The following is a 56,496-nucleotide window of genomic DNA, read 5'->3' as shown; positions in this document are numbered from 1 at the left end:
CCGCGCGCCAGGCCGAGATGGAGTGCAGCACCCAGTAGACGGGGTTCAGGATCGCGAACGCCGCGACCCGCCAGTTGTAGCGCTTCCACGCCGCGATCCCCGAGACGACGATCATCAGCGTGTTCGAGAAGAGCATGTTCGTCGTCCCCGCGACGATCAGCCACTCCGGCAGATCCAGCCCGAGGAACTGCACGCCGATGTAGGTGATCACGGTGAAGCCGAGCACCAGCGGGTAGAGCAGGAAGGCGACCGGCGTCCCCATGATCAGCGCCACCAGGCTCAGCGAGCCGAGCACCCCGTTCACCTTGAACCAGCGGATCGGGTGCCGCGTGTTCACTCCCGCGGTCATCATGTAGCCCTTGATCCAGCGGGTGCGCTGCTTGATCCACGCGGGGACCTCGGCGCACGCCTCCTCCCAGGTGTTGGAGTCGACGACGCCCACGCGGTAGCCGTGCGCGGCCACGCGCAGGCCGAGGTCGGCGTCCTCCGTCACGTTGTACGGGTCCCAGGCGCCGAGCTCGCGGAGCACGCGCGTCTCGAAGTGGTTCGAGGTGCCGCCGAGCGGGATCGGCAGGTGCGACTGGTCCAGGCCCGGCAGCATCGCGCCGAACCAGTGCGCGTACTCGACCGCGAACATCCGGGTGAGCACGTTGTAGTCGGCGTTGAAGTAGCTCAGCGCCCCCTGCAGGCAGACGAGCTGCTTCTGCTCCGGATCCACGTGCTCGCGCTCGAACGCGTCCTCGCGGAACAGCCGCACGCACTTGCGCAGCTGATCGGGGTCGGGCCGGTCCTCGGCGTCGTAGATCACCACGAACTCGCCGCGGGCGAAGCTGAGCCCGTAGTTGCACGCGCGCGGCTTGGTCTGCGGGCCGCCCGGGGGCACGATCACCATGCGCACGTACTCCGGCGGGCTCATCCGGCGCACCGCCGAGATCGTCTCGTCGTCGTCGGCCTCGAGCAGCACCAGCACCTCGAGCTTGGCCTTCGGGTAGTCGAGGGCGCCGAGGTTCACCAGCAGCTTGCTGATGATGTTGGCCTCTTTGTAGGCGGGGACGAGGATCGTGTAGATCGGCAGCTCCTCGTCGGTCATCCGCGGCGGCGAGACGTCCAGGCCGCGGCGGCCGCGCTCGATCGCCACCTCCTCCTCCCACGCCTTCACCGAGCTCTGGTTGAGCGGCGCGCGCAGGCCGGCCAGCGCCTTGAAGGCGATGTTCATCAGGAAGAGCAGATTGGCCGCGGCGAGCACGATCACGAAGGTCAGGCTCGGCGCGAGAACGGCGCCGACGATCACGATCGCGGCGACGACGAGCGGAGTGATCACCTGCCAGCGGCGCAGCCCCGACTTGGCCGACTCGTCGCCGCTCTGCACCGCGAGCGAGTCGGCCGCGCCGAAGAGCAGGGCGGCGCGGCAGGCGCTCTCGACGGCCTGGAAGATGTCCCAGTCGGTCGTCGTCCGCACGGTGACGACGTCGACCTCGAGCATCGCCCGCGCCTCGGCGAGCATCTCCTCGGTCGGCGGGACGGAGGTCGCGATGACGCCGGTCCCGTCGGGCAGCACCCGCCAGGGCACCCAGCCCGCGCCGACCAGGGTGGAGGCGCCGATGCGGGCCAGCAGCGCGGCCCCCGGCGGCTCCTCGACCAGGTCGAGCATCGGCGCGTCCCACTGCTCCGCCAGCGCCCCGTACATCTCGCGCCGGGTGACGGCGCCGTCGATGACGAGGTGCCGGCCGAGCAAGCCGCCCTCGCGCGCCTGGCGGCGCAGCGCCTCGTCGAGCTGCTCGGCCGTGATCAGCCCGCGGGACAGCAGGATCTCGCCCACCCGGGGCGTCGTCGTCGCCATGGTCAGCCTCCGAGCCGCTCGTAGATGACGTAGATCCCCTGCGCGAACACCGGCCGGTAGCGGGTGTCGAAGGAGGAGTCGCGGGTGATCGCGTCGTAGACGAGGTCGGCGACGCCGGTCTCGCTCAGCTCGGGGGCGTCCGCGGTGGTCACGAAGACCCACTTCGCGTGCGTGTACGGGGCGGCGAGCGCCTCGTCGAACAGCTCGCCGGCCGAGCGGTTGTAGTACTCGGCGAGCGGCACGCCGATCTCGGGCAGCAGCGCGTTCCCGGCTGCGCTCTCGTCGATCAGGATGCCGCCGCCGTCGTAGTTCTCGCTCAGGAACCGGGCGGCCGCGGTCGCGCCCGACGCCTCCTTGATCGAGACGTAGCCGGTCGCCTCCGCGATGACCGCGTTGCGGTCCAGGTCCTGCGCCCACCAGGCCGTCTGCGCGCCGAGCAGCACCAGCACGAGGCCGAGCGCGCCCGCGCCGATCCGGGGCACCCGCCGCAGCGCGTCGACCAGCACGGCACCGAGCACCGCGAGGAACGGCAGCACCGACAGCGCGTAGCGGTTGTTCCACCAGTTCGTCGGCAGGGTCTGGTCGTTGTTCATGTGCGTCTGGCCGAGGTAGAGGCTCAGCAGCGAGAAGGCGTAGGAGACGATCATCAGCCAGATCACGAGGGCGTCGTCCGAGATCCCGCGCCGCCAGGCCAGCACCAGCGCACCGGCCAGGCCGAGCGCGACCGTCAGCAGGCCCGAGGTCTCGAGGACCGCCCAGTTGTACGACCAGAGCGTGAGCCCCGCGTTGCCCTGGTAGGCGAGCAGCCCCGCGTCGGCGACCGCTTTCTGCAGATTCGCGGCCGAGTACTGGCCGTTCATGAACTCGAGCGGGTTGCTGTAGACCGCGAAGTTGTAGACCAGCCACCAGACGATCGCGATCAGCGGCAGGATCCCGAACGCGCTCGCCATCTTGATCGCGTAGACGAAGGACCGCTTCTTCCGCCAGGCGACGATCAGCACCACAAACGTGCCGCCGAAGACGAGCACCCAGCCCTCGTAGCGCGAGAGCGTCGCGGCCGCGGCGGGCAGGCCGGAGAAGACCATCATCTCGCCGGCGCTGAGGTTGCGCCGGCTGGTGACCCAGTGCGCCAGCCCGGAGAAGCAGCCGACCATCGTGACGATCAGCACCGGCTCCGTCATCGCCGTCGAGAAGGCGTAGAGCACGCCGGGATTCGCCAGCACCAGGAGCACCGCGGTGAGGCGGCCGGCGCGCAGGTGGCCCACCCGCGCCGAGATCCGGTAGACGCCGCAGGCCGTGCCGGCCAGGCAGATCATGCCGAGCAGCCCGGCGGCCCAGCCCGTGTGCCAGAGCCAGAGCGACTGCACGAACGGGATCAGGATCAGGCTCGGCACCGGCAGCCAGACCGTGCCGAGCTGGGTGAAGCCGGGCGCCTTCGAGTCGAAGATGCGCCGCGAGATCGAGAGGTGGCTCTGGGTGTCCGCGTAGGCGAGGTTGATCCCGGAGGAGGTGGTCACCAGGCAGGCCGCGAAGCCGACCAGCAGCGAGACCACCAGGATCACGACCGTGCCGGGCACCTGCCGCCCGGTGACCGGCCGGCCGAGGCGCTCCCACGCCTCCCGCCACCAGGGGAGGCGGGCGGGCGCGCCGGCCACCGGCGGCGGGGCGGCGATCGTGCTGGTCATCCGCTTGTCAGTCGGTCGAGGAGTGGCGCGCGGCGGGGTGGTCGCCCTCCGCGGCCGGCGCGGAGGCGGGCGCAGCGGCGGAGTCGGCGGCCGCGGGCTCGCCGGCCGCCCGCTCCTGCGCGTCGACGTAGGCGGCGACCTTCCGCGACCGGCGACGGCGCGCCAGCCAGCCGAGGAGGATCAGCAGGCCGATCACCACGACCGCGATCACGAACCAGATCGCGTAGGAGGAGTAGTCGTCCTTCACCTCGTCCTGCGGGGTGATCTCGTTGCTGTCGATCGCGACCGGGTCGGACTCGGTCGAACCGGAGACCGCGAGGTTCCCGGACAGCGAGGTCCAGCCCTCCTCCGCGGCCCAGCCGGCGATCGAGGACTGCAGGGCGGAGGACGCCGTCGCGTCGCCGTCGGCGCTCCAGCCGCCCAGCAGCACGATGTCGCGGCCGTCGGTGGTGAAGGCCTCGAGGGCCGCGTAGGGCGCCTCGGTGCCGACGCCGTAGCTGAGGCGCGAGGCGTCGATCGCGGTGAAGGAGGCGAGGCGCAGCGGCGTCTTCAGCGCCTCGGCCTCGTCGGTCCCGGCACCCACGACGATCCCGGAGCGGTCCGAGTCGACGAACTCGTCGACGCTCACGACCGAGACGGCGAGGGGGTCGGAGTCGACCCGCTGCAGCGCGGTGACGAGGTCGCCGGCGCTGCGCAGCGCGTCGGCACCGCTCGCGGAGCCGCCGAACGCGACGGCGAGCTCGCCGCCGAAGGCCTGCGGGAAGCGGCCGAAGCCGGGCGCCGCGGACTCGCCGCGGACGCCGGTGACACTCGAGCCCGCGCCGTCGACGAAGAACTCGATCGGCACGGAGTCGGCCGAGCCGATGCAGGCGCCGTCGCTCTCACGCACGGCCGAGAGCGTCACCGAGAGGCCGTTGGACGCGCTGAGCTGCCCGGTCGGCACCGGCAGCGTCATCGCGACGTCGGTGTCCTGGCCCAGCACCGTCGAGCCGATCAGGAAGTCGTTCCAGTAGACGTTCGCGGTCGCGGTGATCCCCTCGGGGACGGCGGAGTGCGTGCCGACCAGGTCCAGCTCGACGCTCGAGACCGGCCCGCCGAACGCGGACTGCGTGATGGTCGTGTAGCTCGTCGACGCCCCGGTGCTGCCGAGGGCGATGCGCTCGGTGCCGAAGTCGGCCAGCGTGTGCTCGAGCGAGCTCGAGGGGACGACCTTCTGCGCGAGACCGGTGGTGGTCGCGCTCGAGGCGAGGCCGGCGTACTCGCTGCCCAGCGCCGCGCCGGCCGCGGCGAGGTCCGCCTCCGCCCCGGTGAGGGTCAGCTCGGGCACGCCGCCGGCGTCGCCGATCGCGCTGACGACGTCGCCGTCCCCCGCCGCGAATCGCACGATGCGGCCCTGCGCAGCGTCCAGCGCCGGGCGGCCCTCGGTCGCGCTCTCCTCCGAGACGGTGATCGCGGTGCCGGAGGAGTAGCGGGAGGCGAGCGAGGCGGCCGCGGACAGCCCGGCCGCGCGCAGGGCGTCGTCGGCGCCGTCGGGGACGACGATCGAGACGGCGGTGACCGCGTCCGGGAAGAAGTCGCCGACGGTGGTCGGCGCGGTCGGGGTGCCGTCGACGACGACACCCAGGCCGGAGACGCTCAGCACCTCGCTCCCGACCTCGCAGAGCGCGCCGCCCGAGTCGCCGGAGCCGCCGAGCTGGAAGCCGACCGCGAGCACGCCGTCCACGACGTCGGAGGCCTGGACCGGCGCGTCGATCGCGGTCGCGGTGGCGGCGTCGAGCGTCTGCACGACCCGGCCCGACACGATGACCGAGAGCGTGCCGGTGAGCGGCTCGAGCGGAGCGAGCGACGCGATCACCCGGGTCGGCACGACCCCGTCGGCGACCGGGACGGTGACGAACTGCGGCTCGGAGCCGGCCGAGACCGAGACGACGGCGTCGCTCTCGAGCCCCTGGACGACGCCGCCGGTGGCCGGATCGACGAGGTCGGCGGCGGACGCGGAGGTCGCGCCGCCGAGGACGAGACCGAGGCAGAGCACCGGGGCGAGGACCGGGACGAGGGCGCGTCGAGGCAGGAGCGGAGAAGCCATGGGGCGGGGTTCCGATCGGCATACGGGAGTCCGGGAGGTCCGGCGCTCGAGGATGGAGAGTGGAACGGTCGTGCACGAAAGCTCGGCGGAGAACCGCGGAAGTGCGGGGGAAACGCCCCGTTCTCGCGTCAGTCTAGGCAGTCGCCGACACCCGAACCGGTGGTGAGCAATCGGTGCTCCGCCCCCGTCCGAGTGTCAGGCCGGCCGTAGACGAATCCCTGCACATCGGTCACTCCGAGCTCGCGCAGCACCGCGACCGTCTCCTCGTCCTCCGCCCCCTCGACGATCATCCGCACCCCGACCGCGACCGCGAACGACTGCATCGCCCGGACGATCTCGCGCTGGCGCAGCTCGGTCGTCAGGTCGGCGATCAGGGCGCGGTCGAGCTTCACGACGTCGAGGGGGAACGTCGCCACGGCGAGCGCCGAGGAGCCCTCCGTGCCGAAGTCGTCCAGCGCCAGCAGCACGCCCGCGTCGCGCAGGAGCTGGGCCTGCGCGCGCAGCTCGTCCGTCGCCGCCGCGAGCGACCCCTCGCTGAGCTCGAGGCAGAACCGCAGGCCCGGGAAGCGCTCGGGCACGGCGGCGAAGTACGGGCCGAGCCGCTCGTCGGCGAGCTGCTCCAGGTCCGCGTTGACGCTCATGCACTCCACCCCCGCACCGGAGTCGCGGAAGCAGGCGGCGGCGGACATCGCCTTCTCCACCACCTGCACGGTCAGCTCGTCGAGCAGGCCGGCGTGCCGCACCGTCCGGATCAGCAGGGACGGGTCGATCCGCCCGAGCACCGGGTCCTCCAGCCGCACGAGCGCCTCGTAGGCCCAGATCCGGTCGGTGCCGAGGTCGACGACGGGCTGGAAGGCGAGGTCGAGGGTGCGGTCGCGGAGGGCGCGCGACGCCACCTCGCGCACCGGGTCGGTCAGCACCGAGGTGACGTCGAGGCTGCTCGAGCGCCCGCGGCCGCTGCGGCCCCGCCCGCGCTTGAGCGCGAGCATGCTGCGGTCGGCCTCGATCACGATGGTCGTCGGGTCCGTCTCCTCGTGCGCCGAGAACGCGACGCCGACGGTCACCACCGGGGCGAGGGTGTCGCCGTCGACGGTCGCCGGCTCGCTCACCCGCTCGACCAGGGCCTGCGCCCGCCGGCGCGCGTCCTCGGCCGAGTCGAGTCCGCGCAGCACCAGCGCGAACTCGTCGCCGCCGACCCGCGCGGCGACTCCGCCCTCGTCGGCCACCTCCGCGAGCCGCTCCCCGACCAGGCGCAGCATCTTGTCGCCGACGTGGTGCCCGCGGCCGTCGTTGAGGTCCTTGAAGTCGTCCAGGTCGAGGAAGAGCACCGCGATGCCCTCGAACGGCCGCCGCTCGCGGTTGGCGACGGCGAGCGCCGACTGGAACACCCGCTGGTTCGGCAGCCCGGTCAGCGCGTCGTGGTCCACGGAGCGCCGCAGCGACTCGACGTCGTGGCGGGTGCTCAGCGTGTCCGCGCCCATGTGCGCGAGGGCGTCGAGGATCTGCTCGTCGTCGTCGTTGAACGGGATCGCGCTCACCCGCTTCGACGCGACGACGTACCGGGTCCGGCCGTCGGGCAGGAGCATGGCGGAGGCGATCTCCCGTCCGGAGGCGGGCTCGTCGCGCACCTCGATCGCGTCCGCCTCGATCGAGGTCAGCGCGTGGCGGACGATCTTCCGCTCCGCCTGCTCCACGGTCCCCCAGGGCAGCGCGAGTGCCGCGTCGAGCACGCCGGCGAGCCGGCGCCGCACTCCGCGCACCTCGATCCGCTTCGCCACGCCGAAGACCAGCGCGCCGACCACCAGGACGACCATCGGGCTCTGCTCGATGGCGGGGTCCCCCGCCATCGCCGGCACGACGACGGCGTCCAGGAGCCAGACGGCCGTGCTGAGCAGCCAGACGAGGGCGAGGTAGAAGCCGACCCGCTTGAGCGAGAGGGCGCCGAAGCCCCGCTCCCACTGCATCCCCCAACGGCCGCGCTGGCGGAGGAGGTCGACGAGCAGGATGACGGCGAGGAAGAGCGCGCTCGCCGCGAGCAGCGCGATCGGCGGCGTCAGCACGGCCCTCCCCGCCTGGAAGACGGTGACGTAGAGGAGCGCGGCGAGGGACCCCAGTCCCGTGACGTAGCCCGCGACCGCGAGGTTCCTGGTCTGCAGCAGCTGGGTGACCAGGCTCGCCGCCGTCCAGACGCCGAGCAGGCGGAACGGGTCGGCCTCCGGCTGCATGATCACGAGGAGGGTGACCGTCAGGCCGGCGACCGGCATGCCCGAACGGCGGCCGAGGGCGATCCGGAACGCCGCAGTGAGGGCGACGGCCACGCCGAACGCGGCGACGAACGCCCAGCTGACCGGCGGCGTGATGATCAGCAGCGCCGTCGCGCGGGCGATGAGCACGAGCGCGAAGAGGCTCAGCACGCCCGCGATCGCCAGATCGAGGAGGCTCAGCTCGCGCGTACGGGGCATGGTGGCATGCTAGGCCGTGGGCCCTTCCGCGCCGCCTCCGCCGGACTGTCGACGATCCCTGCGGCCCCAACGCCCCACTTCGGAGGTCGGCGCCGCCTCCCCGACCGGTCGACTGTGAGCGGATGCCCCCTCTCACCGCACTGACCGCCGACCTCACCCGTCGCAGTCTCCTCGCCTCCCCTCTGGGCGCCGCCGCGGCCGGCACCGCCCCCTCCGACCCCGTCCTGCACTCCGAGATCGCCTCCCCGGGCGGAGTCGCCGGCCTCGACTCCACGGCCACCGTCCCCGTCACCCAGCTCCCCGAGGCGGTGCGCACCGTCTCCGGCGAGCGCCCCGTCGCGAAGGGCGAGCTCGTCTACAACGTCCAGGACTACGGCGCGACCGGCGACGGCAGCACCGACGACCTGCCCGCCATCGACGCCGCGATCGACGCGGCCGTCGCCAGCTACGGCGGTGTCGTGTACTTCCCGCGCGGCATCTACCGCATCGCCGGATCGATCGGCCGCGCCGAGGGCCTGGCGAGCATCGCCTTCCGCGGCGCGGGCGAGCTGTCCACCCGGATCCGCTCGCTGACGAACGCCCCCGTCGTCACCGGTGCCTTCTCCGCCTGCCGCTTCGACAACCTGATCCTCGACGCGAACGGCCTCGGCTCGCCCTGCGTCTCCGCGCACCTGGACAAGACGGTGCTCGACTCGCTGCAGCTCTACGGCTGGACCGACTACGGCATGCGCCTGAACGACGGAACCTTCGGCGACCTCGGCCTGCTCAACCGCATCCAGCGCTGCAGCATCGACCAGTGCACCGGCACCGGCATCTGGACCGGCTACCGGATGATCGACTCCTGGATCGTGGAGAACAACATCGGCGCGAGCTACGCCGACCTCTCGATCGAGGGCGGCCCGATCCGGATCCTCGGCAACCACCTCGACGGCTCGCCGCAGATCAACATCGAGCTGCGCGGCAACCGCCGCATCACCATCGCGAACAACATCATGGAGGGGGCGCGCCGGCAGTCCCTCGTCTACACGATGCCGCCGTGGCTGACCGAGGACCTCGCGCAGATCCAGATCGTCGGCAACGCGATCAGCAACGGCGGCAAGGCGGCCGCGAACACCTACCCCGCCATCGCGATCCTCGGCGTCTCGCCGACCGCCCGCACCGTCGGCTTCAGCATCACCGGCAACATCTTCGCCTGCGAGGACGCCGGCTCCGGCTGGACCCACTGCGTCGAGGCCCTCAACGCCCGCGCCGTCTCCGTCCTCGGCAACCAGTGGGCGACCGGCCACGTCAACGCCAAGCCCGTCCGCGCCGTCGGCAGCACCGCCTACGAGGTCATCGGCAACCACGGCGACAACGCGGTGAAGACCACGTAGCCGCCGATCGAGCGGCTCCGCCGCACAGGGGGCGTGTCGAGCACATGCTGGTCGAATAGCCCGCAGGAGCGTATCGAGCACATGCTGGTCGAGTAGCTCCGCAGGAGCGTATCGAGACCCACCGTCCCCGCAACGCCGGATCTCGATACGCCCGCTCCGCGGCCTACTCGATCAGCATGAAGGGCCCCGCGCCCATGCTGGTCGAGCACCCCCTTCGCATGCTGGTCGAGTAGCCCCGCAGGGGCGTATCGAGACCCACCCACCCCCGAACCTCTGCCACCGTGTCCCCATGCCCCGTCTCGCCGCCACCACCACCGCGCACGTCGACGCGATGCACCACCCGCGCCGCGAGCAGATCGAGCGCATGCGCGAGGCGGTCCTCGCCGCCGACGAGCGCCTGGTCGAGTCGGTGAAGTGGAACGCCCCGAGCTACGCGATCGGCGCCCACCTGGTGACCCTCCGCCTCCGCCCCGGCGACCGCGTCGAGGTGATCCTGCACCGCGGCGCCGCGCCCCTCGCCGGCCCGCCCCCTGCCGACGCGCTGTCCGACCCCGGCCACCGCCTCGACTGGCGCGCCCCCGACCGCGCCGTCCTGGCACTCGCCCCCGGCGAGGACCCGTCCTGGCTCACCCCCCTCGTCGCACAGTGGCTGGCGGCCGTCGCCCCGCACTGACCCGCTCGCCCCTCACCCGACCTCCGGCACGCGAAACCACCTCCGGCACGCCGGAACCGCCCGATCTCACGAGCCCGACCCCGTTCCACGAGCCGAACCCGACCCCCGGTCGACCTTCGGCACGCGGAACCGCCTCCGCCACGCGAGATCTGCGCGATTCCGCGAGCCGAACCTCACTCCGCGAGCCGAACCGACGCCGCCCGACCTCCGGCACGCGAAACCACCTCCGGCACGCCGAAACCGCCCGATCCCACGAGCCCGACCACATTCCGCGAGCCGAACCCGACCCCGGCCGACCTCCGGCACGCGAATCCACCTCCGGCACGCCGGAACCGCCCGGTCCCGCGAGCCGAACCCGATCCCGCGAGCCCGAGGTCCCCCGAGCCGCTCACCCGCCCGCGCGTCAGCGCCAGGCCAGCGCCGACCGTTCGGCCCAGTACTCCCCCGGATCCTGCGCCGGCAGCCCCTCCGGCACCGCGCCGGCCCGCGCGCGCACGTTCTCCCGCAGCTGCGCCGGAGTCGCCGCCCCGCTCAGCACCACGTCGGCCCACGACCGCCCGAGCGCCGCACCGAGCGCGACGTCCTCCGGCACCCCCGGCAGCCCCCGCAGCTCCGCCGGCGCCCGGTCGCCGACCAGCCGCCCGTTCGCGAGCGCCTCCTTGACCACCACGGTCCACCCCGCGCCGTGCGCCTCGGCGAGCGCCGCGCCGGCCGAGCGCTCGAGCAGGTTCCACGTCGTCTGCACCGTGCTGAACGGCGAGTCCGGGATCGCCAGGGCGAGCCGGATCGTCCGCGCCTGCTCCGGCCCGCTCGTCGACAGCCCGACCGCGACGCCCGACCCGGCGAGCCCGCGCAGCCGGTCCAGCAGCTCGCGGTCGACGAGCGCCGGGCTCTCCGGAGTGATCGAGTGCACGAGGTACCGGTCCGGCGCGCTCCCCAGCGCCGCGAGCGTCGCCGACCACTGGCGCTCGAGCATCGCGACCGAGTGCTCCTTGCGCTCGTGCACCGCCGCGTCCATCGCCCAGTCGCCGACGTACTCGTAGCCCCACTTCGACTCGACCGTCAGCTCCCCGCGCCGCTCCGGATGCTCCGCCAGCCACCCGCCGAGGAACTCCTCGGCGCGTCCGTACGACCGGGCGACGTCGAAGAAGCGGACACCGAGGTCCCACGCGGTGTCGAGCAGCTCGTGCGTCCGCGCGCGGAGGGCGTCGACACTGCGCCCCTCCGGCGGCCCGAGATCGCCGTCGCGCCCGGCGGTGATGTAGGCCGGTCGCCCGACGGCGGCCAGGCCGAGGCCGAGGCGGGGAGTGCGGGATGCCATGGTGCTCGTTCCGTCCGGGGGTGCCTCCACCGTAGCCACCGCCCGCGCACACCGCCCGCGCACCCCGCCCGCGCACCCCGCCCGCGCACCCCGCCCGCCCCGCTACCGTCGAGCGGGTGACCACCGCCGACCGCCGCACCCTCGACCGCAGCATCCTGCGGCTCGCCGTGCCCGCGCTCGGGGCGCTGATCGCCGAGCCGCTGTTCCTGCTCACCGACTCCGCCCTCGTCGGCCACCTCGGCGCGGTGCCGCTGGCCGGCCTCGCCCTCGGCGGCGCGGTGCTGCAGACGATCGTCGGCCTGATGGTCTTCCTCGCCTACAGCACCACGCCCCGGGTCGGCCGCGCGCTCGGCGAGGGCGACGAGCGCCGCGCGGTCGCGGCCGGCATCGACGGCGGCTGGCTCGCGCTCGCCCTCGGCGCGGTCATCGCGGTCGCCGGAGCCCTCGCCGCTCCCGCCCTCATCGGCCTCTTCGGCGCGGAGCCCGCGGTCGCCGACGCGGGCGTCCGCTACCTCTCGGTGAGCATGGCCGGCATCCCCGCGATGCTCGGCGTCTTCGCCCTCACCGGCCTGCTCCGCGGCTTCCAGGACACCCGCACTCCGCTGATCATCGCGGGCGGCGGATTCGCGGTGAACGCGGCCCTGAACGCCGTGCTGATCTACCCCGGCGGCCTGGGGATAACCGGGTCCGCCCTGGGGACGGTGATCGCCCAGTGGGGCATGTTCGGCGCCTACGCGGTGATCGCCCTGCGGCTCGCCCGCCGCGTCGGAGCGCCGCTGCGCCCGCACCCGGCCGGGCTGCGCGCCTCCGCCGGCTCGGGCGGCTGGCTGCTGCTGCGCACCGCCTCGCTGCGCGCCGCCATCCTGCTCGCGGTCGCGGTCGCCGGCTCGCTCGGCGCCGAGGAGCTCGGCGCGTTCCAGGTCGCGATGACGCTGTTCTCCACGGTCGCCTTCGCCCTCGACGCCGTCGCGATCGCGGCGCAGGCGCTGCTCGGCCGCCTCCTCGGCGAGGGAGACCCCGCGCGGGCCCGAGCGGTCGCGAAACGCTGTGTGACCTGGGGAATCGGCGCGGGAGTCGCCCTCGGAGCGGTCATCGTCGCGACCAGCGGAGTGCTCCCGTTCGTCTTCTCGAGCGACCCCGAGGTCCTCCGCCTGCTCCCCGCCGCCCTCGTCGTGGTCGGCCTGACGGCTCCTCTCGGCGGCTTCGTGTTCGTCCTGGACGGCGTGCTGATCGGCGCCGGCGACGGCCGCTACCTCGCCCTGAGCGGCCTCGTGAACCTCGCCGCCCTCGCCCCGCTGGCCCTCCTCGCGCCCCTCGCACCCGAGGACTGGCGCCTCCTGGCCCTCTGGATCGCCTACGCCGCGGGCTTCCTCGGCGCCCGCGCGCTCACCCTCGGCCTCCGCTTCCGCGGCGACGTCTGGCTCCGCTGACCCTCGAACGAAGTTTCGAACACCCTGTGGACAACCCTGTGGACAACTCCCGGCGCCCCCCTCTCTCCCCCCCCTCCGCGAGATGCCACTTATGAGCACGACACGCCGCAGAATCCGCTCATAAGTGGCATCTCGCGGGAGGGGTCAGCGCGGCGGCGCGCTCGTGGTGCCGCGGTGGAAGACGGAGGTGAAGCGCACGGGCTCGGCCTCGTCGCCGGCGATCAGCGCGAGGACGGCGCGGGCCGCGGCCCGGCCCTTCTCCACCGCGGGCTGCGCCATCGTCGTCAGGTCGTACTCGGCCGCGAGCCCCGGCACCTGCACCCCGTCGAAGCCGACCACCGACACGTCGGCCGGCACCCGCAGTCCGAGCTGCTCGGCCGCGAGGATCACCCCGGCCGCCAGCAGGTCGCTCTGCGCGATCACGGCCGTCGGCGGCCGGGCGGCATCGAGCAGCGCCTGCCCGGCCGCGACGCCCTCGTCGACCGTGCTCGCCCCCGCCGCGACGACCGCCAGGTCGCCGAACACGTCCCGCGCCCCCAGCAGCCGCTCGACCGCCGTGATGCTCGGGCTCGCGCGCCAGTCGGCCGGGATCGGCCCGCGCCGGCGGTCCTTCGCGAACGGCAGCGAGACGACGGCGACGCGCTCGTGCCCGAGCTCCCGCAGATGCTCGGCCAGCGTCCGGGTCGCCTCCCGGTTGTCGAGCGAGACGACGGCGGTCCCCAGATCGGAGACCCCCTCGACCACCACGACCGGCACGCCGCGCCGCCGCAGCACCGCCACGGAGTCGTCGACGGAGGGACTGCAGCCGACCAGGATCATCGCGTCCACCGGCGCCGTCGCCAGCAGCCCCGAGCCGCCCTCGGTCTCGGTGAGCAGCAGGATCCCCGCATCGGCCCCGCCGAGCACGTCCGCGATGCCGTCGAGCATCGCGATCTTGATCGGGTCGCGGAAGGCGTGCAGCACCCGCTCGTCGACGACGACCCCGACGATGCCCGAGCGTCCGCGCCGGAGCGACTGCGCGCGCGGATCCGGCCCGGCGTAGTCGAGCTCGGCGGCGGCCAGCAGCACCCGCTCGCGGGTCGCGGCCGCGACGGGTCCGGAGCCGCTGAACACGAGCGACGCCGTCGACGGCGACACCCCGGCCCGGCTCGCGACCCGCGCGAGGGTCGGGCGCGACGTCGGCGCTCCGCCGCTCTTCGACTCCACGGCCTTGCTCGACTCCACGGTGCTCCTCGTCCCCGACCCGGAGGGCCGGCGCCCGGCGACCCGTCCTTGACCGGTCCCGGCGTTCCGGATAGCTTAGACCGGCCCGCATCGAATCGATTCGATTCCCCTCGATCAGGCCGCACGACCGCCCCGCGATCAGCCAGGACCCCGCATGCCCTCGACCACCGCCCTCAGCCGCCCGCAGCTCGTCGCGTGGCGCAACGCCGTCTTCACGATCTTCGTGCTGAGCGGCCTCTCGATCGCGACCTGGGTCTCGCGCACTCCCGCCATCCGCGACGAGCTGCAGCTCCCCACCTCCGGCGTGGGCCTCCTGATCCTCTCGATGTCGATCGGCGCGATCGTCGGCCTCAGCCTCTCCACCGCGATCATGTCGGCGCTGGGCGCCCGCCGCGGCATGGTCGCCGGACTCGTCGTCTGCTCCTCCGGACTCGCGCTCCTGGGCCTCGCGGCGGACGCGTTCGGCTCGCTCCCCCTCGCCTTCGCGGGCATGGTCCTGCTGGGCTTCGGCAACGGCGCGGTCGACGTGATGATGAACGTCGAGGGCTCCGCGAACGAGAAGGCGTTCGGCAAGACCCTGCTCCCGCTCTTCCACGCCTTCTTCAGCCTCGGCACCGTCCTCGGCGCGATCCTCGGCGCCGCCGCCTCCGCGCTCGCCGTGCCGGTGGCCGCGCACCTCTCGGGCGTCGCCGTCGTCGTGGTGATCACCGTCTCCGTCGCGATCCGCTTCGTCCCCGTCCGCGACGAGCTCGACACCTCCGGGGTCGCCGTCGTCGCGAAGGCGCCGGTCCGCGAGCGCGTCGCCGCCTCGCTCGGTGTCTGGCGCGACCGCCGCCTGGTGCTGATCGGCCTGATCATGCTGGGCATGGCCTTCGCGGAGGGATCGGCCAACGACTGGCTGACCCTCGCCATGGTGGACGGCCACGGCACCGACAAGACCACCGCCGCCGTCGTCTTCGGCGTCTTCGTCGCGGCGATGACCGTCGGCCGGGTGCTCGGCGGCCCCGTGCTCGACCGCTTCGGCCGCGTGCCGGTGCTCCGCGCGTCCGCCGGGCTGGCGATCGTCGGCATCCTGCTCTTCATCCTCGCTCCGGTCGACGGCCTCGTGATCGCCGGAGCGGTCGCGTGGGGCCTGGGCTGCTCGCTCGGCTTCCCGGTCGGCATGTCTGCCGCGGCCGAGGGCCCGCACTCGGCGGCCCGGGTCAGCGCCGTCGCGATGCTCGGCTACGTCGCCTTCCTGGTCGGCCCGCCCGCGATCGGCTTCCTCGGCGAGCACTTCGGCCTCCTCAACGCGCTCTTCCTGGTGCTCGCCCTCGTCGTCCTCGCCGGTCTCGCCTCACCCGCCGCCCGCCCGCAGAAGGAGCCCGCGGAGCGCGTGCAGGACGGCGCGCGCGCATGAGCGCCCCGGGCCTCGAGCCCTGCCGCGTCGCCGTCGTCACCGGGGCGAACCACGGCATCGGCGCCGCGATCGCCGAGCGCCTCGCCGCCGATGGTCTGGCCGTTCTGGTGGCCTTCCTCGCCGAGGAGCTGCCGGAGTACGAGCCGGAGCGCCAGCGTCTCGCCCACCGCACCGACGGCGAGCAGGTCGCCGAGCGGATCCGCGCCGCCGGCGGCCGCGCCCGCGCCGCCTCCGCCGACCTGCGCGACGCCGCCTCCGCCGCCCTGCTCCTCGACGCCGCGGAGGAGTCGCTCGGCCCGGTCGACGTCCTCGTGCACAACGCCACCGGCTCCGTCATCGACACCTTCCGCACCCGCCCGAACGACTGGATGGGCCGCCCCCAGCGCCGGGTCGACGCCGCGAGCATCGACCGGGTGCTCGACATCGACGCCCGCGCCGGCGCACTGCTGATCGCCGAGCTCGCCGAGCGGCTGGAGCGCCGCGGCGGCCACGGCGGCCGGATCGTGACGCTCACCTCGGGCGGCGAGCGCGGCTTCCCCGGCGAGGTCTCCTACGGCGCCGCCAAGGCCGCCCTGGTGAACTACACGATCTCCGCCTCGCTCGAGCTCAGCCCGCTCGGCGTCACGGCCAACGCGGTCCACCCGCCCGTCACCGACACCGGCTGGGTCACCGACGACGTCCACGCCGCCGTCGCCGCGAACGACGCCTTCTTCGACGTCGCCCGCCCCGACGAGGTCGCCGACCTCGTCTCCTACCTCGTCTCCCCCGCCGGTCGCCGTGTCACCGGCAACGTCCTCCGCATGGCCTGACCCGCTTCGACCCCGCAGGGGCCCCCTTCATGCTGGTCGAGTAGCCCCGCAGGGGCGTATCGAGACCCACTGCCCCCAGCACGACGAGCCTGCAATCCGCCCTGCTGACGCCGCCGGATCTCGATACGCCCGCTCCGCGGCCTACTCGATCAGCAAAGACCGCGGCCTCACCCGTCATGGGGAGTCCGCCGCCCCCCCCTCATGCTGGTCGAGTAGCCCCGCAGGGGCGTATCGAGACCCACCCGTCCGACCGCCCCCGACCACCGCCGTCTATCCTCGACGGGTGCGTCTCGTCATCGCGCGCTGCTCCGTCGACTACACCGGCCGTCTCAGCGCCCACCTCCCCCTCGCCACCCGACTGCTGCTGGTCAAGGCCGACGGCAGCGTCCTCGTGCACTCCGACGGCGGCTCCTACAAGCCGCTGAACTGGATGAGCCCCCCGTGCATCCTCAGCACCGGCGAGCCCGACGAGGACGCCCGCGCGGCCGGCGTCCACGAGCAGTGGACGGTCACGCACCGCAAGACCGGCGACGCCCTCGTCGTCTCGATCCACGAGGTCCTGCACGATTCCGCGCACGAGCTCGGCGTCGATCCCGGCCTGATCAAGGACGGCGTCGAGGCGCACCTGCAGCGCCTCCTGGCCGAGCAGATCGATCTGCTCGGCGAGGGCCACACCCTCGTCCGGCGCGAGTACATGACGGCGATCGGACCGGTCGACATCCTCGCCCGCGATTCGAGCGGCGCCTCCGTGGCGGTCGAGATCAAGCGCCGCGGAGAGATCGACGGCGTCGAGCAGCTGACCCGCTATCTCGAGCTGATGAATCGCGATCCGCACCTCTCCCCGGTCACCGGAGTCTTCGCGGCGCAGGAGATCAAGCCGCAGGCGAGGACCCTCGCGCAGGACCGCGGCATCCGCTGCGTCGTGCTCGACTACGAGTCGATGCGCGGCGTCGACGATTCGCACACCCGCCTCTTCTAGCGCTCGCGTCCCCCTTTCCAGGGGCTCTGCGAGAATCCACGAGCGGTCGTGGAGAACAGCACGCGAAAGGCCCCGTCGACGGATCGACGGGGCCTTTCGACGATGCGGGCGCGACCTCTCGGTGCGCCCGGCGCGGCTCTACTTGTGAGCAGCGGCGTAGGCCGCCTGGACCTCGGCGGGGATGCGACCGCGGTCGGACACCTGGTGTCCGTTGGCGTTCGCCCACTCGCGGACGGCCTTGAGCTGCTTGGGGTCGCTCTTCGACGCCGAGGCGACCGACGTGGCGGCAGCGGGGCGCGAGCCGACGCGGCGGCCGTTCGAGACGAACTTCTCGAGCACGGAGTGCAGCTCGGCGATGTTGTCCGGACCGAGGTCGATCTCGTAGTTGGCTCCGTCGATGCTGAAGCGGACGGTGCCGCCGTCCCCGGAGTCGATAGGGGTTCCGTCGATATCGTCGACAAGCGTGATCTTCTGGGCCACTTTTCCTCCTGGATGTCACTGACAGGAGGAGACATTACCCCTTCTTGTCGGCGGTCGAGCACTTATCGGCGCCATTCGCCCGATTCTCCGTCGTCATCTGCGCCGATACTCAGGATAAGCGTCGCAATCCGCCTGAGAATCGGCTCATCTCTCCGGCATCCGTCGTATAGCGCACTCGGACATCGAATGCGCGCGATTGTCGCGATGGATTCGAGAGATGGCGCGAACCCGGATACCGTGAAGACATGCCACGGAGGAACGGACCCCCTGCCCGCCCGTCGCGACCCGGCCCGTACCGCAACACCGCGGCGCGCGAAGCGCTCGAGGCACTGGTCGCCGACGCGACCGCGGAGGGGGTCGAGCGCCTCCTCGCCGCCTGCCTCGAGGGCTCGCTCGTCGTCGATGTGACCGGCTCGCAGCCCGGTGGCGTGCCTCACGTGCGCGTGGTCGCGACGACCACCGGCGAGCAGGTGCTCCCGCTGTTCACCTCGACCGACGAGCTGCGCGCCGCCGTCCCCCGGCAGCAGCACCCGCGCGTGCAGATGCTGGTCCTGCCCGGCCGCGAGGCGTTCGCGCTGATCCGCACCGCCGACTTCGTCGCCGTCCAGCTCGACGCCGGCTCGATCGCCCAGGTCGTCACCCGGTCGTTCATCGAGCAGTCCCTCGACGCCCCGGCACCGTAGAGTGTTCCCCCCGACGGGGCACACCGCCGGGATCACGACGTCCCTCCGAGGGCAGGAGCCCGCCATGTCCGACACCACTCTCGCGCCCGACGCGCAGCCCGGCATCGCAGCGACCTGGAGCTGCATCCTCTTCGACCTCGACGGCACGATCACCGATTCGGCGCCCGGCATCACCGGCACCCTCGTGGACACCTTCGTCGAGCTCGGCCGCCCGGTGCCCACCCCCGTCGAGCTGCTCGCCTACGTCGGACCGCCGCTGCTCGACGCGTTCCGCGAGCTCGGCGGGATGAGCGTCGACGAGGCGCAGGCCGCCCTCGTCGTCTACCGCCGCCGCTACAACGCGGGCGGTCTCTTCGACTCCAGCGTCTACCCCGGTCTGCCGGAGCTGCTGGCGGGCATCGCCGCCGCCGGCATCCCGCTCTCGCTCGCCACCTCGAAGCCGGAGTCCGCCGCGCGCCGGGTCCTCGAGCACTACGGCCTCGCGCAGTACTTCACGATCATCTGCGGCGCCTCCGAGGACGAGGTCCGCAGCGCCAAGGCGGACGTCGTCGAGGAGGCGCTGCGCCGCCTCCGCGAGATCGGCGTCGACCTCTCCACGCCGGTCATGGTCGGCGACCGCGAGCACGACGTGCACGGCGCCGCCGCGCACGGGGTGCCGACGATCATGGTCGAGTGGGGCTACGGCTCCCCGCTCGAGGCGGTCGGCACCATCGCGGTGGCCTCGGGCGCGGGCGAGCTGCGAGCGCTCCTGCTGCCCTGAGGCCGGGCGCCCTTCCCGTCCTGCGCCCCGTACGATGAGGGCATGACTGGTCTGGGCGTCGTCCTCTCTTTCGTGCTCTTCCTCGGCGGGATCCTGGTGCTCGGCAACTCGTTCCTGCTGCCCGACCTGGCCGGGTTCCTCTTCTTCGGCGGGATCCTGATGATCTCGGCGTCGCTCGCGCTCGCCTTCCACCTGCTGCCGAAGTCGGAGTAGCGCCCGGCGCCTCGCCGGCGGCCGGAGCGGCCCCGGGCGACCGGTCGGCGACCGGCGCGGCGTCGGCGCTCAGCCCAGGGAGTTCGCGTCGAGGTTGATGACGTTGCCGATGTAGACCGCCTCGCCCGCCCCCGCGACCCCCGGGTTCATCCGCAGCAGCTGCTGCACGGGGATCCCGAAGCGCTGGGCGATGTCGAAGAACGAGTCGCCCGCGACCACGGTGTAGGTGATGATCTCCCCCGCGCCGTTCGTGGCCGGCTCGCCGGTCGCTCCCGGGACCGCGCCGTTGTCGACGGCGAAGGCCGTCTCCGGGATCACCGGCACGTCGTTCGGAGTGAAGGTGACGGTCGCCTCCGGCACCGGCACGAAGACCGTGGCGGTCGACTGCGGGAGCGCGGCCGTGACGGTCGGATCAGGCGTCGGCGTCGCGGTGGCGAAGACCGTCACCGTGGGCGCCGGAGTCGGCGCGGAGCAGCCGGTGAGCACCCCCGCGGCCACCAGCGCGAGCAGTGCGCCTCCCAGAACTCGTGCGCGCATGTGCTCCCCCTCGTCGCGCCCACCCCCGGGCGCACGGATCCACCCTAGGAGACGCGCGGGGCGGGAGGTCGCCGGACGCCGCCGGGAGCGGATCCGCGGCGCGGGTCAGGCGTGCGGCTCGGGCAGCAGGCGCAGCCCGCCGCCGCCGTTCGCCGCGTCCATCAGCACCTCGACCCAGGACGGGTTGATCGTGGGCTGGCGGCTGCCGGCGAAGTGGAACTGCAGCGCGATGTTCGGGTTCATCCAGAACGAGTGGCGGCCGCGAGCCCCCTCGGGCATGGAGTCGAGGGTGAGGCTGAAGCGCTCGTCGCGCCGGAACTTCGCGTAGACGACGATCTGCAGGTGCGCGAGGGTCCGGTCCTCGATCTCGATCACGGCCGGCGGTGTGCCGTAGAGGAATTGACCCATGCCGCCAGCCTATCCCTAGTCCGGCTCTTTACTAGAAGGTCTAGCTACTTCCCGGGTTCGTCGTCGGCCGTGGCGTCGGCGTCGATCTCGTCGACCGCGGCACCCATCCGGCGGAGGAAGTTGACGACGACCTCGGCCTCGCCGGCGTCGAGGTCCTCCGCGATCTCGAGCATCCGGCGGTGCATCTCCTGCAGCGTCTCGCGGACCTCCTGGTCGCTGTCGACCGTCGCCTCGACGACGATGCCGCGGCGGTCGCTCGGGTGGGGCTTGCGCACCAGGTGCCCGCTGCGGACGAGCCGGTCGATCAGCACGGTGGTCGAGGCGGAGGAGATCGAGAGGTGCGCGGCGAGGTCCTTGGCGCTGACGAGGTCGCCCTCTCGCTGGCGCCGCAGCAGGAACTGGATCGCGATCAGGTCGGTCTCGCCCATCGCCATCTTCTCGCGGGTGCGGCGGCGCATCGCCACCTCGGAGACCCGGTACCCGCGCATCGCGCTGAGCACCTCGACGGCACGACGCGTCGAGGACTCGTCCGGGTACCAGTAGCCGGCGCCGCCTCGGACCGTCGTCTCGCTCATCCGGCCATCCTAGACTCGCGTGCAATCAGACCGTCTAGCGACCGGGGGCCGGTACCGGCAGCCCGCCCGCCTACGCTGGACCGGTGACCGCCACCCTCGTCGCCAAGGGCCTCTCCGGAGGCTACGCGCACCGCACCCTGTTCGACCGCCTCGACCTCACGGTCGCCCCGGGCGACGTGGTCGGCGTCGTCGGCGCGAACGGCGCGGGCAAGTCCACCCTCCTGCGCATCCTCGCCGGCGAGACCGCCCCGCTCGAGGGCGGCGTCGTGCTCGCGCCCGGCGATGCCTTCGTCGGCTGGCTGCCGCAGGAGCACGAGCGCCGCGAGGGCGAGACCGTCGCCGCCTACATCGCCCGCCGCACCGGCGCCGCGGAGGCCTCGGCCGAGCTCGACGAGGCCGCCTCCGCGCTGGCCGAGCCCGACCCCGACGGCCGCATCGCCGACCGCTACGCGCTGGCCCTCGACCGCTGGCTGGCGAGCGGCGCCGCCGACCTCGACGAGCGGACCCCCGTCGTCCTCGCCGACCTCGGCCTCGCGCTCGACGCCACGGGCCGGACGAGCGGAGTGGCCGCCACTTCCCTGATGACCTCGCTCTCCGGCGGTCAGGCCGCCCGCGTCGGCCTCGCCGCCCTCCTGCTCTCCCGCTTCGACGTCGTGCTGCTCGACGAGCCGACCAACGACCTCGACCTCGACGGCCTCGAGCGGCTCGAGGCCTTCGTCCGCGGCCTGCGCGGCGGAGTGGTGCTCGTCAGCCACGACCGCGAGTTCCTCGCCCGCAGTGTCACCCGCGTGCTCGAGCTCGATCTCGCGCAGAACACCACCACCGTCTACGGCGGCGGCTACGACGCGTACCTCGAGGAGCGCGAGACCGCGCGCCGCCAGCGCCGCGAGAAGTACGAGGACTTCGCGGAGAAGAAGGAGGACCTGGTCTCGCGCGCCCGCACCCAGCGCGAGTGGTCGAGCCAGGGCGTCCGCAACGCCATGAAGAAGGCGCCCGACAACGACAAGATCCGCCGCAAGGCCTCGGTCGAGTCGAGCGAGAAGCAGGCGCAGAAGGTCCGCCAGATGGAGAGCCGCATCGCCCGGCTCGAGGAGGTGGAGGAGCCGCGCAAGGAGTGGCAGCTCGCCTTCACCATCGGCAGCGCCCCGCGCTCGAGCTCGGTCGTCTCCACTCTGAACGGCGCCGTGGCCCGCCGCGGCACCTTCACCCTCGGCCCGGTCTCGCTGCAGGTCGACGCCGGCGACCGGATCGGCATCACCGGTCCCAACGGCGCCGGCAAGTCGACACTCCTGTCGCTGCTGCTGGGCCGCTCCGCTCCCGAGGAGGGCGGCGCCTCGCTCGGCGCGAGCGTCGCGATCGGCGAGATCGACCAGGCGCGCGGGATGCTCGCCGCCGACGTCCCGCTCGCCGACGCCTTCGAGGCGCTCGTGCCGGAGTGGCCGACCGCCGAGGTGCGCACCCTGCTGGCGAAGTTCGGCCTCAAGGCCGACCACGTCTCGCGCCCCGTCGGCGAGCTCTCGCCCGGCGAGCGGACCCGCGCCGCCCTGGCGCTGCTGCAGGCGCGCGGCACGAACCTCCTCGTGCTGGACGAGCCGACCAACCACCTCGACCTCGCCGCTATCGAGCAGCTGGAGCAGGCGCTCGAGGCCTACGAGGGCACGCTGCTGCTGGTCACCCACGACCGCCGCATGCTCGAGACCGTGCAGCTGACCCGCCACTGGCACGTCGAGGCGGGCGTCGTCACCGAGCGCTGACCGTTCCTCCGCTCTCCAGAAGTTGTCGTACTCGACCCTCCGCTACGACAACTTCTGAGGAGTCGGTGCGCCCGGCGTCAGAGCGACGCCGCGCGCGCCAGCAGCAGGGCGCGGGTGCGCTCGTTGCCGGCCAGCGCGGCGGCCGTCGCGAGCTCGGCGCGCGCCTCCTCCCGCCGGCCGAGGCGCGCGAGCAGCTCGCCCCGCACGCTCGGCAGCAGGTGCGACGCCCGCAGAGCGCCCTCGGACGCGAGCCGGTCGACGATCAGCAGCGCGGAGGCGGGACCGGTCGCCATCGACACCGCGACGGCGCGGTTGAGCTCGACGACCGGGCTCGGCGACACCCGCCCGAGGATCTCGTACAGCAGGACGATGCGCTCCCAGTCGGTCGCGGCGACACTCGGCGCGACCGCGTGGCACTCGGCGATCGCCGCCTGCAGCCCGTAGGACCCGCGGCCCTTGCCCACGCGGTCGGCGCGGCGCAGCGCCTCCCGGCCGCGCTCGATCTGCCCGCGGTCCCAGCGGGTGCGGTCCTGATCCTCGAGCAGCACCGGCGAGCCGTCGGGCGCCGTCCGCGCCGCGAACCGCGAGGCCTGCAGCTCCATCAGAGCGAGCAGCCCCAGCACCTCGGGCTCGCGCGGGAGCAGCGCGGCGAGCACCCGCCCGAGCCGCAGCGCCTCCCCCGCCACCTCCGTGCGGAGCCAGCGATCGCCCGACGTCGCGGCGTAGCCCTCCGTGAAGATCAGGTAGACGACCCCGAGCACCGCGTCGAGCCGCGCCCGCCACTCCGCCGGGTCAGGCACCTCGAACGGCACGCCCGACGCCGCGAGCGACTTCTTCGCCCGGACGATGCGCTGCTGGACGGTCGCGACCGGCACCAGGAACAGCCGCGCGATCGCCTCCGTGCCGAGCCCGCCGACGAGCCGGAGCGTGAGCGCGATGCTCGCCTCCCGCGAGAGGACCGGGTGGCAGGCGGTGAAGACCAGCCGGAGCACGTCGTCCTCGATCGGCCGCCACTCGTCGTCGACGCTGTCCTCGAGAGTGCGCGCGAGGAGGCGGTAGCGCTCGTCGAGCGCCGTCCGCCGCCGCCAGCCGTCGATCGCCCGGCGCTTCGCCACGGCCGTCAGCCAGGCCCCGGCGTTGCGCGGGACGCCGGTCGTGGGCCACTGCTCGAGCGCCTCGACGAGGGCCTCCTGCGCCAGGTCCTCGGCCAGGCCGACGTCGCCCGTCACCCGGGCGAGCGTCCCGACGATGCGCGCGCTCTCGATCCGCCAGACGGCGTCGACCCGCGCCCGGGTCTCCTCCCCGGGAGGCGCCGGCGTCATGTCAGCCGTTCTCGGCGCGGGCCTTCTCGTCCTCGCGCCAGCCGGCCTCCTTCTGGAGGTACTCGTTGTCGGCGAAGTCCGCGAAGTCGCTCTCGTCGGTGACGCGGCGCACCTCCAGCTTGTTGCCGGGGACGAGCGGGCAGCGCAGCGCCCACTCCTTCGCCTCCTCCTTCGAGGACACCTGGATGATCCAGAAGCCGTTGAACAGCTCGTGCGTCTCGCCGTAGGGGCCGTCGGTGATCGCGGCGGGCTCGGAGGCGAAGTCGACGACGAACCCCGAGGTCGCGACGTCGTCGGCGAGTCCCTCGCCCGCGAGCAGGACGCCGGCGGTGATCATCGCCTCGTTGTACTGCCCCATCCGGGTGATGATCTCGTCGAACGGGATCGCCTCGTAGGCGGCCTTGGCGGCATCGGTCGCGCGCATGATCAGCATGTACTTCACGGTGGTCTCCTCGGGATTCGCGGGCGCCCTCTGCGCCCTCCTACTATCCCGTCGAACGGCGCCCGCCGACATCGACATCCCCGTGAAAGAAATCCGAACGAGTCGATGCCCCCGTGCTTGTCGAGCAGCCCCGCAGTGCCGTCATCATGCGGGTCGAGCAGCCCCGGACTGCCGTCATCGTGCTGGTCGAGCAGCCCCGGACTGCCGTCATCATGCCGGTCGAGCAGCCCCGGAGGGGCGTATCGAGACCCACCACCCCCAGCACCCCGGCTCCGCAGACCACCCCGCGCCGCAGGTCACCCCACAGCGTCGAGCAGAGCCCGCACCACGGCGGCCGAGCGGTCCGCCGCGTCGTCCACGTGCGCCTCGAACGACCCGGGCTCGCAGAGGTCCGAGATGCCGCGCACCGACACGAACGGCAGCCCGTGCACGTACGCGGTCTGCGCGAGCGACACGGACTCCATGTCCGTCGCCAGCGCCCCGTCGTACAGTCCGCGCACCCGCGCCACATGGTCGCCCGAGACGAAGACGTCGCCCGACACGATCAGCCCGCGCCGCACCGTGATCGCTGCACCGCCCGGCATCGCCGCGTCGAGGTCCGCGGCGAGCGCCGGCGCGTGCCCGGAGTAGCGCGCCGGCATCCCCGGCACCTGCCCCATCGCGTAGCCGAACGCCTGCGCGTCCGCATCGGTCTGCACGTACTCGTCGCCGACGACCACGTCGCCGACGCGCACCTCGGCACCGAGTCCGCCCGCCGATCCGGCGCTGATCACCAGCGGCGCGCCCCCCACCCGGAGGACCGCCGCCGTCAGCCCGCCGGCCGCGTTCACGAGCCCCACGCCGGTGCGCACGAGCAGCACCGAGTGGCCGCCGACCTCGATCGACCACTGCAGGGCGTTGCCCACCGCGACCGGCTCCGGGGCGCCGCCCGCCGCCGCGAGGAACGGCTCGGCCTCCTCGTCCATCGCGACGAGGACGATCGCCTCGACCGCGCTCACGCGGTGACCTGCTCCCACTCGTCGCGCCGCGCGAGGAACGTGCGCGCCGCGTCCTGAGCGCCCTCGAGCGAGTGGTTCGCTCCCCAGCCGCACTGCGTCTCGTTGGCGGCGGGGACCTCGGTGGCCTCGGTGATGTCGCGGAGCGTCGACTCGACCAGGTCCAGCACCTCGGCGAGCTCGGGCTCGCCCTGCAGGATCAGGTAGAAGCCGGTCTGGCAGCCCATCGGCGAGAAGTCGACGACGCGGTCGGAGTGGTTGCGCGACTTCTCCGCGAACAGGTGCTCGAGCGAGTGCACGGTCGGCATCTCGAGGTGGCCGTGGTTGGGCTGAGTGAAGCGCACGTCGTACTTGACGAGGTGGTCCCCGGCCGGGAGCGTCTTCGCGTCGGCCAGGCGCACGTAGGGCGCGGCGACGGTGCGGTGATCGAGGTTGAACGACTCGACGTTCATGCGCGGCTGATCCACGGTGGTCTCCTTCTCCTGGGGTCCGTCCATTGTCCCCCGCGCCTCCGACAGCAGCCCGCGAGCCGATCCACTGCTATCGAGGTGAGGAAGCGCCTGTCGGCATCGGCGGCGAAGGGATGCCGAGCAGCGCCGGCGGCGTGTAGATCCCCGACGGCGTCTTCGGTGCCACCGCGGGTGCGGGGTGGCCGTGCACAGGTGCTTGACCCCTGGCGAGCGCCCCTTCAGTGGTCGTGGTCCGATCCGACATGCGATCCCTCCTTCTGCTGAGGACGAGCGGCGTCGAGCCATTCGACGACGGCTCCCTCCGGGACCGATACCCAGACGCCGCGACTCCCTTCGATCCTTCCACCGAAGGTCCCGTCGGCCAGGACCTCGAACTGCACTTCGACGAAGATGTCGCGAGACTGCGGATAGGTCGAGACGAAGCTCTTCACCGACATCCATCCGCCGACTCGGCGACCGTCGGGAAGCTGCACCTTCACCCAGGTATCGACCATGGTCTGCGCGACCTTGTCCCATGCCGTCGGGATGCTCTCATACGCCGTAGCCCGTCCGACCGGCAAGCGGATCCAGCGCCACTGCGGGCGTGCGAGCCATCGCCAGTCGGGGCGCCACCACCGCGGCCTGAAGTGCAGAACGAACGCCGCCGCGGACGGGATCAGTACCCCGAGCCCCAGCAGGTAGCCGCCGACGAGCCGGGGCTCCCGCTCGAAGGAGGCGCGTGGGTCGCTCGCGAAGGCCACCAGATCGTCGCCGAGGACGACGAGGTACACCGCATCGAGGACGACGCTCACGAGGACCGCATCGAAGACGCGAGTGCTCACGTTCTGGTCGGTCCATCGGAAGCCCCTGAGCCAGAGCCGCACCGCTGCGTAGAGCACGCCCGGCACGACCAGCGCGAGCAGGATCGCCACGCCGATGGCGCTGTCGGGGACGACCATGAGCTGCTCCTTCCGCGAAGTGGACTCCCGCAAGCGTGCCGCCGTTCTTCGGGCGAGGACGATTCCGGGACGCCGATCGGAGGAGAGTTCCTGGTTCCGGACCTTGTTGAGGAGTCTGTCTCGTCGGCGTCCCCCGTCCGACTCCCCACCGCCTCACTCCCTCGAGATCGACGGCGCACGCGCCGCGTCGAGCACGGACGCGGTCGATCAGCGGACCGGAGCACGGGCCGCACTGTTGGCGGCCATCGGCGCCGCAACGCTCGAGGACGCCGTGACCATCGCCAGGGGTCGGCCACGGCTCGACGGCGGGGAGCCGGCCGGCCCGGTGTGGAAGGTCCGCTCGACCGCAGGGCTGGACCAGAAGGTGAGCCGGCTCGCGAAGAGCCGCGGCGTCAGCACGTCGCAGATCCTCCGCGAGGCCGCTGCCGCCTACGTCGAGGCGTCCTGATCCGGCGTCGCCGACTCCGCTACCGCGCCGCCGCGTCCTCGCCCGGCACGAAGCGGTAGCCCATCCCCGCCTCCGTCAGCAGGAACCGCGGGTGCGCGGGGTCGGGCTCGAGCTTCTTGCGCAGCTGCGCGAGGTAGAGCCGGAGGTAGCCGGTGTCGGTCACGTGGGTCGGCCCCCAGATCTCGTCGAGCAGCGAGCGCCGGGTGACCAGCTTGCCCGCGTTCCGCACGAGGATCTCCAGCACCTGCCACTCCGTCGGCGTGAGCCGCACCGCGGCACCGTCGCGCATCGCGCTCTTCGCCGCCAGGTCGACGGTCACGTCGCCGATCCGCACCGTCGGCTCGCCCTCGGCCGGCTGCACACGCCGCGACAGGGCCCGGATGCGCGCGAGCACCTCGTCCATCGAGAACGGCTTGGTCACGTAGTCGTCGGCCCCCGCGTCGAGGGCGCCGACCTTGTCCGCCGAGCCGGTGCGCCCCGAGACGACCAGCACCGGCGCGCTCGTCCAGCCGCGCAGCGCCTGGATCACCTCGACCCCGTCGAGCCGCGGCATGCCGAGGTCGATCATGTAGAGGTCCGGCCGCTCGTCGATGGCGCGGTTGATCGCCTCGGTCCCGTCGCCCGCGGTGACCACGTCGTAGCCGCGGGCGGTCAGGGTGATCCGCAGCGCGCGCAGGATCTGCGGGTCGTCGTCGGCGATCAGGATCTTCATGCGGCTCCTCCCGAAGCATCGGCTCCCGCGGCCCGCCGCTCGGCGGCATCGGGCTCGGCGGCATCGTTCCGGGCGGCATCGTTCCGGGCGGCATCGGTCCGGGCGGCCGCGTCGTCCGCCACCACCGGCAGCGTCACCACCATCGTCAGCCCGCCGCCCGGGGTGTCCTCGGCCTCGAGCGTCCCGCCCATCCCCTCGGTGAACCCCTTCGACAGCGCGAGCCCCAGCCCCAGCCCGGTCGTGTTGTCGTCGTCACCCAGGCGCTGGAACGGCACGAAGACCTCCTCCCGGCGCTCGGGCGCGATCCCCGGGCCGTGGTCGACGATCCGGATCTGCGCCGTGCCGCCGAAGACGCTGGTCGACACCCGCACCCGGGTCCCCTCCGGCGCGTAGCGCACCGCGTTCGCCAGGAGGTTCACCACGACCCGCTGCAGCAGGACGCCGTCGGCGAGCAGCTCCGGCCCGTCCGGATCCAGATCGAGGTCGACCTCTCCCGGGCCGAGCCCCAGCTCGTCGAGAGCGGGCAGCACGACATCGGCCGCGTCCAGCGGCGCGAGCGACACCGCGAGCACTCCCGCCTCGAGCCGGGTCACGTCGAGCAGATCGGTGACCAGCGCGCCCAGGGTGGTGAGGCTCTCGTCCGCGGTCGCGAGCAGCTCCGCCCGGTCGCCCTCGCTCCACTCCACGTCGCGCGAGCGCAGCCCCGAGACGGCGGCGGTGGCGGCCGCCAGCGGCCGACGCAGGTCGTGGCTGACCGCGGAGAGCAGGGCGCTGCGCATCCGATCGGTCTCGGCCAGCGGAGCCAGCGAGCTCGCCGTCTCGCTCAGCGCCTCCCGCTCGAGCGCGGAGTCGAGCTGCGCGGCGACCACCTGCAGCAGCCGCCGCTCGCTGCCCTCCAGCTCGCGGCCGTGCAGCTCGAGCTCCGCCTGCGCGCCCACCGGGATCCGCACGGGCTCGCCCGCGGCGGCCGGCTCGCCGTCCGCGGCGACCACCGCGCCGTCCCGCACCAGCCGGACGCCGGTGAGGCCGAACGCCTCGCGCGCGCGCTCGAGGATCGCCTGCAGCGCACCCTGGCCGCGGATCACCCCGCCCGCGATCGTCGCGAGCAGCTCCGCCTCGGCTCCGGACCGCTTCGCCGCGCGGGAGCGCCGGGCCGCCCTGTCCACCACGGCGCTGACCAGCACCGCGTTCAGGACGTAGAGCGCGAGCGCGAGCTCGTGCAGCGGCTCGTCGACGGAGACCGTGTAGAGCGGATCGACGAAGAAGTAGTCGAGGGTCAGCCCCGAGAGGACGGCCGCGAACAGCGCCGGCCAGAGCCCGCCGACCAGCGCGACGAGCACCACGAGCAGCTGGTACGAGAGCACGTCGCTGGTGATCGACTCATCGCTCCGCAGGCTCGCCATCAGCCAGGTGACCAGCGGCCCGCCGACCAGCGCGAGGGCCGTGCCGAGGAGCCGGCGCCGCAGCGTCAGGGCTCCGCCGAGGCGCGGCAGCACCGCCGCGCGACCGGCGGCCGAGTGGCTGACGATGTGGACGTCGATGTCACCCGACTCGCGGATCACGGTCGCGCCGATCCCCGGAGTGAGCGCCGCGGCGAGGCGGCTGCGCCGGCTCACGCCGAGCACCAGCTGCGTGGCGTCCACCGAGCGGGCGAACGCGACGAGGGTGCGCGGCACGTCCTCGCCGACCACCTGGTGGTAGCTGCCGCCGAGCGACTCGACGAGCGCGCGCTGCGCCGCGAGCACCTCGGGGCGCGGCGTCCGCAGTCCGTCCGGCGTCAGCACGTGCACGGCGAGCAGGTCGCCGCCGGAGGCGCGCGCGGCGATCCGCGCACCGCGCCGCAGCAGCGTCTCGCCCTCCGAGCCGCCGGTCAGCGTCACGACCACGCGCTCGCGGGCGGCCCAGGTGCTGTCGATGCCGTGCTCGCCGCGGTAGTCGCGGAGCGCGCTGTCGACCTCGTCCGCGAGCCAGAGCAGTGCCAGCTCGCGCAGCGCGGTGAGCGTGCCGAGGCGGAAGCGGTGCGAGAGCTCGGCGTCGATCCGCTCGGGTGGGAAGACGCGGCCCGCGGCGAGCCGGTCGCGCAGCGCCTGCGGAGCGAGGTCGACGAGCTCGATCCGGTCGGCGGCGCGGAGCACGGCGTCGGGGATCGTCTCGTGCGGCCGCGCCCCGGTGATCGCCTCGACGACGTCGTTCAGCGAGGCGATGTGCTGGATGTCGACGGTCGTGAGCACGGTGATGCCGGCGTCGAGGAGCTCCGCCACGTCCTCCCAGCGCTTCCGGTGCGACGAACCGGGAGCGATGGTGTGCGCGAGCTCGTCGACCAGCGCGATGTCCGGTCGGCGGGCGAGCACCGCCGCCGGGTCCATCTCCTCGAGTCGCGCACCGCGGTGCAGCACCGCGCGCCGCGGGACGACCTCGAGGCCCTCCATCCTCGCGGCGGTCTCGGCGCGGCCGTGCGTCTCGACGACCGCGATCACGACGTCGCGGCCCTCGGCGGCGAGCCGGCCGCCCTCCTCGAGCATCGTGGACGTCGTGCCGACGCCGGGCGCCGCTCCGAGCAGCACGCGCAGGCGGCCCTTCGTCATGCTCCGGCCCCCACCCTCGGCTCGCGAGATCGGCTCCGGCACGCACGATCGCGGCGTTCCGGCGAGCCGAAAGTGATTCTACGAGCCCGAGGTGCGCCGCGAGCCTCAGCGCAGGCGGTACGCCTTCCAGAACTGGCGCATGGTCAGGCCGTACTCCTTGCGGAACAGCCGGGCGGCGGTCACGTACTCGTGCAGTCCGCACCGGGCGGCGAGCACCTCGAAGCCGTCGGGGTTGTCGGCCGCACTGATCTCCGCGGCGAGCGCCGTCAGGCGACTGGTCCGGATGTACTCGGAGAGGGTCGGTCCGTCGCTCGCGAAGAGCCGGTGGATCGTGCGGGGACTGGTGTGGAAGACCTCGGCCAGGGTGCCGACGGTGAGATCGCGCTGGGCGAGGTGGTCGCGCACGTAGCCCTCGACGTGCTCCCGGGAGAGCTTGATCCGATCGAGGTCGCCGACGGCGAGGTGCGACCGGTTCGCCAGCGACGCCTCGATCAACCCGGTCAGCTGCGCGAGCTGCGTGCGGAACGCGTCCGGCGAGATCGAGTCGTGCGAGGCGAGCTCGTGCGAGAGCGTCTGGAACAGGCGCATCAGTCGCGGCGGCGAGATCACCTCCACTCCGTAGAGCGGGACCGAGGCTCGGAAGCGCTCGCTCAGCTGATCGACCGGAATGCTGATGAAGACGCACTCGGTCACGTCGTAGGTCTCGGAGGACACCGGCTCGCCGCCGCCCGCGATGGCGATGGAGCCCCTGGTGAGGCGATAGCGCTGGGTGCCGACGGAGATGAAGCACTCGCCCTCGATCAGCGCCACGATCTCGATGCGATTGCTTCTCGGGAATCCGAGAGAGCTCGAATCCGGAGAGGTGAAGTAATTGGCGCGGGCAGTCAGCCGCTGAGCACTCACCTGATCGATGATCACGCGCTCCGACTCCGCCTCGAACGCCTCTCGACTGCGCGGATGGAATTCACCGACTCCCATCCACTCGCTGATCGCCTTCTCGGCCCCCGGACCGCTGAAGCGCTGCCGATCGATGCGGCAGGGCGAGCTCGGCCTGAGGGGGGAGTCCGTGGACGGGAGGGTCTCTTTCATCACTGCTGTTCCATCTCGAGGATCGGCTACGAGCGCCCCGGAACGGGATCCGCTCGCCACACGTCCGCGACGGCAGGACATGTGAATTCTCAAAGCCACCACCTGCTCATCCGCACGGTGAACGGGGACTGCTGCGGGGTGACCGAGCGGTGAGTGTAACAGGAGAGAGGGTGCCGAATTCAAGTCCGGCGCCAATTGAGTGATTCCCCGCCGAATCAGCTGATCTCCGCCATCTTCGATTCCCCGTCTTTCCGCGGATGGATGTCTTTCTATACGCAAGCATCAACCTTTATATACGTCCTCATGAACGAAGAGCACTTTCAGGTTCTGGACATGGATCACCGAGCCTCATCAGCCGTTCCCGCCATCTCCGATGATCCGTGCCAGAGATTTCGGGACGCCGCGCGGTCGGCTCACCATCGATGTCGACCCCGCGAAACCGCTCTGCCGCCCACGAGGCCGGTTCAGATCGTCGTCCGCCGCGACCGTCGCTCGCCCTCCCCACCCACGAAAGGGACATCCGAGAATGAGACCACGACTCCGCCGCCGCCTCCTGGCCGCCGCCGCCCTCGCCGCCGCGGTCGCCCTTCCGAGCGCCGTCGTCGCAGGCGGTGCCGCACCGGCCGCCGTCGCGGACACCGCGGGCGCCGTCCCCGACCTCCGCGTCTCCTACCTCCAGCTCGGAGCGACCGGCTCGCTGGCGCAGATCGATCCGGCCGGCATCGCCGCCTCGAACGTGATCGTGTTCGCCTTCGCCGACCCGGCGAGCAGCACGGCCGATCCCGCGACCCTCGCGGCGATGCAGAAGGTCATCGACCAGGAGGCGAAGGGCACGGTGAACCTGCTCAGCCTCGGCGGGCAGACCGTCACCCGGGACACCGTGAACACCGGCACGGCGAGCGCCGTCGGCTCCCGGCTGCTCGCGCAGATCGAGGACTACAACGCCAAGCTCACCGGCGGGAGCATCACGGGCGTCGACCTCGACCTCGAGAACGGCATCGACGCCCCGACGATCAGCGCCCTCGGCGCGACCGTGAAGGGCGCGGGTCTCTCCCTCGCCGTCGCGCCGCAGGTCTACCTGAGCAGCGGGACCGAGGTGGACCCGGCCGCGCCCACGAACCTGACCCTCACCTCCGGTGTCCACGACGGCGCGAACGACCAGTTCGGTCCGCTCCTGAAGAGCGGCACGGTCGACTACCTGCTCGCTCAGACCTACAACACCGGCGGCTGGACGGTCGGCGGCGCCGCCGAGAAGGACCCCGGCTTCTTCAGCACGATCGCCCGCGCGCTGAATAGCGCGGTGCGGTCCGACTGCTCCGCCGCCACCTCGCTGTGCATCGGCGAGGGCACGAGGATCGTGATCGGCCAGGTCAGCAACGCCGGCGCCAGCGGCACCGCGAACAACGTCTTCGGCGGATCCGGCGCCGCCGCCTACGACCAGGCCGCGGTGCTCGCCGACCTCGCCGCGCAGTGGAAGGCGATGAAGGCGAAGCCCGAGCTCTACGGTCACGTGACCGGCGTGATGCAGTGGTCGCTCAACAACGACTACGCGCCCGCGGCCTGGGGCGACGCCTCGGCCGTCCCCGGCGCCTTCAGCGTCGCGCTCTTCGGGGCGGCCGCGCCGGCACCGGCTCCGTACTTCCTCCTGCAGGTGAGCAACACCGGCCCGGACAGCCCCGACTCGGGCGCCTACGCCTCGGCCACGCTCGTCGTCGACGGTCAGTACTGGATCTTCGGCAACAAGTGGGGCTCGGCACTGAGCCCGGGCGCCAACGAGTCGTTCGGCACCTCGGCGTCCGCCAAGAACCCCGCGACCCCGTACGTGATCAACAGCAGCAGCCTCGACTCGATCTTCAGCGGCGGGAAGAAGTCCTTCACCACCTCGCAGGTGCTGATCAACGGCTACTCCGCGCAGAGCGACGTCGCCTCACCGGGTGAGCAGTACGCCTGCCCGGTCGGATCGGGCTACACGTTCGAGGCCGGGCACTCCTACAACGTGCAGGTCAACGCGAACTCGGGCTTCAAGTCCTGCGCCATCTCGAAGGTCAACTGACCCTTCCCGCACTCCTCGGGCGGGCCGCGCCGTTCCCACACTCCGCTGCGGCCCGCCCGAGGTCGCGACCGGACCCCTTCCGGTCGCCTTCCCGTCCTCCGCGTCGTCTCGACCCGGAGGACCACGAATGAGAGGAACACCCCCATGTCCCGTCACCTGCTCCCCAAGGCGATCGCCGGAGTCGTCCTCGTGGCCGGCGTCCTGACCGGCTGCGCGCCGGCCACCGGAACCGCCTCGCAGTCGTCCACGAGCTCCAGCTCCGCCGCCGCGAAGACCACGGCGCCGTCGACGGTCGCGCCGGCCGGCGAGAGCCGCGAAGGCGCGTTCGAGGGCCTCAACGGCAAGAAGGTCGCCGGCACCGCGACCGTGTCGGGAAAGACGGTCGACCTCAGCGGCTTCTCCTCCGACGAGGGCCCGGACCTGCACCTCTACCTGACGAACGGGACCGACGAGAAGGCCGTGAGCGCCGGTGTCGAGCTGGGCCCGGTCTCCTACGACACGAAGACCCAGAGCTTCGACGTGGGCGACGCCGCCGACTACACCTACGTCGTCGTGCACTGCGACAAGGCGAAGGCCGTCTTCGGCGCGGCGAAGCTCTCGTGACGCGGCCCGGGCGGCGCTGGGCGGCCGCGGCCCTCGGCACCGCCGTCCGCGTCGCCCTGGGCCTGCTCTGGATCAACGAGGGCGCGATCAAGCTGCGATCCGGATTCGGGGCCTCCGACATCCTCCTCGTCGCCGACGGCGCCGCGGAGAACGGGCGGGTGCCCGACTACTTCCAGCTCTTCGCGTCGACGATCCTGCACGCTCAGGCCGGCCTCTTCGGCTTCGTCACGCCGCTCGTCGAGATCGGGCTGGGCGTCGCGCTGATCGCAGGGATCCTCACCGCGCCGGCCGCGCTCGCCTCGCTCGCGACGCTGCTGATGTACTGGTCGGCCGATCAGCTCATCGACGAGTACCCGGTGATGGCGCTGCTCTCGGGCCTCGTCCTCGCCTTCGCGGCGACCTGCTCGCGGATCTCCGCGACCGGTCTCCTCGTCCGCATGCTGCGGACCCGGAACCGCACCCTGGCCGGCGTCCTGGAGCGGCCGGGCCTGCGCCGCTGGCTCTGACGACGGCGCTGCAGAACACGGGGACCCCGGAACGAGCTCGGCTCGTGCCCGGGGTCCCCTCCTTCATGTCTCCTCCTGAGAGCGGTCTCACCCAGCACTGGCGCGGAGGCACCGGGGGAAGGTCACGGTTCGGCAACGCCGCGGATCGATCTTCCGTCGCGCTTTACAGACCGGTGCACGCGCAATATGTTGTCTCCGTGGACAAAGCCCCTCGGGGCTCCCCGCCCCTCCCGGGCGACGACACGACGACGTGCTCCCACCTGCACGCTCTCGCGCCGTCCTCATCCTCGGACACTGCTTTCAGAGAGGAATGCACTCCATGAAGATCTCCCGCAGCATCACCACGCTGGCCGCCGCCGGCATCATCTCCCTCGGCCTCGCGGCCTGTTCCGCCAGCCCCGCCAACTCGGGCGGCGCCGCTGCCGGCGCGGGCGCCGAAGGCGACTGCACCGTCGGCATCTCGATGCCCACCCGCAGCCTCGAGCGCTGGATCAACGACGGCGAGGGCCTCCAGTCCCAGCTCGAGGGCGACGGCTGCACCGTCGACCTGCAGTACGCCGACAACAAGACCGACCAGCAGATCTCGCAGATCCAGAACCAGATCGCCGGCGGCTCGAAGATCCTGGTCGTCGCGGCCATCGACGGCGAGGCGCTCGCCCCCGTCCTCGCCGAGGCGAAGAAGCAGAACGCGACCGTCATCGCGTACGACCGCCTGATCAACGGCACCGCCGACGTCGACTACTACGCGACGTTCGACAACTACAAGGTCGGCCAGCTCCAGGGCCAGTACATCGAGTCGACCCTCGACCTCGCCAACGCCGCGGGTCCCTTCACCCTCGAGCCCTTCGCCGGCAGCCCCGACGACAACAACGCCAAGTTCTTCTTCTCCGGCGCCTGGGACGTCCTGCAGCCCTACATCGAGAGTGGCAAGCTCGTCGTGCCGTCCGGCAAGTCGCCCGCCTCGGACGACGACTGGGCCTCGATCGGCATCCAGGGCTGGGCCTCGGACAAGGCGCAGTCCGAGATGGACAACCGCCTCTCCTCCTTCTACACCGGTGACCAGAAGGTCGACGTGGTGCTCTCCCCCAACGACAGCCTGGCGATCGGCATCGAGGCCTCGCTGAAGTCCGCCGGCTACGCGCCCGGCGCCGACTACCCGATCATCACCGGGCAGGACGCCGACAAGGCCAACGTCAAGGCGATCCTCGCCGACGAGCAGTCGATGACGGTCTGGAAGGACACCCGCACCCTCGGCGACCGCGTCTTCCAGATGGTGCAGTCGATCGTCGCGGGCGAGGAGCCCGAGGTCAACGACACCGAGACGTACGACAACGGCGAGAAGGTCGTCCCGTCCTACCTCCTCGAGCCGCAGGTCGTCGTCAAGGACGACGTGCAGTCGGTCCTCGTCGACTCCGGCTTCCTCACGGCCGGCGACGTCGGACTCTGATCGGTCGGGCGGGGCAGGGGAGGAGTGATCCTCCCCCACCCCGCCCTTCTCCCCCTTCTTCCCCTCGAAGCCCATCCTCTGCACAACGAAGTGAGGCCCTGTTGGCCAGTCCCATCCTCATCATGCGCGACATCGTCAAGGAGTTCGGCGGCGGTGTCCGCGCCCTCGACGGCGTCTCGCTCTCGGTCCAGCCGGGCGAGGTCCACGCCATCTGCGGCGAGAACGGCGCCGGCAAGTCGACGCTCATGAAGGTCCTCTCGGGCGTCTACCCCGTCGGCAGCTTCGAGGGCTCGATCGAGTTCGAGGGCCGCCAGGCGCAGTACCGCTCGATCAACGACAGCGAGGCCGACGGCGTCGTCATCATCCACCAGGAGCTCGCGCTGAGCCCCTACCTCTCGATCGCCGAGAACATCTTCCTCGGCAACGAGAAGTCCACCCGCGGCGTCATCAACTGGAACGCCACGAACGCGGAGGCGGCCAAGCTGCTCGCCCGGGTCGGCCTCGCCGAGAGCCCGGCGACGAAGATCCTCGAACTGGGCGTCGGCAAGCAGCAGCTCGTCGAGATCGCCAAGGCCCTCGCGAAGGAGGTGAAGCTCCTCATCCTCGACGAGCCCACCGCCGCGCTCAACGACGAGGACAGCGACCACCTGCTCGGCCTGATCGACCAGCTGCGCCGCCAGGGCATCACCTGCATCATCATCAGCCACAAGCTGAAGGAGATCCGCGCCATCGCGGACACCGTGACGATCATCCGCGACGGCCGCACCATCGAGAGCTTCGCGATGGCCGGCGAGGACGCCTCGGAGAGCCGGATCATCCGCGCGATGGTCGGCCGCGACCTCAACAGCATGTTCCCGCCGCGCGATCCGCAGATCGGCGAGGAGAAGCTCCGCGTCGAGAACTGGACGGTCCACCACCCGGTCGACATCAATCGCGTGGTCGTCGAGGACGCCTCCTTCACCGTGCGGGCCGGCGAGATCGTCGGCTTCGCGGGGCTGATGGGCGCCGGGCGCACCGAGCTCGCGATGAGCATCTTCGGCCGCAGCTACGGCACCGGCATCTCGGGCCGCGTCTTCAAGGACGGCAAGGAGATCCAGACGCGCACCGTCGAGGAGGCGATCCGCAACGGCCTCGCCTACGCGACCGAGGACCGCAAGCGCTACGGCCTCAACCTCATCGGCGACATCACCGTCAACGTGTCGGCCGCCGCGCTCTCGCGGCTCGCCCGCCTCGGCGTGATCGACAAGCACCGCGAGTACAAGGTCGCCGACTCGTACCGCTCGAAGATGAACATCAAGGCCCCGAGCGTCTCCGCCGTCACCGGCAAGCTCTCGGGCGGCAACCAGCAGAAGGTCGTCCTCTCGAAGTGGATCTTCTCGGGCCCGGACGTGCTGATCCTCGACGAGCCCACCCGCGGCATCGACGTGGGAGCCAAGTACGAGATCTACGGCATCATCAACGAGCTCGCGGCCCAGGGCAAGGCGGTCGTCGTCATCTCGTCCGAGCTGCCCGAGCTGATCGGGCTGGCCGACCGGATCTACACCATCTCCGAGGGGCGCATCACGGGCGAGATCGACCGTGCCGACGCCACCCAGGAGCACCTCATGCACTACATGACCGCCGGAAAGGAACAGGCCCGATGAGCGCCACGACCACGACAGCCCCGAGCGGAACGCCGGCGAGCACGCCGTCGACGCCGCCCAAGCGGGCGCGCCGACTGAACATCAACCTCCGCCAGTACGGCATCCTCGCCGCCCTCGCGATCATCATCCTGCTCTTCCAGGTCCTGACGAACGGCCGGCTGCTGCTGCCGGGCAACGTCAACAACCTGATCCAGCAGAACGCCTACGTGCTGATCCTCGCGATCGGCATGGTGATGGTGATCATCGCCGGCCACATCGACCTCTCGGTCGGCTCGGTCGTCGCGATGGTCGGCGCCATCTCCGCGATCGCGATGAACAACTGGGGCCTGCCCTGGTGGGCCGCCGTGATCGTCGCCCTGGTCACCGGTGCCGCCGTCGGCGCCTGGCAGGGCTTCTGGGTCGCGTTCGTCGGCATACCGGCGTTCATCGTGACCCTCGCGGGCATGCTGATCTTCCGCGGCTTCACCCTGGTCCTGCTCACCGGCGGCACGATCAACGGCCTGCCCACCGAGTTCACCGCGATCGGCGCGGGCTGGCTGCCGGGCGTCCTCGGCGGCATCGCCGGCCGCGACGCGCTCACCCTGGTGCTGGGGCTGCTCGTCTGCGTCGCCCTCGTCGTGCAGCAGGTGCGCACCCGCGCCACGCTGCGCCGTCTCGAGCTCCCGCGCGAGCCGATCGCGTCCTTCTATGTGAAGGCCGTCGTCGCGGTCGTCGCGATCATGGCCCTCGCCTGGCTGCTCGCGGGCTACAGCGGCACGCCGATCATCCTGATCGTGCTCGCGGTGCTGATCCTCGCCTACAGCTTCGTGCTCGGGCGGACGGTCTTCGGCCGCCACATCTACGCGATGGGCGGCAACCTGTTCGCCGCGATGATGTCGGGCGTGAAGACGAAGTGGGTCAACTTCTTCATCTTCGTGAACATGGGCGCGCTGGCCGGTGTCGCCGGCATCGTCAGCACGGCACGCGCGGGCGGCGCCGTCGCCTCCGCCGGTCAGAACTACGAGCTCGACGCGATCGCCGCGGTCTTCATCGGCGGCGCGGCCGTCCAGGGCGGCGTCGGCACGGTGGTCGGCGCGGTCATCGGCGGTCTGGTGATGGGCGTGCTCAACATGGGCCTGTCGATCCTCTCCGTCGACGCCGCGTGGCAGATGGCGATCAAGGGCTTCGTGCTCCTGCTGGCCGTCGCGTTCGACATCTTCAACAAGAGGAGGGCGGGCGGGCGCTAGCCTTCTCTCCTCCCTGCACCGTGCTCGGGCGCGTGCTCTCTCCACGGAGGGCCCGCGCCCGAGCGCATCCCCGGACCGGTGCCCCATCGCGCCGACGAGAGGCTGAGCAGCATGGCAGGAGCAGTCGGAGCATCGAGCAACGCTCTGCTCCGTCGGCACAACCTCGCCGCCATCGCGACCCTGGTGCACCGCTCCGGACCGATCAGCCGCGCCGAGCTGGGCCGCCTGACCGGCCTGAACCGCTCGGCGGTCGCCAACCTCGTCGGCGAGCTGAGCGAGCTCGGCTGGGTGGAGGAGGAGACCACCGCCTCCGACGGCCGCATCGGCCGCCCGAGCGCGACCGTCGTCCCCGGCCTCACCTTCGCGATGGTCGGCGTCCACCTCGACACCGACGCGATCATCGTCGGCCTGGTCGGCCTGCACGGGGACCTCCTCCGCCGCGTCCGCTTCGACACCCCGAAGCCGGCGAGCCCGTCGACCGTCGTCCGCGTGGTCAGCGGCATCGTGGCCGGCTTCCGCGCCGAGCGGGAGACCCATCGCGTCCTCCTCGGCGCCGGCGTCGCCGTGCCGGGCCTCGTGCAGGCCGACTCGGGCTTCGTGCACCGCGCGCCGCACCTGGGCTGGCGCGACGTCGACCTCGCGTCGCAGCTCAGCCGCGCGCTCGACCTCCCCGTCTCGGTCGGCAACGACGCCACGCTCGGCGCGATCGGCGAGTCGCTGTTCGGAGCCGCACGGGGCGTCGCCGACGTCGTCTACGTGACCGGCGGCGCCAGCGGCATCGGCGGCGGCGTGATCATCGGCGGCGTCCCGCTGCAGGGCTCCTCGGGGTTCGCCGCCGAGCTCGGCCACACCCTCGTCGCCGCGAACGGCCGCCTCTGCGGCTGCGGGCGGCACGGCTGCCTCGAGGCGGAGGTCCGGATGCGCTCCCTCCTCGACGTGCTCGGCGCCCGCGTCCTCGATCAGGACGAGCTCGACATCGCGCTCGGCACCTCCCGCGACCCCGCCGTCCTCGGCGAGGTGGCCCGCCAGGTCGACCTGCTCGCCGAGGGCCTCTCGACCTACATCAACCTCTTCAACCCGACCGCGGTCGTCCTCGGCGGCTTCCTCGGCTCGCTGCTCACCGTCGACCGCGAGCGCCTGGCGGCCCGCGTCTCGGCGCGCGCCCTCAGCGACCTCGCCCGCGGCGTCCGGATCGAGCGCGCGGCCCTGCGCTCGAGGCTGGAGCTGGTGGGGGCCGCGGAGCTACCCTGGCGTCGCGCGCTCGCGGATCCCGCGGCGGCGGTCGGCGGCTCGGAGCCGCCTCCCGCGTCCGGCCCTGGCTCGCGGACGGACGCCCTCGGCGCCCGCGCCTGAAACCGACGTCGAGGAGCACGAGCATGGCCGACTTCAACGAGCAGATCATCGCGGAGTTCCGCGCGAACGGCGGGACGGTGACGACCGCGGGCTTCGGCCGCAGCCTCGTCCTCGTGCACCACACCGGCGCGCGATCCGGCGAGGAGCGCATCGCCCCGCTGATGGGCCTGCACCCCTCCGACGACGTCTGGCTGATCGCCGCCTCCGCCGCCGGCGCCCCGAAGCACCCGGCCTGGTTCCACAACCTCGAGGCGAACCCCGACACCGTGATCGAGACCCCCGACGACGGCACCGTCCCCGTCCGCGCCCGCACCCTCGAGGGCGCCGAGCGCGACGCCGGCTGGAAGCGCTTCACCGACGCCTCCGAAGGCTTCAAGGGCTACGAGGCCAAGACCACCCGCACCATCCCCGTCGTCGAACTCACCCGCCGCTGACCCCGTCCTTCCCTCTCGCGAGATGCCACTTGTGCACGCGACACGCCGTGAAAAGCGTGCACAAGTGGCATCTCGCGGGGGGCGCCGGGCGTCAGCGGAAGGGGACCGGGACCGCGTCGGGGGTCGACCAGCGGAGGGCGAGCCGCTCGCGGAAGCCGTCGCGCCGCAGCTCCGCCTCGAGGGCGTCGATGACGATCGGCAGCAGCGCGCGGCGCTCCACCAGCACGTCGAGCACCAGCTCGGCGCCGTCTGTGAGGAGCACCGAGCCGACCTCGGGCAGCACCGCGATCCACTGACGCCCGCCCACCTGCACGTGCCGGTGCCGGCGGAGTCGGCGCAGCAGCTCGGGCAGCGCCCTCGAGTCGAGGCCGCCGACGTCGGCGCGGAGAGCGATCATGCGCCGACAGTGCCCGCCCGCGGCATCCGCCCGGTGAACACGCGCCCCTCCCCCGGTGTCCCGGCGTCGTCGGCATTCCCTGACGGCCGTCATCGGCTTTCGCCCTGCTCCCCCGATCGCCCTGTGGTCTCGACGGAACCGGGATCGTCCGACGTGTCCGCGGACGAGGAGGCGAATGCACGACCCCGGTAGGAGAAAGGCACCTCCTGGTACAGACCCAGGGTCGGCTGCCGGTTCATGTGATCGGTCACTCGCACGCCCCCCAGCCCGTTCACCTGCCGGTCCGAGGTAGCGGTGCTCCAACAGCCTCAATCGCGCTCCGTACCGCAGGCGAACGGCCTCGAACTCCGGGGTGATGTGGACGTTGTCGAGGAGGGAGGAGCAGTACCCCGCGCAGGCCATGGGGAAGAGCAGAGCGGAGACGACGATGTCCGAGAGCTGCAGAACGACGTGCGCATCACTGTGGCCGAACAGCGGCGACTCCACCAGGTGCGGGAAGGAGTCTCCGCCCGACTTGAAGCGCTTGGTCGTGATCCGGTGAACACTCGGCACGTTCTTGCTCTTCGTGCGGGCGTCGAGGATCACCTGTCCCGGTGTCTCCGCAGCTCGCAAGGCGACTTCGAACTGCTCCGTGATCCACGCGATGGAGTCCGAGTACACCCACCGCCGCAGAGGCTTCTCGCCCTTCACGCTCACATCGCCGACGATCGTCACGTGGTGCTCCTCCAGCAGCTCGAGCACATCGTCGAGAACTCCGAAGGCGCGACGACGCGGGCGCCTGGACCCGGAGCGGATGTCCTTCCGGAGCTCGCTCCCCTTCATCTCGAAGCGGATGACGTCCGAGAGCTTCGCCTCGTCGGCACTGAGACTGGTGTTGTCCTTCTTCTTGATCTGGAGGAACCGCCAGATCAAGGACTTCGCCATCCGATGCTCGACGACCAGGCCGGCGATCACAGGCGGATCCGTCGACGTCCTGAGCGCCGCTTCATCCCCGGACTCGTCGATGCAGCAGAGCAGCAAGCGATTCCCTCCCTGGAACCATCGACGCGGAAACAACTACAGCCACCTCGCGGACGAGATGGCTGTAGGACTTGCCGCACTGAGTGCGGCGGACGCTTGACGCACCGGTCACACTGCCATGGTCGGCATCTCGGATCAAGCTCATGCCGCGGTGGAGGCGATCCCGGCGCGCGATGACCGGCCCTCGTCGCGTCGTCGAGCCGTGCCTGATCACAGTCCGGGAGCGACACAGCCCCCGGTGAACGACACAGCCCCCGGTGAACAGCACAGCCCCCGGTGAACAGCACAGCCCCCGACCGGATTCCGATCGGGGGCTGTGTTTCTGGTGCGCGAGGGGGGAGTTGAACCCCCACGCCCTTTCGGGCACACGGACCTGAACCGTGCGCGTCTGCCTATTCCGCCACTCGCGCTCACCAACGGCACCGAAGCACCGACGAGAAAGACTAGCACTCCCGCGGCCGAGACCAGAAACCGGGCGGCGCGCGGCTCGGCCGTCACGTGCCACCTCCGGCACGCGAAACGGCCCTCGGCACGCGAGATCGGCCGATCCGCGCGTGCCGGACGCGGTTCCACGAGCCCGAGCCCGCCTGCCCGGACCGGCGCGGTCCGCACCCCGAATCCCGCTCGGGGAGGCCGTATCCAGAGCATCCCAGTAACATGCCCGTAGCCGTGCGCGGCGCAGACACGAGATCGGAAGCGGACCGGGCGCGCAGACACCTCGATCCCAACGCGACCGCCGAGAGGCGAAGAAACGGAAGATCGGAAGACTGTGGGCATTCTGGACAACTTCGAGAAGGGACTCGAGCGCGTCGTCAACGGCGCTTTCGCTCGGACCTTCAAGTCGGGTCTGCAGCCGGTCGAGCTCGCCTCCGCTCTCCGCCGCGAGCTCGACACCACGGCGGCCGTGGTCACCCGCGACCGCATCCTCGTGCCCAACCAGCTGACCCTGCGCATGTCCGCCGCCGACCTCGACCGGATGGAGCGGATGGGCCCGACGCTCATCGACGAGCTCACCACGGTCGCCACCGAGCACGCCAAGAAGCAGGGCTTCCGCTTCTCCGGCCCGATCGACATCTCGCTCGCCGCCGACGAGTCGCTCAGCGCCGGGATGGTCGAGGTCGACTCGCGCAGCGTCAAGGGCGTCGTCGCCTCCACGCCCGCGCTCGAGATCGACGGCAAGCGCTACCCGATCACGAAGTCCAGGACGGTCATCGGGCGCGGCAGCGACGCCGACATCACGGTCGACGACTCCGGCACCTCCCGCAAGCACGTCGAGATCCTCTGGGACGGCGTCCGCGCCCAGGTCCACGACCTCGGCTCCACCAACGGATCCAAGCTCGACGGCAAGCCCGTCACCCAGGCGCCGCTCTCGCCCGGGCAGACCATCTCGATCGGACGCACGCGGATCGTCTTCCGCGTCGTCCAGGGCGCCGCACCCGCGCGCGCCGACCGCTCGCCGTCCGGTCCGTCCGGGCGCTCCTCCGAGGGATTCTGGGACGACCGGCTATGAGCGAGCTCACTCTCTTCCTCCTGCGCATCGCGTTCCTCGCGCTGCTGTGGTTCTTCGTGTTCGGCATCGTCTACGCGCTGCGCTCCGACCTGTTCGGCCAGCGGGTGCGCAAGCTGCCCGCGGGCCAGCAGCCCGCGGCCGGGCAGGACGCCGCTCCGTTCGTCACCGCCGCGCAGCCCGTCGTGGCCGCCGCGGCGGTCCCCGCCCCCGCGCCCCAGCCGTCGGCCCCCTCCGCACGGCGCCCCCGCGAGGAGCGCACCGACTCCGGCGGCGTCGCCACCGTGCACACCGCGCAGCGCCTCGTCATCACCTCGGGCCCCAAGCGCGGCACCGAGCTCGAGCTCAACGGCGAGCCGCTCACGATCGGCCGCTCCTCGGAGTCGGCGCTGGTGATCCGCGACGACTACACCTCGACGCACCACGCGCGCCTGCTGATCTGGAACGACGAGTGGATGATCCAGGACCTCGACTCCACCAACGGCACGTTCCTCGACGGCCGTCGCGTCGGCGCCCCCACCAAGGTGCCGCTGAACACCCCGGTCAAGGTCGGCACGACGACCTTCGAGCTGCGGCGGTCGTAGCGCGTGGCAGCCACACCCGACAGCGCCGCGGAGACGGGCGTCACGCGCGAGAGCGCCGCCGTCTCGCACGTCGGCCGCATCCGCTCCAACAACCAGGACTCCGGCTACGCGGGCCGGCAGCTCTTCGTCGTGGCCGACGGCATGGGGGGGCATGCGGGCGGCGACGTCGCCTCCTCCATCGCGATCAAGCGCATCGCGCAGGCCGACCGCACCTACGCCTCCACCTACGAGGCCGAGGACGAGCTCAAGCGCACGCTCCTCGCCGCGAACACGATGCTGGCCGACGCCGTCGTCGACCACCCCGAGCTCACCGGCATGGGCACCACCGTCAGCGCCATCGTCCGCGTGGGCGAGTCGGTCGCCATCGCGCACATCGGCGACTCCCGGATCTACGTGCTCCGCGACGGCAAGCTCGAGCAGGTCACCACCGACCACACCTTCGTCCAGCGCCTCGTCGACTCCGGCCGCATCACCGAGGAGGAGGCGATGACGCACCCGCGCCGCTCCGTCCTGATGCGGGTCCTCGGCGACGTGCACACGAATCCCGAGATCGACACCCTCACCCTCGAGACCGAGCCGAACGACCGCTGGCTGATCTGCTCCGACGGCCTCTCCGGCGTCGTCCCGCACGACGAGATCCAGAAGGAGCTCTCCCGGGACGAGACGGCGCAGCAGGTCGCGGACCGCCTGATCCGCGACAGCCTCTCGCACGGCGCACCGGACAACGTGACGGTCGTCATCCTCGACGTCCCGGGCGCCGGCGACACCGCGCAGATCCTCGCGCCGACGGCCGAGCCCGTGATCGTCGGCTCCGCCGCCGCGCCGACGCCGCTCAGCACCGACGACTCGCAGAACCGGATCCGCATCCCCGGCCTCCGCCTGCACACCCGCGCCCCGGCCGCCCAGGGCCCGACCCACTTCGAGCCCGCGTCCGAGGACTACCTCGACGAGCTGATCGAGGAGGACCGCCGCCGGCACCTGCGCCGCCGGATCACCTGGCTCGTCGGCCTCTCGCTCGTGCTGATCGCCGGCTTCCTCGGCGTCCTGCTCGCCTACGACTGGACGCAGTCGCGCTTCTACGTCGGCACCGACGGCCAGAACGTCATCATCTATCAGGGCATCCAGCAGTCGGTCGGGCCGCTCTCGCTCTCCGGAGTGAAGGAGGACACGGGGATCCCCCTCGACTCCCTCCGCGACTACGACGTCGAGCAGCTCGAGCAGACGATCAGCGCCGACTCCTACGCCGGCGCCGTCGACATCGTCGAGCGCCTGACGGACGCGAACGGAGCACCGTGACCGCCACCGCCACTGCCCCCGCCACCCGGGAGCGCCCGCGCTTCCTCCGCCAGCGCCTGCGCAACCTCGAGCTGCTGCTGCTGATCGGCGCGTGCCTGATCGACGCGTCGGCGATCGTCCTGGTCCAGCTCGGCGCCCTCGGCGCGGTCGACACCACCCTCGTCTCGCTCGGCGCCGGCCTCTCCGGTCTCGTGCTGGTCGTCCACGTCGTGCTGCGCTTCGCGGCGCCCGAGGCCGATCCCTTCCTCCTGCCGATCGCCACCGTCCTCAACGGGCTCGGCGTCGCCGAGATCTACCGGATCGACATCGCCGACGGCGCGACCGGCTGGGAGTCGGTCGCCGTCCGGCAGATCATCTGGAGCGGCCTCGCGATCGTCGCCGCGATCGTCGTCCTGCTGGTGATCCGCAACCACCGCGTCCTCTTCCGCTACACCTACGTGGCCGGATTCGCGGCGATCGTGCTGCTCCTGCTCCCCCTCCTGCCGTTCATCGGCAAGGAGGTCAGCGGCGCCCGCGTCTGGATCGGCATCGGCGACTTCTTCAGCTTCCAGCCCGGCGAGATCGCCAAGATCGCGCTCGCGGTCTTCTTCGCCGGCTACCTCGTCCGCAACCGCGACTCGCTCTCGATGGTCGGCAAGACCTTCCTGAAGATGCGCTTCCCGCGGCTGCGCGACCTCGGCCCGATCCTCGTGGTCTGGGCCGTGACGATGGGCGTCATCGTCTTCCAGCGCGACCTCGGCACCGCGCTGCTCTACTTCGGCCTGTTCCTCGTGATGCTCTACGTGGCGACCGGCCGCACCAGCTGGGTGCTGATCGGCGTCGGGCTCTTCCTCGGCGGCGCGATCCTCGCCAGCCAGACCCTCGGCTACGTCGGCAACCGCTTCGCGAACTGGCTCGACGCCTTCAGCTCCGACCGCTACGGCGCCGACCCCGGCGGCAGCTACCAGCTCGTGCAGGGACTGTTCGGCCTCGCGCACGGCGGCCTGCTCGGCACCGGCCTCGGCCAGGGCATGCCCGACATCACCCCGGTCCCGCAGTCGGACTACATCATCGCGAGCCTGGGCGAGGAGCTCGGCCTCGCGGGTCTGTTCGCGATCTTCGGCCTCTACCTCCTGCTCGTCTCGCGCGGCTTCCGGATCGGCTTCGCCGGCCAGGACGACTTCGGCCGGCTCCTCGGCGTCGGGCTCTCGTTCGTGATCGCCCTGCAGTGCTTCATCGTCATCGGCGGCGTCACCCGCGTCATCCCGCTCACCGGCCTCACCACGCCGTTCCTCGCGGCCGGCGGCTCGTCGCTCGTCGCGAACTGGATGATCGTCGCCGTCCTGCTCCGCCTGTCCGACACAGTGCGCAATCAGCCGCGTCTGGTGGTGTGACTCCCCGATGAACCGAGAACTCAAGCGCGTGAGCTTCGTCGTCCTGGCGATGTTCGTGGCCCTCTTCGTGTCCACCTCCACCATCCAGGTCCTCCAGGCCGACACCCTCTCCGAGGACTCCCGGAACACCCGGACGCTGTACGAGAGCTTCTCGACGGAGCGCGGCGTCATCCTCGCCGGCGGGGAGCCGATCGCCTCCTCGACGCCGTCGGACGACATCTACAAGTTCCAGCGCCAGTACGCGAACGGCCCGCTCTACTCGGCCGTGACCGGCTACTTCACCCTGAACCAGGGCACGACGGGCATCGAGCGCTCGCTGAACGACTACCTCTCCGGCACCTCGAACTCGCAGTTCTTCGACGAGATCAACAACCTCGTCACCGGCCAGGACCCCAAGGGCGCCTCGGTCGAGCTCTCGATCGACCCGGTCGCGCAGCAGGCCGCGTTCGACGCCCTCGGCGACTACACCGGAGCGGTCGTCGTCACCGAGCCGGCCACCGGCCGCATCCTCGCGATGGTCTCCAAGCCGACCTTCGACCCGAGCGCCCTGGCGTCTCACGACACCGACGACGTCCTCGCGGCGTACCGCGCGCTGAACGACGACCCGACCGATCCCCTCATCAACCGCGCCATCGGCGGCTCGCTCAACCCGCCCGGCTCGGTCTTCAAGCTCGTCGTCGCCTCGGCCGCCCTCGAGTCCGGCCGCTTCACGCCCGACTCCAGCTTCCCGAACGTCCAGGCGTACACCCTGCCGGGCTCGAGCTCGCAGGTCACCAACTCCGGCGGCGGTCTCTGCGGCTCCGGAGACACGGTGACCCTCGCCACGGCGGTCTCGCTCTCCTGCAACGTGCCGATGGCCGAGATGGGGGTCGAGCTGGGCGCCGCCGCGATCCGCGCCCAGGCCGAGAAGTTCGGCTTCGACACCGAGCTCGAGATCCCGATGTCGGTCGAGGCGAGCACCTACCCGCAGACCACGGACGACGCGCAGACGGCGCTGACCGCCTTCGGCCAGTTCGAGGTGCGGGCGACCCCGCTGCAGATCGCGATGGTCTCCGCGGCGATCGCGAACGGCGGCGAGGTGATGCAGCCGAACCTGGTGGACGTCATCCGCTCGCAGGACCTCAGCGTGCTGCAGCGCTTCGAGGAGAAGTCGCTCGGCCGGGCCGTGAGCACCGAGACGGCGGACGCCGTGAAGGCCATGATGGTCGCCAGCGTCCAGGGCGGCGCGGCGACGAATGCAACAATAGGTGGCGTCACGGTGGCCGGTAAGACCGGCACCGCTGAGAACGGCGGGGACGACCCGTACACCCTCTGGTTCACCGGATTCGCTCCTGCGGACGATCCGCAGTACGCCATCACCGTCCTCGTGGAGGACGGCGGGGGGCTCGGCCAGACCGGGTACGGCAACCTGATCGCCGCACCCATCGCACAACAGGTACTAGAGGCGGTGCTGAACAAATGAGACCCACATCAGGCCTCACCTTCGGGGGACGCTACGAACTGCAGTCCCGGATCGCCATCGGCGGCATGGGAGAGGTGTGGCAGGCGACGGATCTCGTCATCGGCCGCACGATCGCGATCAAGATCCTCAAGGACGAGTACCTCGGCGACCCCGGGTTCCTCGAGCGCTTCCGCGCCGAGGCCCGGCACGCCGCGCTCGTCAACCACGAGGGCATCGCCAACGTCTACGACTACGGCGAGGAGGACGGCTCGGCCTACCTCGTGATGGAGCTGGTGCCCGGCGAGGCGCTCTCCACGGTCCTCGAGCGCGAGCGCGTGCTGTCGACGGACAAGGTCCTCGACATCGTGGCGCAGACCGCGCTGGCCCTGCACGCAGCACACGCCGCCGGACTGGTGCACCGCGACGTGAAGCCCGGCAATCTCCTGATCACGCCCGACGGCCGCGTCAAGATCACCGACTTCGGCATCGCCCGCATCGCCGACCAGGTCCCGCTCACCGCGACCGGCCAGGTCATGGGCACCGTTCAGTACCTCTCCCCGGAGCAGGCGAGCGGACAGCCCGCCTCCCCCGCGACGGACATCTACTCGCTGGGCATCGTCGCGTACGAGTGCCTGGCGGGCCGCCGGCCGTTCACCGGCGAGTCGCAGGTCGCCATCGCGATGGCCCAGATCAACGACACCCCGCCGGAGCTCCCGGTCACGGTCGCCGAGCCCGTGCGCAACCTGGTCTACTCCTGCATCGCGAAGAAGCCGGTCGACCGGCCGGCGACCGCCGCGCACCTCGCCCGCGCCGCGCAGGCCCTGCGCTCGGGCGACGTCCGCGGTGCCGCCCTCGCGGTGCCGGCCGTCGCCGCCGACCTGCCCAACACGCAGGCCACCACCGTCCTTCCGTCCGCGGCGGGCAACACGACCCAGGCGACGACGATCCTGGGCGCCGGAGCGACGACCGCCTTTGCGGCGAACCCGCCGACGGGCGCCCTGGACGAGACGATCGAGGCCGAGGAGCCGCGCAAGCGCAGCCCCTGGACCTGGCCGCTCGTGGCCCTGATCGTGATCCTCGCCGTGGTGATCGGCGGCACGATCTTCGCGCTGACCAGCAACGGCGGCACCGAGGCCGAGCCGACGCCGAGCCCGACGGTGAGCCAGCCCCCGTCGCAGGCGCCGTCCCCCTCGCAGACGCCGTCGGCGACGCCGAGCTCGAACATCGTGGTCATCAACTCCTCCGACTACGTCGGCCGCCCCTTCGACGAGGTCGAGGCCGAGCTCACCGAGCTCGGGATGGGCGTCCAGCGCGAGGAGGGCTCCAGCGCTCCCAGCTCGGACCAGATCGGCACGGTCGAGGAGGTCAACCCGACCGCCAACGTGATCAAGGGCACCACGATCGTCGTCACGACCTACACCGAGGTCGCCGTCCCCGGCGCTCCGACCGCCGTCCCGACGGTCACCCCCGCCGCGTCGAGCGTCGAGCCCGGCGAGACGTTCAACGTCACCTGGAGCAACTACAACCAGTGCCCGAGCGGAACCTCCGTGACCGGTTACCGGGTGACAGTTTCCGGCGAGGGCGCGACAGTGACGAGCACCAACCCGTCGACGTCGACCACCGCGACGATCCAGGCCGGCGGGTCCGCAGGCACGATCGACATCACCTACACGGTGCTCTGCGGCGAGCCCGAGTCCCCCGCCTCGCCGACCCTCTCGGTCCCCGTCGTGGCTCCTACCCCGACGCAGACCCCGACGGCGACGGCCACCCCGACCTCGTCGGCGCCGGCCTCGAACGCCCCCGACGAGCGCTGACCCTTACCGCTCGAATGAGCCCGCCCTCCGACCGCGACCGCGGCACCGGAGGGCGGGCTCCTCGCTTTCAGCGGCCGCGACTGTCCTGACGGCGAACCAGGGCACGAGTGACCACTGCAGCGATCACCCCCGAGACGGCAGCGATGCTGATCCGCGCCGGAGCGGGCAGCTCCGTTCCTACGGCGAGCACCACTGCGATGGTGAGGACCACGAGCAGTAGCGCGACGACCGCGAGGCGATCCGCGGAGAAACGAGAGGACGAGGACATGGGACTCCTTCGATCGATGTTGGTCTGACTAACGACGAGCCGCTCGATCAGCCCGTCTCATGATGAGGCGAACTCACCATGTGATACCCGCGGCTCCTCGTCAATGGAGGAGCGAACGTGGCGCGGGGCGCTGTCGCACGACGTCGGTCTCGGAAGGGTCCGCGCGGGCCTCACCCGGCGGCGCGATGAGTGCCCGGCGCCGCGCGCCGGGCTGCCGGGAGGCGCCCGGGTACACTTGCCGTGGCTCCCCGGGGGCCGTGCCACACGGAAGTACAGGGCGGGAGCGTGCGCGTGACGGATGAGGGACGCCTGATCGCAGGACGGTACCAGGTCGGGCCCCGGCTCGGTCGCGGCGGGATGTCCGAGGTCTACCTCGGCACCGACACCCGCCTGGGGCGCACGGTCGCGATCAAGGAGCTCAAGCTCTCGCTGTCCTCCGACTCCGCCTTCCGCCTGCGCTTCCGGCAGGAGGCGCAGTCCGCGTCCCGCATGTCGCACCCGACCATCGTCCGCGTCTTCGACGCCGGCGAGGAGGTCTCGCTCGACGACACCGGCGCGGAGTCGCGCCGTCCGTTCATCGTGATGGAGCACATCGAGGGGCGCCTGCTGAAGGACGTCATCGCCGAGGGACCGGTCGAGGTCGACGAGGCCGTCCGCATCACCGAGGGCATCCTCACCGCGCTCGAGTACTCCCACCGCGCGGGGGTCGTCCACCGCGACATCAAGCCCGGCAACATCATGCTGACCCCCTCGGGCCAGGTGAAGGTGATGGACTTCGGGATCGCCCGCGCCGTCTCCGACTCCGCCGCGACCGTGGCGCAGACCACCGCGATCCTCGGCACCGCCGCCTACTTCTCGCCGGAGCAGGCGAAGGGCGAGCAGGTCGACGCGCGCAGCGACCTCTACTCCGCCGGCATCGTCCTCTTCGAGCTGCTCACCGGCCGCGCTCCCTTCCGCGGGGACACCCCGGTGGCCGTCGCCTACCAGCACGTCAGCGAGACGCCCCCGGCGCCCAGCTCGATCAATCCCGCCGTCTCGCCCGCCCTCGACGGCGTCGTCGCCCGAGCGCTGTCGAAGGACCGCTACGAGCGCTTCCAGGGAGCGGCCGAGTTCCGCGACGACCTGCGCGACGCCGCGGCCGGCCGTCTCCCCGACCACCGCCCGATCGACGAGCTGACCACGTCTCTCTTCGCCGCACGCAGCGGCGGCGGCATGAACGACTCCGAGCTCGCGCTGCGCCAGCTCGCGGAGGACAACTCGATCGTCCGCACCCAGCGCCGCCCGCCGGTGCTCTGGATCTGGTCCTCGATCGTCGTGCTCGCCGTCATCGTGGCGGCGCTGGTGATCTGGGTGCTCACGCTCCAGCCGACGACCACCCTGCCCTCGCAGTCGCGCGAGGTCCCCGTGCTGACGGGCACCAGCTACGACAGCGCGCAGTCGACGCTCACCGAGCTCGATCTGGTGGCGAGTCAGCTCGCGGAGTTCAGCGACACGGTCCCGGCCGGCGAGGTGATCCGCACCGATCCCGGCTCCGGCACGATCGTCGCGCCCGAGACGGTCATCCGGGTCTACGTCTCTCAGGGCGCCCAGCCGGTGGCCGTCCCCGAGACGGCGGGGTCGACCCTCGAGGAGGCGATCGCCGCCCTCACCGGGGCCGGCTTCTCGGAGGGATCGCAGACGCGCCAGAACTCGCCCACCGTGCCGGGCGACGTGGTGCTCTCCAGCACTCCTGCCGGCGGCCAGCAACTCGCCCCGGGGACGCCGGTCGACCTCGTCGTCTCCTCGGGCCAGGTGACCCTGCCCGACCTCGTCGGCCAGACGCTGAGCACCGCCCTCGCGACCCTGGCGTCCGAGCAGCTCCAGCTGATCGGCGAGGAGGCTCCCGACGAGACCTGCGAGTCCGTCCGGGCCAACCCGCCGATCACCACCCAGTCGATCGCCCCGGGCGACGTCCCCCAGGGCTCGACCGTCGAGCTCGGCTTCTGCGCCGGCTGACCCTCGCTCCCGGAGGGGCGCATAGAGACCCGCCAGCCCCGACAAGGGGATCTCGCGGGGCACCCACCGTGGAAGAGACGCCCGCACCCATGCTGGTCGAGTAACCCCGCACGGGCGTACATGCTGGTCGAGTAGCCCCGCAGGGGCGTACATGCTGGTCGAGTAGCCCCGCAGGGGCGTATCGAGACCCGTCGTCGTCAGCAGGACAGGTCCGCAGACTCGCCCTTCCGGCGCTGGTGGATCTCGACACGCCCGCTGCGCGGGCTACTCGATCAGCAAGGACGGCCCGGGCGGTGGGCGCCGGACTCGGGCGTCCTACGCGCGCCGGGCGGCGTCCGCGAGCGGCGGCGCGAGCCGCAGCACACCCTCGTCCGGCGAGCCGGCCTCCATCGGCGTCCCCACCCGCCCGCGGATGTCGCTCGGGGTGAGACCCTCGCGGCGCTTCAGGGCCCGGCGGAGGTGGTCGGCGGACGAGAAGCCCGACGCCGCAGCGATGGCCTCGAGCGGCACCTCGCGCGGGCGGCGGCGGAGCAGCTCGACGGCGCTGGCGACCCGGGCGCGCTCGATCTCGCTCGCCACCGTCGTCCCCGCATCCTCGAAGAGCCGCTGCAGCGAGCGCGTGGACACGTTGACCGCGTCCGCGACCGCCTCCGGGGTGCAGCGCGGGGTCCGGTGGGTCCGGTCGATCACGGTCCGCGCTCGGCCGAGGGTCGCCGCGCGCACGCTCGTCGCCCCGGGCTGGGAGCCGGCCGACGCGAGGAAGGCGCTCACGAGCAGCTGCTTGACCACGTGACCGAAGCCGTCGACCTCGTGGTCGGACGGGAGTCCCGTGCCCGACTCCGCCGCGAGCGCGAACGCCGTCGTGAAGGCGAAGGCCGCCCGGGTGGACCGGGCGTCCGGATCGAGCGCGTACACGTTCGAGCCGAGATCGAAGCCGTAGCGGCGCATCTCGTCCGCGCGGATGGTGATCTGGAGGGAGGTGACGGGCATCGTCGACTCGGTGGTGAAGGTGGTCGTCCCCGGCTGATAGGCGATCGAGCCGGGCCGCAGGAGCACCGTCCGGTCCGGCCCGACGAGCCGGACCGCGCCCTCGATCAGGAAGCTGAAGCTCAGGATCGACGTGTCGTCGGCGCCCCAGGTCCCCCGGAGGACCCGCAGAGGCGAGGTCGTCAGGAGCACGACGCTGATGCCGGCCGCGGTGAAACCGGAGCCCGCCATGCGTGGAACAGTGCCCGGCTTGACGACGATGCGTGGGCCCAGTGTCTCGAGCTCGCGAATTCCGGAATAAGCCCAAGAAATCGATTCCACCATGTGATGCCTCGGAATTCTCTTCTCGACGGCACCGGTCCCCTAACCGGCGCCCTCCGATTATGCCCGTCATGCCCCTCGCATCATCCGCCAGTGCTCCGTCAAATCACGCCACCCGCTCGGGGGGATCGCGAAGGCCCGCGAGCGGCACTTCCTTGTCGTGGCGCCGATCTCCAAAAGAGTGCGCGCTCTCATAGCGCGTCGATGGCGCGGATCGCACCCCTTCTGACGCTCATCTCAGCCCCCCATCAGGGGGTGACCCGCACAGGTGATCTCTCGGACCGGGAGGGGTGAATGGGGCGTCGATAAGCGGTGAATGGGCCTGATCACCCGGTCCGATAAGCGGTGCGCCGAGCGTTCGGAACGACCGGGCTCCGCATTCCGCTCCCGCGCCTATCGGGTCGGACGGGGCAGCTCCGTCTCGAGGAGCCAGTTCGAGATCAGCCGACGACCGCCCTCGGTGAGGACGGACTCGGGGTGGAACTGGACGCCGACCGCGGGGGCGGTCCGATGGCGCAGCGCCATCACGACCCCTTCGGCGGTCCCCGCGATGACGGCGAGCTCCGCAGGCAGTGTCGAGCGCTGGACGGCGAGCGAGTGGTAGCGCATCGCCGTGAATCCCGAGGGGATCCCGGAGAACAGCGGGTCGCCGTCGTGCACGACCGCCGAGGTCCGGCCGTGCATCAGCTCCGGAGCTTCGCGGACGCGCGCACCGAGGGCGTGCGCGAGCACCTGGTGCCCGAGGCAGACCCCGAGGAGCGGCTGCGCCTCGGCCAGGGCGTGCCGCGCGAGCGCCACCGACGTGGGGACGTCCTCCGGTCGGCCCGGCCCTGGCGACAGCACGATCCCGTCGCTCCCTGCCGCGCGGTCGATCGCGTCGCGCGGAGACAGCTCCGCTCCCTCGACGACGTCGACCTCCGCCCCCGCCTCGCGCAGGTAGGCGACGAGTGTGAAGACGAAGCTGTCGTAGTTGTCGACGACCAGGACCCGCGTCATCGCGCCGACCGCCTCGGGGGCCGGCTCACGTCCCGACGGTGACGTTCTGATCGAGCACGAGCGACTGCACCCAGGGGAAGACCCACTCGGCGAGCGCGGCGAGCACCGCCACCACGAGGACGATCACGAGGAGCAGCCGGAGCCACCAGGGTCCGGGCAGGACCCGCCAGAGTGCCGCGTACACGGTCAGCCCTCCTGCGCGAGAGAGGCGGCGATCTCGGCCGGCGCACCCGCGGAGCGCGGCTGCCAGGACTCGAAGACGCCGTAGGCGATGATCCGCTCGGCGGTGGACAGCAGAGGGTTGCAGCTCGTGAGGGTGATCAGCCGGTCGGTCGGCGTCACTCCCGTCGTCCACGGGACGGGGTCGATGACCTGGATCTCCGAGGGCTGCACGTACTCGAGGTTCCGGAACCGGTAGGTGTACCAGCCGTCCGCCGTCTCGATGTAGATCGCGTCGCCGAGCTGGAGCTGGTCGATCAGGTGCATGCCGCCGCCGTAGGCGCTGCGGTGCGCCGCGAGGGCGAAGTTCCCCGCCTCGCCCGGCATCTGCGTGCCCGGGTAGTGACCGATGCTGCCCTCGTCGAGGACGTTCTCGGCGTCCACGCCCTCCGCGATGGTGCGGACCCAGCCCTCGCCGTAGCGCGGGATGTAGAGGTTGCCGAAGGAGGTGTCGAGTGCCGCCACCGGAGCGATCACCGGATCGCCGAAGCCGGCGGGGGTCTCGCTCGGCGCCGTCGAGGGCTCCGGCGCGGGGGCGGCGTCACCCCAGCTCTGCCGGAGCTCCGCGGCCTCGGAGGTCTGCTGGCCGGCGATCACCGCGTCGTTCCACCAGAGCTGCCAGCCCAGATAGAGCAGGACGAGCGCTCCGGCGGTCATGAGCAGCTCGCCGAGGACGCCGAAGAACGTCAGGCGGCGGCGCGGTCGCCGTGTGCGCTCTCGTCGGTCGCGCGGTCGCAGCGGGGCGGCGGCGGGCGACGGGGCACTCATGCGACGAGTCTAGGCGCGGGGCGCGCCCGTCCGACGGGCTCCGCGGCCCCTGGCGCGTTCCGCACAGCCGCTCCTGCGCGCCTGCACGGCATCCCCCCGGCCTCGCGCTCCCGGTCGGCGGCCGTCTCCCGGTACAGTGGAAGGCATGGCACGAGCGACGAAGAGCCCGAAGCCCGAGCGCGACGAGGCCCGGACCGGTGAGGATGCACCCAATCCGGTGTGGTTCAAGCCCGTCATGTTCGGGTTCATGCTGCTGGGCCTCGCGTGGATCATCGTCTTCTACGTGAGCCAGGGCACGCTCCCCGTGCCGGATCTCGGCAACGCCAACATCCTCATCGGCTTCGGAATCGCCTTCATCGGCTTCCTCATGACGACGCGCTGGCGCTGATCACGCCCGCATGAACGACGCCCCGTCCGGTCCGCCGACGGGGCGTTCGTCGTCCCCGGGATCGGGTCTCCCGCCGGCCCTCGCATCGTCGGTCGCGCGCCTGCGTGCGGCGGGCTGCGTCTTCGCGGAGGAGGAGGCGGAGCTCCTGCACGAGGCGGCGGCCGG

The 56,496-nt window shown here is 71.9% G+C and carries 52 protein-coding genes and 1 tRNA gene (2 of these 53 running past the window's edge); 28 read left to right on the top strand and 25 right to left on the bottom strand.

The window, feature by feature from the left end; all coding sequences use genetic code 11:
* The 4 genes from EDF35_RS07185 to EDF35_RS07170 form a co-directional block, all read right to left on the bottom strand.
* On the bottom strand, positions 1-1,840 hold the 5' portion of the coding sequence (locus EDF35_RS07185) for a glycosyltransferase (protein WP_123731403.1). 95 nt of this gene lie to the left of the window's left edge; only the first 1,840 of its 1,935 coding nucleotides appear in the window; its start codon is at positions 1,838-1,840; its stop codon lies off the left edge, out of view.
* Between the two features lie 2 nt (positions 1,841-1,842).
* Positions 1,843-3,525 carry a hypothetical protein gene (locus EDF35_RS07180; protein ID WP_123736191.1) on the bottom strand — a complete coding sequence of 561 codons (1,683 nt, stop codon included), beginning with the start codon at positions 3,523-3,525 and terminating at the stop codon, positions 1,843-1,845.
* Positions 3,526-3,532: 7 nt separating this feature from the next.
* On the bottom strand, positions 3,533-5,611 hold the full coding sequence (locus tag EDF35_RS07175; protein ID WP_133961383.1) for a hypothetical protein: 2,079 nt from the start codon (positions 5,609-5,611) through the stop codon (positions 3,533-3,535).
* A gap of 128 nt (positions 5,612-5,739) precedes the next feature.
* A complete protein-coding gene (locus EDF35_RS07170) occupies positions 5,740-8,073 on the bottom strand; it encodes a bifunctional diguanylate cyclase/phosphodiesterase (RefSeq protein ID WP_133961381.1) in 2,334 nt (777 codons plus the stop codon).
* 122 nt (positions 8,074-8,195) lie between these two features.
* Here EDF35_RS07170 and EDF35_RS07165 point away from each other — a divergent pair, with 122 nt between their 5' ends.
* Both EDF35_RS07165 and EDF35_RS07160 read left to right on the top strand, forming a co-directional pair.
* Positions 8,196-9,446 carry a glycosyl hydrolase family 28-related protein gene (locus EDF35_RS07165; protein ID WP_123731405.1) on the top strand — a complete coding sequence of 417 codons (1,251 nt, stop codon included), beginning with the start codon at positions 8,196-8,198 and terminating at the stop codon, positions 9,444-9,446.
* 289 nt (positions 9,447-9,735) lie between these two features.
* Positions 9,736-10,119, top strand: coding sequence for a DUF1801 domain-containing protein (locus EDF35_RS07160; RefSeq protein WP_133961379.1), 384 nt, complete (start codon positions 9,736-9,738; stop codon positions 10,117-10,119).
* 403 nt (positions 10,120-10,522) lie between these two features.
* Here the strand turns inward: EDF35_RS07160 and EDF35_RS07155 are convergent, their stop codons facing one another.
* Positions 10,523-11,440 carry an aldo/keto reductase gene (locus EDF35_RS07155; protein ID WP_133961377.1) on the bottom strand — a complete coding sequence of 306 codons (918 nt, stop codon included), beginning with the start codon at positions 11,438-11,440 and terminating at the stop codon, positions 10,523-10,525.
* Positions 11,441-11,556: 116 nt separating this feature from the next.
* Between EDF35_RS07155 and EDF35_RS07150 the strand changes: the two genes are divergently transcribed.
* On the top strand, positions 11,557-12,870 hold the full coding sequence (locus tag EDF35_RS07150; RefSeq protein WP_243839869.1) for an MATE family efflux transporter: 1,314 nt from the start codon (positions 11,557-11,559) through the stop codon (positions 12,868-12,870).
* A 144-nt stretch (positions 12,871-13,014) separates the two neighbouring features.
* Here the strand turns inward: EDF35_RS07150 and EDF35_RS07145 are convergent, their stop codons facing one another.
* Positions 13,015-14,094, bottom strand: coding sequence for a substrate-binding domain-containing protein (locus EDF35_RS07145; protein WP_243839868.1), 1,080 nt, complete (start codon positions 14,092-14,094; stop codon positions 13,015-13,017).
* Between the two features lie 154 nt (positions 14,095-14,248).
* Between EDF35_RS07145 and EDF35_RS07140 the strand changes: the two genes are divergently transcribed.
* The 3 genes from EDF35_RS07140 (at position 14,249) to nucS (ending at position 17,281) form a co-directional block, all read left to right on the top strand.
* Positions 14,249-15,493: an MFS transporter gene (locus EDF35_RS07140; protein ID WP_133961375.1), complete on the top strand. Its 1,245-nt coding sequence runs from the start codon at positions 14,249-14,251 to the stop codon at positions 15,491-15,493.
* Positions 15,490-16,302, top strand: coding sequence for an SDR family NAD(P)-dependent oxidoreductase (locus tag EDF35_RS07135; protein WP_133961373.1), 813 nt, complete (start codon positions 15,490-15,492; stop codon positions 16,300-16,302). The genes EDF35_RS07140 and EDF35_RS07135 overlap by 4 nt, the downstream gene beginning before the upstream one ends.
* A 283-nt stretch (positions 16,303-16,585) precedes the next feature.
* Entirely contained in the window at positions 16,586-17,281 is a 696-nt protein-coding gene (gene nucS / locus EDF35_RS07130) for an endonuclease NucS (RefSeq protein ID WP_123706083.1), read from the top strand.
* Between the two features lie 138 nt (positions 17,282-17,419).
* On the opposite strand, the gene EDF35_RS07125 is transcribed toward nucS, so the two are convergent.
* On the bottom strand, positions 17,420-17,761 hold the full coding sequence (locus EDF35_RS07125) for an Lsr2 family protein (RefSeq protein WP_123447211.1): 342 nt from the start codon (positions 17,759-17,761) through the stop codon (positions 17,420-17,422).
* A 245-nt stretch (positions 17,762-18,006) separates the two neighbouring features.
* Here EDF35_RS07125 and EDF35_RS07120 point away from each other — a divergent pair, with 245 nt between their 5' ends.
* The 3 genes from EDF35_RS07120 to EDF35_RS20745 all read left to right on the top strand — a co-directional run bounded on the left by EDF35_RS07120 (position 18,007) and on the right by EDF35_RS20745 (position 19,417).
* Entirely contained in the window at positions 18,007-18,444 is a 438-nt protein-coding gene (locus tag EDF35_RS07120; protein WP_123706084.1) for an SseB family protein, read from the top strand.
* Between the two features lie 64 nt (positions 18,445-18,508).
* Complete coding sequence (locus EDF35_RS07115) at positions 18,509-19,204, top strand: HAD hydrolase-like protein (protein WP_123706085.1); 696 nt, start codon at positions 18,509-18,511, stop codon at positions 19,202-19,204.
* Between the two features lie 42 nt (positions 19,205-19,246).
* Positions 19,247-19,417, top strand: a complete 171-nt coding sequence (locus EDF35_RS20745) for a hypothetical protein (RefSeq protein WP_164874567.1) — start codon at positions 19,247-19,249, stop codon at positions 19,415-19,417.
* A 69-nt stretch (positions 19,418-19,486) separates the two neighbouring features.
* On the opposite strand, the gene EDF35_RS07110 is transcribed toward EDF35_RS20745, so the two are convergent.
* The 3 genes from EDF35_RS07110 to EDF35_RS07100 form a co-directional block, all read right to left on the bottom strand.
* A complete protein-coding gene (locus EDF35_RS07110; protein ID WP_123706086.1) occupies positions 19,487-19,954 on the bottom strand; it encodes a LysM domain-containing protein in 468 nt (155 codons plus the stop codon).
* Between the two features lie 105 nt (positions 19,955-20,059).
* Positions 20,060-20,362, bottom strand: a complete 303-nt coding sequence (locus EDF35_RS07105) for an ATP-dependent DNA ligase (RefSeq protein WP_123447216.1) — start codon at positions 20,360-20,362, stop codon at positions 20,060-20,062.
* Between the two features lie 44 nt (positions 20,363-20,406).
* Positions 20,407-20,937 carry a MarR family transcriptional regulator gene (locus EDF35_RS07100; protein WP_123706087.1) on the bottom strand — a complete coding sequence of 177 codons (531 nt, stop codon included), beginning with the start codon at positions 20,935-20,937 and terminating at the stop codon, positions 20,407-20,409.
* An 83-nt stretch (positions 20,938-21,020) separates the two neighbouring features.
* On the opposite strand from EDF35_RS07100, the gene EDF35_RS07095 reads away from it, so the two are divergent.
* Positions 21,021-22,691, top strand: a complete 1,671-nt coding sequence (locus EDF35_RS07095; RefSeq protein ID WP_133961371.1) for an ABC-F family ATP-binding cassette domain-containing protein — start codon at positions 21,021-21,023, stop codon at positions 22,689-22,691.
* Between the two features lie 77 nt (positions 22,692-22,768).
* Here the strand turns inward: EDF35_RS07095 and EDF35_RS07090 are convergent, their stop codons facing one another.
* From EDF35_RS07090 to EDF35_RS07070, 5 genes are all read right to left on the bottom strand, one after another.
* A complete protein-coding gene (locus tag EDF35_RS07090; RefSeq protein WP_133961369.1) occupies positions 22,769-24,013 on the bottom strand; it encodes an RNA polymerase sigma factor in 1,245 nt (414 codons plus the stop codon).
* A 1-nt stretch (position 24,014) separates the two neighbouring features.
* Positions 24,015-24,455, bottom strand: coding sequence for a YciI family protein (locus EDF35_RS07085; protein WP_123706090.1), 441 nt, complete (start codon positions 24,453-24,455; stop codon positions 24,015-24,017).
* A gap of 296 nt (positions 24,456-24,751) precedes the next feature.
* The gene (mtnN, locus tag EDF35_RS07080) at positions 24,752-25,453 is read right to left on the bottom strand and encodes a 5'-methylthioadenosine/S-adenosylhomocysteine nucleosidase (RefSeq protein WP_133961367.1); all 702 of its coding nucleotides are present in this window, start codon (positions 25,451-25,453) and stop codon (positions 24,752-24,754) included.
* On the bottom strand, positions 25,450-25,947 hold the full coding sequence (locus EDF35_RS07075) for an S-ribosylhomocysteine lyase (protein WP_166674034.1): 498 nt from the start codon (positions 25,945-25,947) through the stop codon (positions 25,450-25,452). Before EDF35_RS07075 ends, mtnN begins: the two co-directional genes overlap by 4 nt.
* A 191-nt stretch (positions 25,948-26,138) precedes the next feature.
* Positions 26,139-26,858: a DUF6338 family protein gene (locus tag EDF35_RS07070; RefSeq protein ID WP_123706092.1), complete on the bottom strand. Its 720-nt coding sequence runs from the start codon at positions 26,856-26,858 to the stop codon at positions 26,139-26,141.
* Positions 26,859-27,129: 271 nt separating this feature from the next.
* On the opposite strand from EDF35_RS07070, the gene EDF35_RS20740 reads away from it, so the two are divergent.
* A complete protein-coding gene (locus EDF35_RS20740) occupies positions 27,130-27,306 on the top strand; it encodes a ribbon-helix-helix protein, CopG family (RefSeq protein ID WP_166674033.1) in 177 nt (58 codons plus the stop codon).
* Between the two features lie 19 nt (positions 27,307-27,325).
* Here the strand turns inward: EDF35_RS20740 and EDF35_RS07060 are convergent, their stop codons facing one another.
* The 3 genes from EDF35_RS07060 to EDF35_RS20735 form a co-directional block, all read right to left on the bottom strand.
* Complete coding sequence (locus EDF35_RS07060; protein WP_123447224.1) at positions 27,326-28,018, bottom strand: response regulator; 693 nt, start codon at positions 28,016-28,018, stop codon at positions 27,326-27,328.
* Positions 28,015-30,603 (bottom strand): ATP-binding protein, encoded by a 2,589-nt coding sequence (locus EDF35_RS07055; RefSeq protein WP_133961363.1) that lies wholly within the window; start codon positions 30,601-30,603, stop codon positions 28,015-28,017. Before EDF35_RS07055 ends, EDF35_RS07060 begins: the two co-directional genes overlap by 4 nt.
* 105 nt (positions 30,604-30,708) lie before the next feature.
* Complete coding sequence (locus tag EDF35_RS20735) at positions 30,709-31,581, bottom strand: helix-turn-helix domain-containing protein (RefSeq protein ID WP_347876895.1); 873 nt, start codon at positions 31,579-31,581, stop codon at positions 30,709-30,711.
* 637 nt (positions 31,582-32,218) lie between these two features.
* Between EDF35_RS20735 and EDF35_RS07045 the strand changes: the two genes are divergently transcribed.
* From EDF35_RS07045 to EDF35_RS07010, 8 genes are all read left to right on the top strand, one after another.
* Positions 32,219-33,745 carry a hypothetical protein gene (locus EDF35_RS07045; RefSeq protein ID WP_133961359.1) on the top strand — a complete coding sequence of 509 codons (1,527 nt, stop codon included), beginning with the start codon at positions 32,219-32,221 and terminating at the stop codon, positions 33,743-33,745.
* A 144-nt stretch (positions 33,746-33,889) separates the two neighbouring features.
* The gene (locus EDF35_RS07040; protein ID WP_123447228.1) at positions 33,890-34,348 is read left to right on the top strand and encodes a DM13 domain-containing protein; all 459 of its coding nucleotides are present in this window, start codon (positions 33,890-33,892) and stop codon (positions 34,346-34,348) included.
* A complete protein-coding gene (locus tag EDF35_RS07035) occupies positions 34,345-34,854 on the top strand; it encodes a DoxX family membrane protein (RefSeq protein ID WP_133961357.1) in 510 nt (169 codons plus the stop codon). Before EDF35_RS07040 ends, EDF35_RS07035 begins: the two co-directional genes overlap by 4 nt.
* Positions 34,855-35,164: 310 nt before the next feature.
* A complete protein-coding gene (chvE, locus tag EDF35_RS07030; protein ID WP_133961355.1) occupies positions 35,165-36,301 on the top strand; it encodes a multiple monosaccharide ABC transporter substrate-binding protein in 1,137 nt (378 codons plus the stop codon).
* A gap of 122 nt (positions 36,302-36,423) precedes the next feature.
* Entirely contained in the window at positions 36,424-37,944 is a 1,521-nt protein-coding gene (mmsA, locus tag EDF35_RS07025; RefSeq protein ID WP_123447230.1) for a multiple monosaccharide ABC transporter ATP-binding protein, read from the top strand.
* Positions 37,941-39,170 carry a multiple monosaccharide ABC transporter permease gene (gene mmsB, locus EDF35_RS07020; protein WP_123447231.1) on the top strand — a complete coding sequence of 410 codons (1,230 nt, stop codon included), beginning with the start codon at positions 37,941-37,943 and terminating at the stop codon, positions 39,168-39,170. The genes mmsA and mmsB overlap by 4 nt, the downstream gene beginning before the upstream one ends.
* A 111-nt stretch (positions 39,171-39,281) precedes the next feature.
* Entirely contained in the window at positions 39,282-40,523 is a 1,242-nt protein-coding gene (locus EDF35_RS07015) for an ROK family transcriptional regulator (RefSeq protein ID WP_123447232.1), read from the top strand.
* Between the two features lie 23 nt (positions 40,524-40,546).
* Positions 40,547-40,957: a nitroreductase/quinone reductase family protein gene (locus EDF35_RS07010; RefSeq protein WP_123731420.1), complete on the top strand. Its 411-nt coding sequence runs from the start codon at positions 40,547-40,549 to the stop codon at positions 40,955-40,957.
* 91 nt (positions 40,958-41,048) lie between these two features.
* Here EDF35_RS07010 and EDF35_RS07005 read toward each other — a convergent pair whose 3' ends face one another.
* Together EDF35_RS07005 and EDF35_RS07000 are read right to left on the bottom strand one after the other, a co-directional pair.
* Entirely contained in the window at positions 41,049-42,374 is a 1,326-nt protein-coding gene (locus tag EDF35_RS07005; RefSeq protein WP_279587519.1) for a DUF3800 domain-containing protein, read from the bottom strand.
* A gap of 323 nt (positions 42,375-42,697) precedes the next feature.
* Positions 42,698-42,784: transfer RNA gene (locus tag EDF35_RS07000), tRNA-Leu, on the bottom strand.
* Between the two features lie 359 nt (positions 42,785-43,143).
* Between EDF35_RS07000 and EDF35_RS06995 the strand changes: the two genes are divergently transcribed.
* The 6 genes from EDF35_RS06995 to EDF35_RS06970 are packed head-to-tail and all read left to right on the top strand — an operon-like array spanning position 43,144 to position 50,389.
* Positions 43,144-43,884 carry a DUF3662 and FHA domain-containing protein gene (locus EDF35_RS06995; protein ID WP_123447236.1) on the top strand — a complete coding sequence of 247 codons (741 nt, stop codon included), beginning with the start codon at positions 43,144-43,146 and terminating at the stop codon, positions 43,882-43,884.
* On the top strand, positions 43,881-44,465 hold the full coding sequence (locus EDF35_RS06990) for an FHA domain-containing protein (RefSeq protein WP_123706102.1): 585 nt from the start codon (positions 43,881-43,883) through the stop codon (positions 44,463-44,465). The genes EDF35_RS06995 and EDF35_RS06990 overlap by 4 nt, the downstream gene beginning before the upstream one ends.
* Before the next feature lie 3 nt (positions 44,466-44,468).
* On the top strand, positions 44,469-45,761 hold the full coding sequence (locus tag EDF35_RS06985; protein ID WP_123447238.1) for a Stp1/IreP family PP2C-type Ser/Thr phosphatase: 1,293 nt from the start codon (positions 44,469-44,471) through the stop codon (positions 45,759-45,761).
* On the top strand, positions 45,758-47,134 hold the full coding sequence (locus tag EDF35_RS06980) for an FtsW/RodA/SpoVE family cell cycle protein (protein WP_133961351.1): 1,377 nt from the start codon (positions 45,758-45,760) through the stop codon (positions 47,132-47,134). The genes EDF35_RS06985 and EDF35_RS06980 overlap by 4 nt, the downstream gene beginning before the upstream one ends.
* A 7-nt stretch (positions 47,135-47,141) precedes the next feature.
* Positions 47,142-48,596 carry a penicillin-binding protein 2 gene (locus EDF35_RS06975; protein ID WP_133961349.1) on the top strand — a complete coding sequence of 485 codons (1,455 nt, stop codon included), beginning with the start codon at positions 47,142-47,144 and terminating at the stop codon, positions 48,594-48,596.
* Positions 48,593-50,389 (top strand): protein kinase, encoded by a 1,797-nt coding sequence (locus EDF35_RS06970; protein ID WP_133961347.1) that lies wholly within the window; start codon positions 48,593-48,595, stop codon positions 50,387-50,389. Before EDF35_RS06975 ends, EDF35_RS06970 begins: the two co-directional genes overlap by 4 nt.
* 67 nt (positions 50,390-50,456) lie before the next feature.
* Here the strand turns inward: EDF35_RS06970 and EDF35_RS06965 are convergent, their stop codons facing one another.
* On the bottom strand, positions 50,457-50,657 hold the full coding sequence (locus tag EDF35_RS06965) for a hypothetical protein (RefSeq protein ID WP_133961345.1): 201 nt from the start codon (positions 50,655-50,657) through the stop codon (positions 50,457-50,459).
* Positions 50,658-50,948: 291 nt separating this feature from the next.
* Between EDF35_RS06965 and pknB the strand changes: the two genes are divergently transcribed.
* A complete protein-coding gene (gene pknB, locus EDF35_RS06960; protein WP_123447243.1) occupies positions 50,949-52,652 on the top strand; it encodes a Stk1 family PASTA domain-containing Ser/Thr kinase in 1,704 nt (567 codons plus the stop codon).
* 315 nt (positions 52,653-52,967) lie between these two features.
* On the opposite strand, the gene EDF35_RS06955 is transcribed toward pknB, so the two are convergent.
* The 4 genes from EDF35_RS06955 to EDF35_RS06945 form a co-directional block, all read right to left on the bottom strand.
* Positions 52,968-53,870, bottom strand: coding sequence for a helix-turn-helix domain-containing protein (locus tag EDF35_RS06955; protein WP_123706106.1), 903 nt, complete (start codon positions 53,868-53,870; stop codon positions 52,968-52,970).
* Positions 53,871-54,353: 483 nt separating this feature from the next.
* On the bottom strand, positions 54,354-54,956 hold the full coding sequence (locus tag EDF35_RS06950) for an aminodeoxychorismate/anthranilate synthase component II (RefSeq protein WP_123731432.1): 603 nt from the start codon (positions 54,954-54,956) through the stop codon (positions 54,354-54,356).
* Positions 54,957-54,981: 25 nt separating this feature from the next.
* Entirely contained in the window at positions 54,982-55,140 is a 159-nt protein-coding gene (locus tag EDF35_RS20730) for a hypothetical protein (RefSeq protein ID WP_164874570.1), read from the bottom strand.
* Positions 55,141-55,142: 2 nt separating this feature from the next.
* Complete coding sequence (locus EDF35_RS06945) at positions 55,143-55,943, bottom strand: class E sortase (RefSeq protein WP_123731433.1); 801 nt, start codon at positions 55,941-55,943, stop codon at positions 55,143-55,145.
* 145 nt (positions 55,944-56,088) lie between these two features.
* Between EDF35_RS06945 and EDF35_RS06940 the strand changes: the two genes are divergently transcribed.
* Both EDF35_RS06940 and EDF35_RS06935 read left to right on the top strand, forming a co-directional pair.
* Positions 56,089-56,331: a cell division protein CrgA gene (locus tag EDF35_RS06940; RefSeq protein WP_123447247.1), complete on the top strand. Its 243-nt coding sequence runs from the start codon at positions 56,089-56,091 to the stop codon at positions 56,329-56,331.
* Between the two features lie 10 nt (positions 56,332-56,341).
* Positions 56,342-56,496, top strand: partial view of a putative protein N(5)-glutamine methyltransferase gene (locus tag EDF35_RS06935; protein WP_133961343.1) — the beginning only. It continues 694 nt past the right edge of the window; 155 of the gene's 849 nt are visible here — the first part of the coding sequence; the start codon lies at positions 56,342-56,344; the stop codon falls past the right edge of the window.

The sequence above is a fragment of the Rathayibacter sp. PhB151 genome (genome assembly GCF_004366415.1).
GTDB classification, from domain to species: domain Bacteria; phylum Actinomycetota; class Actinomycetes; order Actinomycetales; family Microbacteriaceae; genus Rathayibacter; species Rathayibacter festucae.
Note: the sequence above shows the minus strand (reverse complement) of the source record. Positions and strands in the feature narration are given on the sequence as shown.

Coding starts and splice junctions, on each gene's coding strand:
- EDF35_RS07075 (WP_166674034.1), bottom strand. CDS start 25,947: ATGGACGGACCCCAGGAGAAGGAGACCACCGTGGATCAGCCGCGCATG.
- EDF35_RS07105 (WP_123447216.1), bottom strand. CDS start 20,362: ATGGGTCAATTCCTCTACGGCACACCGCCGGCCGTGATCGAGATCGAG.
- EDF35_RS07140 (WP_133961375.1), top strand. CDS start 14,249: ATGCCCTCGACCACCGCCCTCAGCCGCCCGCAGCTCGTCGCGTGGCGC.
- EDF35_RS07170 (WP_133961381.1), bottom strand. CDS start 8,073: ATGCCCCGTACGCGCGAGCTGAGCCTCCTCGATCTGGCGATCGCGGGC.
- EDF35_RS07110 (WP_123706086.1), bottom strand. CDS start 19,954: ATGCGCGCACGAGTTCTGGGAGGCGCACTGCTCGCGCTGGTGGCCGCG.
- EDF35_RS06955 (WP_123706106.1), bottom strand. CDS start 53,870: ATGGCGGGCTCCGGTTTCACCGCGGCCGGCATCAGCGTCGTGCTCCTG.
- EDF35_RS07160 (WP_133961379.1), top strand. CDS start 9,736: ATGCCCCGTCTCGCCGCCACCACCACCGCGCACGTCGACGCGATGCAC.
- EDF35_RS20745 (WP_164874567.1), top strand. CDS start 19,247: ATGACTGGTCTGGGCGTCGTCCTCTCTTTCGTGCTCTTCCTCGGCGGG.
- EDF35_RS07100 (WP_123706087.1), bottom strand. CDS start 20,937: ATGAGCGAGACGACGGTCCGAGGCGGCGCCGGCTACTGGTACCCGGAC.
- EDF35_RS07135 (WP_133961373.1), top strand. CDS start 15,490: ATGAGCGCCCCGGGCCTCGAGCCCTGCCGCGTCGCCGTCGTCACCGGG.
- EDF35_RS06970 (WP_133961347.1), top strand. CDS start 48,593: ATGAGACCCACATCAGGCCTCACCTTCGGGGGACGCTACGAACTGCAG.
- EDF35_RS07175 (WP_133961383.1), bottom strand. CDS start 5,611: ATGGCTTCTCCGCTCCTGCCTCGACGCGCCCTCGTCCCGGTCCTCGCC.
- EDF35_RS06950 (WP_123731432.1), bottom strand. CDS start 54,956: ATGACGCGGGTCCTGGTCGTCGACAACTACGACAGCTTCGTCTTCACA.
- EDF35_RS06975 (WP_133961349.1), top strand. CDS start 47,142: ATGAACCGAGAACTCAAGCGCGTGAGCTTCGTCGTCCTGGCGATGTTC.
- mmsB (WP_123447231.1), top strand. CDS start 37,941: ATGAGCGCCACGACCACGACAGCCCCGAGCGGAACGCCGGCGAGCACG.
- EDF35_RS07015 (WP_123447232.1), top strand. CDS start 39,282: ATGGCAGGAGCAGTCGGAGCATCGAGCAACGCTCTGCTCCGTCGGCAC.
- EDF35_RS07180 (WP_123736191.1), bottom strand. CDS start 3,525: ATGACCAGCACGATCGCCGCCCCGCCGCCGGTGGCCGGCGCGCCCGCC.
- EDF35_RS07165 (WP_123731405.1), top strand. CDS start 8,196: ATGCCCCCTCTCACCGCACTGACCGCCGACCTCACCCGTCGCAGTCTC.
- chvE (WP_133961355.1), top strand. CDS start 35,165: ATGCACTCCATGAAGATCTCCCGCAGCATCACCACGCTGGCCGCCGCC.
- EDF35_RS20735 (WP_347876895.1), bottom strand. CDS start 31,581: ATGGGAGTCGGTGAATTCCATCCGCGCAGTCGAGAGGCGTTCGAGGCG.
- EDF35_RS06990 (WP_123706102.1), top strand. CDS start 43,881: ATGAGCGAGCTCACTCTCTTCCTCCTGCGCATCGCGTTCCTCGCGCTG.
- EDF35_RS07120 (WP_123706084.1), top strand. CDS start 18,007: ATGCCACGGAGGAACGGACCCCCTGCCCGCCCGTCGCGACCCGGCCCG.
- EDF35_RS07045 (WP_133961359.1), top strand. CDS start 32,219: ATGAGACCACGACTCCGCCGCCGCCTCCTGGCCGCCGCCGCCCTCGCC.
- EDF35_RS07070 (WP_123706092.1), bottom strand. CDS start 26,858: ATGGTCGTCCCCGACAGCGCCATCGGCGTGGCGATCCTGCTCGCGCTG.
- EDF35_RS07115 (WP_123706085.1), top strand. CDS start 18,509: ATGTCCGACACCACTCTCGCGCCCGACGCGCAGCCCGGCATCGCAGCG.
- EDF35_RS07010 (WP_123731420.1), top strand. CDS start 40,547: ATGGCCGACTTCAACGAGCAGATCATCGCGGAGTTCCGCGCGAACGGC.
- EDF35_RS07060 (WP_123447224.1), bottom strand. CDS start 28,018: ATGAAGATCCTGATCGCCGACGACGACCCGCAGATCCTGCGCGCGCTG.
- EDF35_RS07040 (WP_123447228.1), top strand. CDS start 33,890: ATGTCCCGTCACCTGCTCCCCAAGGCGATCGCCGGAGTCGTCCTCGTG.
- EDF35_RS06940 (WP_123447247.1), top strand. CDS start 56,089: ATGGCACGAGCGACGAAGAGCCCGAAGCCCGAGCGCGACGAGGCCCGG.
- EDF35_RS07155 (WP_133961377.1), bottom strand. CDS start 11,440: ATGGCATCCCGCACTCCCCGCCTCGGCCTCGGCCTGGCCGCCGTCGGG.
- mmsA (WP_123447230.1), top strand. CDS start 36,424: ATGCGCGACATCGTCAAGGAGTTCGGCGGCGGTGTCCGCGCCCTCGAC.
- EDF35_RS06965 (WP_133961345.1), bottom strand. CDS start 50,657: ATGTCCTCGTCCTCTCGTTTCTCCGCGGATCGCCTCGCGGTCGTCGCG.
- EDF35_RS07055 (WP_133961363.1), bottom strand. CDS start 30,603: ATGACGAAGGGCCGCCTGCGCGTGCTGCTCGGAGCGGCGCCCGGCGTC.
- EDF35_RS06945 (WP_123731433.1), bottom strand. CDS start 55,943: ATGAGTGCCCCGTCGCCCGCCGCCGCCCCGCTGCGACCGCGCGACCGA.
- EDF35_RS07090 (WP_133961369.1), bottom strand. CDS start 24,013: ATGACGCCGGCGCCTCCCGGGGAGGAGACCCGGGCGCGGGTCGACGCC.